This is a genomic window from Haloferax sp. KTX1 (genome assembly GCF_902410085.1).
GTDB lineage: Archaea > Halobacteriota > Halobacteria > Halobacteriales > Haloferacaceae > Haloferax > Haloferax massiliensis.
This window is the reverse complement of sequence record NZ_CABPRH010000001.1, coordinates 548826-603576: the sequence shown is the minus strand read 5'-3', so window position 1 is coordinate 603576 and position 54751 is coordinate 548826. Positions and strand designations below refer to the sequence as shown.

The 54751-nt window shown below is 66.8% G+C and carries 58 protein-coding genes and 1 pseudogene (2 of these 59 only partly in view); 25 read left to right on the top strand and 34 right to left on the bottom strand.

The genetic code is table 11. The features are described 5' to 3' along the window. Positions 1 to 1488: the 5' portion of a uracil-xanthine permease family protein gene (locus FY251_RS03120; RefSeq protein ID WP_148413398.1), read on the bottom strand. The gene continues 111 nt to the left of window position 1, outside the view; 1488 of the gene's 1599 nt are visible here — the first part of the coding sequence; the start codon lies at positions 1486 to 1488; the stop codon falls past the left edge of the window. 127 nt (positions 1489 to 1615) lie between these two features. Here FY251_RS03120 and FY251_RS03115 point away from each other — a divergent pair, with 127 nt between their 5' ends. Continuing rightward, the gene (locus FY251_RS03115) at positions 1616 to 2965 is read left to right on the top strand and encodes an MFS transporter (protein WP_148413397.1); all 1350 of its coding nucleotides are present in this window, start codon (positions 1616 to 1618) and stop codon (positions 2963 to 2965) included. Positions 2966 to 3006: 41 nt separating this feature from the next. Here FY251_RS03115 and FY251_RS03110 read toward each other — a convergent pair whose 3' ends face one another. Then, entirely contained in the window at positions 3007 to 3453 is a 447-nt protein-coding gene (locus FY251_RS03110) for a chemotaxis protein CheW (RefSeq protein ID WP_187367340.1), read from the bottom strand. 275 nt (positions 3454 to 3728) lie between these two features. Between FY251_RS03110 and FY251_RS03105 the strand changes: the two genes are divergently transcribed. The 4 genes from FY251_RS03105 to FY251_RS03090 are packed head-to-tail and all read left to right on the top strand — an operon-like array spanning position 3729 to position 8757. Beyond that, positions 3729 to 4829, top strand: coding sequence for a chemotaxis response regulator protein-glutamate methylesterase (locus FY251_RS03105; protein ID WP_148413395.1), 1101 nt, complete (start codon positions 3729 to 3731; stop codon positions 4827 to 4829). Positions 4830 to 4831: 2 nt separating this feature from the next. Further along, a complete protein-coding gene (locus tag FY251_RS03100) occupies positions 4832 to 7045 on the top strand; it encodes a chemotaxis protein CheA (protein WP_148413394.1) in 2214 nt (737 codons plus the stop codon). Then, the gene (locus FY251_RS03095) at positions 7045 to 7887 is read left to right on the top strand and encodes a protein-glutamate O-methyltransferase CheR (protein ID WP_148413393.1); all 843 of its coding nucleotides are present in this window, start codon (positions 7045 to 7047) and stop codon (positions 7885 to 7887) included. Before FY251_RS03100 ends, FY251_RS03095 begins: the two co-directional genes overlap by 1 nt. Before the next feature lie 3 nt (positions 7888 to 7890). Further along, a complete protein-coding gene (locus FY251_RS03090) occupies positions 7891 to 8757 on the top strand; it encodes a CheF family chemotaxis protein (RefSeq protein ID WP_148413392.1) in 867 nt (288 codons plus the stop codon). 57 nt (positions 8758 to 8814) lie between these two features. On the opposite strand, the gene FY251_RS03085 is transcribed toward FY251_RS03090, so the two are convergent. From FY251_RS03085 to FY251_RS03050, 8 genes are all read right to left on the bottom strand, one after another. Next, positions 8815 to 9177, bottom strand: a complete 363-nt coding sequence (locus tag FY251_RS03085; RefSeq protein ID WP_148413391.1) for a hypothetical protein — start codon at positions 9175 to 9177, stop codon at positions 8815 to 8817. A 73-nt stretch (positions 9178 to 9250) separates the two neighbouring features. Next, positions 9251 to 10264, bottom strand: coding sequence for a CheF family chemotaxis protein (locus FY251_RS03080; protein ID WP_187367339.1), 1014 nt, complete (start codon positions 10262 to 10264; stop codon positions 9251 to 9253). A gap of 95 nt (positions 10265 to 10359) precedes the next feature. Further along, positions 10360 to 12102 (bottom strand): archaellar assembly protein FlaJ, encoded by a 1743-nt coding sequence (flaJ, locus tag FY251_RS03075; RefSeq protein WP_148413389.1) that lies wholly within the window; start codon positions 12100 to 12102, stop codon positions 10360 to 10362. Positions 12103 to 12106: 4 nt separating this feature from the next. Continuing rightward, a complete protein-coding gene (locus FY251_RS03070) occupies positions 12107 to 13771 on the bottom strand; it encodes a type II/IV secretion system ATPase subunit (RefSeq protein ID WP_089778301.1) in 1665 nt (554 codons plus the stop codon). Next, the gene (locus FY251_RS03065; RefSeq protein ID WP_042662089.1) at positions 13772 to 14521 is read right to left on the bottom strand and encodes an ATPase domain-containing protein; all 750 of its coding nucleotides are present in this window, start codon (positions 14519 to 14521) and stop codon (positions 13772 to 13774) included. It lies immediately after the preceding gene. Continuing rightward, positions 14518 to 14967, bottom strand: a complete 450-nt coding sequence (locus tag FY251_RS03060) for a CARDB domain-containing protein (RefSeq protein ID WP_089778303.1) — start codon at positions 14965 to 14967, stop codon at positions 14518 to 14520. The genes FY251_RS03065 and FY251_RS03060 overlap by 4 nt, the downstream gene beginning before the upstream one ends. Continuing rightward, entirely contained in the window at positions 14968 to 15399 is a 432-nt protein-coding gene (locus tag FY251_RS03055) for a fla cluster protein FlaF (protein ID WP_148413388.1), read from the bottom strand. Next, entirely contained in the window at positions 15383 to 16792 is a 1410-nt protein-coding gene (locus FY251_RS03050; RefSeq protein ID WP_187367338.1) for a flagella accessory protein C, read from the bottom strand. Before FY251_RS03050 ends, FY251_RS03055 begins: the two co-directional genes overlap by 17 nt. Positions 16793 to 17087: 295 nt before the next feature. Here FY251_RS03050 and FY251_RS03045 point away from each other — a divergent pair, with 295 nt between their 5' ends. Continuing rightward, positions 17088 to 17828: an ATPase domain-containing protein gene (locus tag FY251_RS03045; RefSeq protein WP_148413387.1), complete on the top strand. Its 741-nt coding sequence runs from the start codon at positions 17088 to 17090 to the stop codon at positions 17826 to 17828. Positions 17829 to 18149: 321 nt separating this feature from the next. Here FY251_RS03045 and flgA2 read toward each other — a convergent pair whose 3' ends face one another. From flgA2 to FY251_RS03030, 3 genes are all read right to left on the bottom strand, one after another. Then, positions 18150 to 18812 (bottom strand): flagellin A2, encoded by a 663-nt coding sequence (gene flgA2 / locus FY251_RS03040; RefSeq protein ID WP_148413386.1) that lies wholly within the window; start codon positions 18810 to 18812, stop codon positions 18150 to 18152. A gap of 9 nt (positions 18813 to 18821) precedes the next feature. Next, entirely contained in the window at positions 18822 to 19463 is a 642-nt protein-coding gene (gene flgA1, locus FY251_RS03035; protein WP_148413385.1) for a flagellin A1, read from the bottom strand. Positions 19464 to 19677: 214 nt separating this feature from the next. Beyond that, a complete protein-coding gene (locus FY251_RS03030; RefSeq protein WP_004043733.1) occupies positions 19678 to 20016 on the bottom strand; it encodes a helix-turn-helix domain-containing protein in 339 nt (112 codons plus the stop codon). Positions 20017 to 20148: 132 nt separating this feature from the next. Here FY251_RS03030 and FY251_RS03025 point away from each other — a divergent pair, with 132 nt between their 5' ends. The 6 genes from FY251_RS03025 to FY251_RS03000 all read left to right on the top strand — a co-directional run bounded on the left by FY251_RS03025 (position 20149) and on the right by FY251_RS03000 (position 25091). Next, positions 20149 to 20817 (top strand): hypothetical protein, encoded by a 669-nt coding sequence (locus tag FY251_RS03025; protein ID WP_148413384.1) that lies wholly within the window; start codon positions 20149 to 20151, stop codon positions 20815 to 20817. 145 nt (positions 20818 to 20962) lie between these two features. Continuing rightward, on the top strand, positions 20963 to 21331 hold the full coding sequence (cheY, locus tag FY251_RS03020; protein ID WP_004043735.1) for a chemotaxis protein CheY: 369 nt from the start codon (positions 20963 to 20965) through the stop codon (positions 21329 to 21331). After that, complete coding sequence (locus FY251_RS03015) at positions 21328 to 22515, top strand: chemotaxis protein CheC (RefSeq protein ID WP_148413383.1); 1188 nt, start codon at positions 21328 to 21330, stop codon at positions 22513 to 22515. Before cheY ends, FY251_RS03015 begins: the two co-directional genes overlap by 4 nt. 21 nt (positions 22516 to 22536) lie before the next feature. After that, positions 22537 to 23046, top strand: a complete 510-nt coding sequence (locus FY251_RS03010; protein ID WP_148413382.1) for a chemotaxis protein CheD — start codon at positions 22537 to 22539, stop codon at positions 23044 to 23046. Between the two features lie 305 nt (positions 23047 to 23351). Further along, the gene (locus FY251_RS03005) at positions 23352 to 23897 is read left to right on the top strand and encodes a FlaD/FlaE family flagellar protein (protein WP_148413381.1); all 546 of its coding nucleotides are present in this window, start codon (positions 23352 to 23354) and stop codon (positions 23895 to 23897) included. 102 nt (positions 23898 to 23999) lie between these two features. Continuing rightward, entirely contained in the window at positions 24000 to 25091 is a 1092-nt protein-coding gene (locus FY251_RS03000; protein WP_148413380.1) for a hypothetical protein, read from the top strand. A gap of 86 nt (positions 25092 to 25177) precedes the next feature. On the opposite strand, the gene FY251_RS02995 is transcribed toward FY251_RS03000, so the two are convergent. Further along, on the bottom strand, positions 25178 to 27301 hold the full coding sequence (locus FY251_RS02995) for a histidine kinase N-terminal 7TM domain-containing protein (protein ID WP_148413379.1): 2124 nt from the start codon (positions 27299 to 27301) through the stop codon (positions 25178 to 25180). A gap of 322 nt (positions 27302 to 27623) precedes the next feature. Between FY251_RS02995 and FY251_RS02990 the strand changes: the two genes are divergently transcribed. After that, on the top strand, positions 27624 to 28079 hold the full coding sequence (locus tag FY251_RS02990; protein ID WP_148413378.1) for a FlaD/FlaE family flagellar protein: 456 nt from the start codon (positions 27624 to 27626) through the stop codon (positions 28077 to 28079). A 24-nt stretch (positions 28080 to 28103) separates the two neighbouring features. On the opposite strand, the gene FY251_RS02985 is transcribed toward FY251_RS02990, so the two are convergent. Beyond that, positions 28104 to 29246 (bottom strand): acyl-CoA dehydrogenase family protein, encoded by a 1143-nt coding sequence (locus FY251_RS02985; protein WP_148413377.1) that lies wholly within the window; start codon positions 29244 to 29246, stop codon positions 28104 to 28106. 157 nt (positions 29247 to 29403) lie between these two features. On the opposite strand from FY251_RS02985, the gene FY251_RS02980 reads away from it, so the two are divergent. Then, entirely contained in the window at positions 29404 to 29841 is a 438-nt protein-coding gene (locus FY251_RS02980; protein WP_148413376.1) for a universal stress protein, read from the top strand. Between the two features lie 39 nt (positions 29842 to 29880). Next, a complete protein-coding gene (locus FY251_RS02975) occupies positions 29881 to 30678 on the top strand; it encodes an RIO1 family regulatory kinase/ATPase (protein WP_148413375.1) in 798 nt (265 codons plus the stop codon). 57 nt (positions 30679 to 30735) lie between these two features. Here the strand turns inward: FY251_RS02975 and FY251_RS02970 are convergent, their stop codons facing one another. The 5 genes and pseudogenes from FY251_RS02970 to FY251_RS02950 all read right to left on the bottom strand — a co-directional run bounded on the left by FY251_RS02970 (position 30736) and on the right by FY251_RS02950 (position 35700). Continuing rightward, positions 30736 to 31473, bottom strand: coding sequence for an ABC transporter ATP-binding protein (locus tag FY251_RS02970; RefSeq protein ID WP_148413374.1), 738 nt, complete (start codon positions 31471 to 31473; stop codon positions 30736 to 30738). Continuing rightward, complete coding sequence (locus FY251_RS02965; protein ID WP_148413373.1) at positions 31470 to 32276, bottom strand: ABC transporter ATP-binding protein; 807 nt, start codon at positions 32274 to 32276, stop codon at positions 31470 to 31472. Before FY251_RS02965 ends, FY251_RS02970 begins: the two co-directional genes overlap by 4 nt. Next, a complete protein-coding gene (locus FY251_RS02960) occupies positions 32273 to 33397 on the bottom strand; it encodes a branched-chain amino acid ABC transporter permease (RefSeq protein WP_148413372.1) in 1125 nt (374 codons plus the stop codon). Before FY251_RS02960 ends, FY251_RS02965 begins: the two co-directional genes overlap by 4 nt. Then, positions 33394 to 34335, bottom strand: a complete 942-nt coding sequence (locus FY251_RS02955; RefSeq protein ID WP_148413371.1) for a branched-chain amino acid ABC transporter permease — start codon at positions 34333 to 34335, stop codon at positions 33394 to 33396. The genes FY251_RS02960 and FY251_RS02955 overlap by 4 nt, the downstream gene beginning before the upstream one ends. A gap of 52 nt (positions 34336 to 34387) precedes the next feature. After that, a pseudogene (locus tag FY251_RS02950) lies at positions 34388 to 35700 on the bottom strand (ABC transporter substrate-binding protein). Positions 35701 to 35880: 180 nt separating this feature from the next. Here FY251_RS02950 and FY251_RS02945 point away from each other — a divergent pair. Beyond that, positions 35881 to 36720: a proline dehydrogenase family protein gene (locus tag FY251_RS02945; RefSeq protein ID WP_148413370.1), complete on the top strand. Its 840-nt coding sequence runs from the start codon at positions 35881 to 35883 to the stop codon at positions 36718 to 36720. 30 nt (positions 36721 to 36750) lie between these two features. On the opposite strand, the gene FY251_RS02940 is transcribed toward FY251_RS02945, so the two are convergent. Then, a complete protein-coding gene (locus FY251_RS02940; RefSeq protein ID WP_042663488.1) occupies positions 36751 to 37470 on the bottom strand; it encodes a helix-turn-helix domain-containing protein in 720 nt (239 codons plus the stop codon). 132 nt (positions 37471 to 37602) lie between these two features. On the opposite strand from FY251_RS02940, the gene FY251_RS02935 reads away from it, so the two are divergent. Then, positions 37603 to 39129, top strand: coding sequence for an aldehyde dehydrogenase family protein (locus FY251_RS02935; RefSeq protein ID WP_148413369.1), 1527 nt, complete (start codon positions 37603 to 37605; stop codon positions 39127 to 39129). A 54-nt stretch (positions 39130 to 39183) separates the two neighbouring features. Here the strand turns inward: FY251_RS02935 and FY251_RS02930 are convergent, their stop codons facing one another. The 4 genes from FY251_RS02930 to FY251_RS02915 form a co-directional block, all read right to left on the bottom strand. Beyond that, the gene (locus FY251_RS02930; RefSeq protein ID WP_148413368.1) at positions 39184 to 39501 is read right to left on the bottom strand and encodes a hypothetical protein; all 318 of its coding nucleotides are present in this window, start codon (positions 39499 to 39501) and stop codon (positions 39184 to 39186) included. Positions 39502 to 39943: 442 nt separating this feature from the next. After that, positions 39944 to 40375, bottom strand: coding sequence for an SRPBCC family protein (locus FY251_RS02925; protein WP_089778346.1), 432 nt, complete (start codon positions 40373 to 40375; stop codon positions 39944 to 39946). A gap of 43 nt (positions 40376 to 40418) precedes the next feature. After that, a complete protein-coding gene (locus FY251_RS02920; RefSeq protein WP_089778348.1) occupies positions 40419 to 40643 on the bottom strand; it encodes a hypothetical protein in 225 nt (74 codons plus the stop codon). A 61-nt stretch (positions 40644 to 40704) separates the two neighbouring features. Continuing rightward, a complete protein-coding gene (locus FY251_RS02915) occupies positions 40705 to 40887 on the bottom strand; it encodes a hypothetical protein (RefSeq protein WP_089778351.1) in 183 nt (60 codons plus the stop codon). Positions 40888 to 41039: 152 nt separating this feature from the next. Here FY251_RS02915 and FY251_RS02910 point away from each other — a divergent pair, with 152 nt between their 5' ends. Further along, positions 41040 to 42188 (top strand): LEA type 2 family protein, encoded by a 1149-nt coding sequence (locus FY251_RS02910; RefSeq protein WP_148413367.1) that lies wholly within the window; start codon positions 41040 to 41042, stop codon positions 42186 to 42188. A 174-nt stretch (positions 42189 to 42362) separates the two neighbouring features. Continuing rightward, positions 42363 to 42806, top strand: a complete 444-nt coding sequence (locus FY251_RS02905; RefSeq protein WP_148413366.1) for a hypothetical protein — start codon at positions 42363 to 42365, stop codon at positions 42804 to 42806. A 30-nt stretch (positions 42807 to 42836) separates the two neighbouring features. Here FY251_RS02905 and FY251_RS02900 read toward each other — a convergent pair whose 3' ends face one another. Further along, entirely contained in the window at positions 42837 to 43868 is a 1032-nt protein-coding gene (locus FY251_RS02900) for a phosphate uptake regulator PhoU (RefSeq protein ID WP_004970831.1), read from the bottom strand. A gap of 318 nt (positions 43869 to 44186) precedes the next feature. Here FY251_RS02900 and FY251_RS02895 point away from each other — a divergent pair, with 318 nt between their 5' ends. After that, positions 44187 to 44561, top strand: coding sequence for a carboxymuconolactone decarboxylase family protein (locus tag FY251_RS02895; protein WP_187367337.1), 375 nt, complete (start codon positions 44187 to 44189; stop codon positions 44559 to 44561). 168 nt (positions 44562 to 44729) lie between these two features. On the opposite strand, the gene FY251_RS02890 is transcribed toward FY251_RS02895, so the two are convergent. The 6 genes from FY251_RS02890 to FY251_RS02865 form a co-directional block, all read right to left on the bottom strand. Further along, positions 44730 to 45794, bottom strand: a complete 1065-nt coding sequence (locus FY251_RS02890; protein WP_148413365.1) for an ATP-NAD kinase family protein — start codon at positions 45792 to 45794, stop codon at positions 44730 to 44732. Positions 45795 to 46067: 273 nt separating this feature from the next. Further along, the gene (locus FY251_RS02885) at positions 46068 to 46763 is read right to left on the bottom strand and encodes a molybdopterin-binding protein (RefSeq protein WP_148413364.1); all 696 of its coding nucleotides are present in this window, start codon (positions 46761 to 46763) and stop codon (positions 46068 to 46070) included. 87 nt (positions 46764 to 46850) lie between these two features. Beyond that, the gene (locus FY251_RS02880) at positions 46851 to 47606 is read right to left on the bottom strand and encodes a DUF5803 family protein (RefSeq protein WP_148413363.1); all 756 of its coding nucleotides are present in this window, start codon (positions 47604 to 47606) and stop codon (positions 46851 to 46853) included. Between the two features lie 4 nt (positions 47607 to 47610). Then, positions 47611 to 48288: a DUF2110 family protein gene (locus FY251_RS02875; protein WP_148413362.1), complete on the bottom strand. Its 678-nt coding sequence runs from the start codon at positions 48286 to 48288 to the stop codon at positions 47611 to 47613. Continuing rightward, a complete protein-coding gene (locus FY251_RS02870) occupies positions 48289 to 48819 on the bottom strand; it encodes a transcription factor (protein WP_058567252.1) in 531 nt (176 codons plus the stop codon). It abuts the gene before it with no gap. An 84-nt stretch (positions 48820 to 48903) separates the two neighbouring features. After that, positions 48904 to 49446: a tRNA (cytidine(56)-2'-O)-methyltransferase gene (locus FY251_RS02865; protein WP_148413361.1), complete on the bottom strand. Its 543-nt coding sequence runs from the start codon at positions 49444 to 49446 to the stop codon at positions 48904 to 48906. 97 nt (positions 49447 to 49543) lie between these two features. On the opposite strand from FY251_RS02865, the gene FY251_RS02860 reads away from it, so the two are divergent. The 3 genes from FY251_RS02860 to FY251_RS22405 all read left to right on the top strand — a co-directional run bounded on the left by FY251_RS02860 (position 49544) and on the right by FY251_RS22405 (position 51878). After that, on the top strand, positions 49544 to 50491 hold the full coding sequence (locus FY251_RS02860) for an NAD-dependent epimerase/dehydratase family protein (RefSeq protein WP_148413360.1): 948 nt from the start codon (positions 49544 to 49546) through the stop codon (positions 50489 to 50491). 124 nt (positions 50492 to 50615) lie between these two features. After that, positions 50616 to 51362 carry a DUF2797 domain-containing protein gene (locus tag FY251_RS02855; protein ID WP_148413359.1) on the top strand — a complete coding sequence of 249 codons (747 nt, stop codon included), beginning with the start codon at positions 50616 to 50618 and terminating at the stop codon, positions 51360 to 51362. A 57-nt stretch (positions 51363 to 51419) separates the two neighbouring features. Then, positions 51420 to 51878, top strand: a complete 459-nt coding sequence (locus FY251_RS22405) for a hypothetical protein (protein WP_187367322.1) — start codon at positions 51420 to 51422, stop codon at positions 51876 to 51878. Between the two features lie 27 nt (positions 51879 to 51905). Here FY251_RS22405 and FY251_RS02845 read toward each other — a convergent pair whose 3' ends face one another. Then, entirely contained in the window at positions 51906 to 53012 is a 1107-nt protein-coding gene (locus FY251_RS02845; protein WP_148413358.1) for a glycosyltransferase family 4 protein, read from the bottom strand. A gap of 101 nt (positions 53013 to 53113) precedes the next feature. After that, on the bottom strand, positions 53114 to 54175 hold the full coding sequence (locus FY251_RS02840; protein WP_148413357.1) for a glycosyltransferase family 4 protein: 1062 nt from the start codon (positions 54173 to 54175) through the stop codon (positions 53114 to 53116). Between the two features lie 109 nt (positions 54176 to 54284). Between FY251_RS02840 and FY251_RS02835 the strand changes: the two genes are divergently transcribed. Next, entirely contained in the window at positions 54285 to 54560 is a 276-nt protein-coding gene (locus FY251_RS02835; RefSeq protein ID WP_042666662.1) for a ribonuclease P protein component 4, read from the top strand. 111 nt (positions 54561 to 54671) lie between these two features. Then, on the top strand, positions 54672 to 54751 hold the 5' portion of the coding sequence (locus FY251_RS02830; RefSeq protein ID WP_042666663.1) for a YhbY family RNA-binding protein. 169 nt of this gene lie beyond the right edge of the window; the window shows 80 of its 249 coding nt (coding positions 1-80); its start codon is at positions 54672 to 54674; its stop codon lies off the right edge, out of view.

Genomic DNA, 54751 nt, shown 5'->3' with positions numbered 1-54751 from the left:
GCCCGCGATGGTGTTGTCGAAGAAGAAGGCGATGAGGCCGCCGACGGCCATGCCGGTCGAACCGATGACGAAGACGGTGTCGGCGACGAGTTGCGTCCCGAGGACGGGGCCGACGAGCGCGACCTGGCGCATCCCCTCGCGGAACGCCGCCGCGCTCCCGACGTTGCCCATGTAGGCGGGGACGGCGAGGCCGGCGAACATGGCGACGCCGACGATGAACACGTTCCGGGAGGAGTCGAGGTCGACGTACTTCAGGTTCGAGAGGCCGACGGCGACGATCTGGCCGAACATGGCGACGTAGAGGCCGCCGACGATGGGGTCGGGAATCGTCGCGATGAGTTGGCCGAAGTAGCCGACGAAGCCCATGACGAGCATCACGGCGGCACCGATTTGGACGACGTAGCGGGAGGCCACGCCCGTGAGGCCGATTGCGCCGATGTTCTCGGAGTAGGAGGTCGAGCCGCTACCGCCCATGACGGCCGAGAAGACGTTCATCACGCCCTCCATACCGATGCCGTGATTGATGCGGCGCTCGGAGGGCGCGCCGACGCCCGAGAGCCGGGCGACGGCGTGGTAGTCGCCGAACGATTCGACCATCGAGGCCGCGACGCCCGCGAGCATCCCGATGATGAAGGAGGTCGTGAACTGCGGGATGCCGAACGCGACCGACCCCACGACGGGGAGCGAAACGGTCGTCGTCCCCGCGCCGCCCGCGAAGCCCCACTGCAGGGGGTAGATGGGCATGAGCGCCGGGGCCTCGATGACCGTCTGGAGGTTCACGTAGCCCGCCGCGCCGGGGGCGATGACCCCCGCGACCGAGAGGCCGGCGGCGACGACGTACGAGACGATGACGCCGAGCAGCACCGGGAACAGCTTGAACGCCGGGTGCGCGGTGTCGAGGTACTGCGAGAACAGGACGATGAGCGCGAGCGTCAGGCCGAGGAGCCACCAGTTGTTCGTGGCGGACGCGACCTGCGGGGCGTTGAAAAGCGACAGCCCGATGAGCGCGATGGTCGGCGCGATGACGACCGGCGAGATGAACTTCCGGAGGCGTCCGAGCAGGCCGAAGTAGCCGACGAACACCTCGACGACGGCCGCGACGATAATCGCGCCCTGCAGTTGCAGGAGGGCGCTCTGCCAGGCGACCCCGGAGCCCGACTGGCCGGTCGCCGTCGCCACGCCGATGACGGCGAGCGCCGGCGCGAGCATCGAGAAGGGCGCGCCCTGCACGATTGGGTAGCGGTTCCCGAACGTCGTCTGCATCAGCGTCGCGATGCCGGAGACGACGAAGAACGTCCCGACGAACCGCGGCACCACTTCGGCGGGCATGCCGAGGGCTCCGGCGAGGATGAGGGGAACGGCGATGTTCGCGCCCACCATCGTGAGGTAGTGTTGGGCGCCGAGAAGGAGAGCGGTCGGAAGGGGTGGTTTGTCGTCGATACCGTACTGCACGAACGAGGAGGGAGAGGAGTCGTCCGTCACGACCATCCCCCCGTATGCGGTGGTGCGCTCCCGAGCATGGTTGTCCGAGGATTTTGTTCAGACTATATATGTCCTGCTTTTCGCGCGCGTTCGGGGAGCAACGACTTTGTTTCACCGGTTTCATTCGTGACACGTGACCGACCGACACGGGCGTTCGAACGCGGGGAATCGCGACCGGTGGCTGTTCGGCTGGGCGCTGGGCTACGCCGCGGTGGGCGCGTCGTCGCTCGTCGTCCCGCTGTACGCCATCGAACTGGGGGCGAACGCGCTGTTCGTCGGTCTCATCGCGGCAACCGCCGCCTTCGCCGGCGCGCCGGGGGCGGTGCTCTGGGGCCGGTTGGCCGCCCGCGCGAAGCGCAGGCGGCCGTTCATCCTCGTCGCGCTCGCGGCGACCGCGGGCGCGCTCTCTCTCACCGCGGCCGTGTCGTCGCCGGCCGCGGTCCTCGTCGCCAACGCTCTCCTGTGGTTCGTCGTCGCCGCGGCCGCGCCGGTGTTGAATCTCGTCGTCGTCGAGGGCGTCCCCTCGAAGGAGTGGGACCGCCGCTTCGGCGTCCTCAACCACTATCAGGGCTACGGCTGGCTCGGCGGCCTCGTCGTCGGCGCGGTCTGGTCGGCGCTGGCCCCGCGGCTGTTCGGCCTCGACGCGCTCGCCGTCCAGCGGCGGTTCCTCGTCGCCGCCGCGGTCGCCGCCGCCCTCGGGGCCGTCCTCGTCCGCGTCTGGTACCCCGAGCGCTCGACGCTGTCGGCGCGGCGGTTCGCCCGCGTCTCGGCCGGTATCCGCCGGCAGGGCGGCCTCGTCGGGCGCTCGGTCCGCGCGGTCCCGTACGGCCCCTCGCGGCTCTACTGGGCGCTCCAGAGCTTCGACCTCGACGACTTCCGGGCGCGAATGAGCCCCGAACTCCTCCGGTACCTCGCGGCCGCGACGCTGTTTTTCGTCGGCTTCTCGGTCTTCTTCGGGCCCCTGCCCGCGTACCTCGTCGGCTCCGGGCGGACCGCCGACGAGGTGTTCGCCCTGTTCGTGCTTTCGAGTCTCGGCTCGGCGGTGAGCTACGCGAAGGTCGGCGCGTTCGCGGCGCGACACGACCCCCGGCGGCTCCAAGCCGGCGCGCTGGCGACCCGCGGCCTCGCCTTCCCGGCGGTCGCCGTCGTCGGCACGCAGGTCGCCGCGCTCGCCGGTCTCGTGGCGCTCGGCGCGACGTTCCTCGTCATCGGCGTCACGTGGGCGGTCATCGCGGTGACGGCGACGGGGCTGGTGACGCGGCTCGCGCCCGACCGGATTCGCGGGGAGGCCCTCGGCGCGTACACGGCGCTTTCGAGCCTCGGCGGCGGGGTCGGCGCTGCGCTCGGCGGCCTCGTCGCCGACGCCGCCGGCTACGTCGCCGCGTTCGGTCTCGCGGGGGTCGTCGTGGGCTGCGCGCTCGTCGTCGTGTTGCTCAGCGGCGACCGGGGCGTCGCGGCGGGAGCGCAGACGCTCGCGGAGTAGGGTCTCGAAAACGAAAGCGGGGCCGGTCGCGGGAACCGGGCTTACTTGATGGCGTGTACCGGCGATATCCAGACGACGAGGTCGCCGTCGCGCTTGATGACGCCCTCGATGGAGTCGTCCTTTTCGAGCGGCGGGTCCTCCACATCGTCCATCGAGACGCGCACGACCTGATACACCTCGTCGACGAGCCAGCCGGTCGCCGCCTCGTCTTCGAACTTGTTCGGGTCGAAGATGACGATGCGCTTGGACTCGCCCTCGGCGTCGATGCTGAGGAGCGATTTCGGGTTGATGATGGACGTGGTCCGGCCGCGGAGGTCCATCACGCCCTCGACGTAGTCCGGCGCGTTCGGCACCGCCGTGAGCTGGCCCTTGTCGACGATTTCGCTCACGTACTCGATGTCGACGCAGTACGTCTCCGGGCCGAGTTGGAATTCCAGCACCTGTACTTCTTCGGCGGAGTCCTCCGCGTCGGCCTCGTCCGCGCTCATCTCGGTCGTGATTGCATCTTGTCGCATGGTCAACCCCGGCGGCGACGGACGCCGCCACCTGATTGCTTCAGAGTGGTCAGATTCAGCGTATAAAGGTACGTACCCGATTATCAGCCGTGATTATCCTCGCCGAGTGTTTATATACCCGATTTCCGAACCTCGGGGTAGATGAGCGGTCTACGAAACGGTACACGAAACAATCCACCGACCCCTCGACGGGGGGCCCGCTCGGCGACCCGTCGCGCCCGTCGTCCCCACACCGGGAGGCGGGGGCGATGAGTTCGGCCGCCGGCGCGGACTCGACGCGAGCGGTCGTCGTCGACGACTCGCGGTTCATGCGGACGCTGATTCGCACGCTCCTCGAAGACGCCGACGTCGAGGTCGTCGCCGAGGCGGCAGACGGTCGCGAGGCGGTATCGGTGGTCGAGGCGAACCGACCGGACGTGGTGACGATGGACATCGAGATGCCCGAGATGAACGGCCTCGACGCGGTCGAGGCCATCATGGAGGAGTGTCCGACGCCCGTCCTCATGCTCTCGGCGCACGCCGAGGAGGACGCCGACGTGACGTTCGAAGCGCTCGACCGAGGGGCGGTCGACTTCGTGACGAAGCCGGGCGGCGAAGTCACCTCCGAGATGCCCCGCGTCAAGCGGGAACTGGTCGAGAAGATTCAGTCCGCCGCGGCGGTCGACCTCTCGGCGACCCGTCGGGGTGCTCGCCCGCCGAAGACGGAGTCGAAGTCGGCGACGACCGCGGGGGCGACGCCGGCGGCGTCCGGGGCGACCGAATCGCTGCCGAGCGAGGGGTCGACCCTGATTATCGGCGCGTCCACGGGCGGGCCGAACGTCGTCGAACGGGTGCTCGCGGCGCTCCCCGCGGAGGCCGGTCTCCGCGTGCTGGTCGTCCAGCACATGCCGGCCGGCTTCACGAAGCGGTTCGCGGCCCGGCTCGACGGACGCTGTGACTACGAGGTCCGCGAGGCCGAAGACGGCGAGCGAATCGGCCCCGGACAGATTCGAATCGCTCCGGGCGGCTCGCACCTCCTCGTGACCGGCGACCGCGCCGGACGCCTCCGGCTCGAACTCTCCGACGACGAGCCGCTCCACGGCGTCAAGCCGGCCATCGACCTCACGATGGCGTCGGCCGCGGAGGCGGTCGACGCGCCGCTTTCCGGCGTGCTCCTCACGGGCATGGGCCGCGACGGCGTCGAGGGAATGTCCCGAATCAAGCGGGCGGGCGGCCACACGGTCGCACAGGACGAGGAGACCTCCGCCATCTTCGGAATGCCGAAGCGGGCTATCGAGGCCGGCTGTGTCGACACCGTCTCCGCCGACGGACGAATCGCAGACGAAGCACTCCGCGGGCTCACTACCTGACCATGGACGAAGAACTCTACCAAGCATTCATCACCGAGAGCGAAGAGAGCATCACGCAGTTGAACAACTCGCTGCTGTCGCTGGAGTCAAACCCGGACGACACCGAGGCCATCGACGACATCTTCCGGCAGGCCCACACGCTGAAGGGCAACTTCGGCGCGATGGGCTTCGACAACGCCGCGACGGTCGCCCACGCCGTCGAGGACCTCCTCGACGAGATTCGCCACGAGCGACTCGACGTGACGGCCGAGCGGATGGACCTCGTCTTCGACGGGATGGACCTCATCGTCGAGATCCTCCACGATATCGAGGAGAACGGCGAGTCGACCATCGACCCGACCGACACGGTCGAGGAGATTCGCGCGGCCGTCGAGGACGGCGGTGACGCGGGAAACTCGAACACGGCGGCGTCTGACGAGGCCGACCGCGAGTCGGTCGACCTCGACTCTCTCGCCGCCGACTGCGTCGACACCGATGCGCTCGACGCGACCACGCTCACCCACGCCCACGTCGAACTCGACGCGGGCCAGATGAAGGGCGTCGACGCCGGCATCTTCCTCAGTAGCATCCCCGAGGACCTCGACGTGGTCGGGGCGAACCCCAGCCGCGACGCCATCGAGGACGGCGAGTTCGGCGACGGCTTCGACCTGTTCGTCGCCGAGCGCGACGCCGCCGTCGTCGAAAGCGAACTCGACGGCCTCTGGAAGGTCTCGGCGGTCGAGACGACCGACGCGTCCGACGCGCTCGCCGCCGGCGACGCCTCGGCGGCTGCCGACGATGCGCCGGCCACCGAATCCGACGCCGAGGGAGACGCCCCGGCCTCGGACGGCTCCGGCCAGTCCGCTGACGGCGACGGCGCTGTCGACGGTGACAGCGACGCGGCGTCCGAGGACGCACCCGGCGTCAACGACGAGAGCGAAGGAGACGCCGACGAGGCCGAGTCGACCGAGAGCGACGAGGAACCGGAGTCCGGTAAAGAGAAGAAAAAGGAGGCCCGCTCCATCTCGGCGGTCAAGTCCGTCCGCGTGGACGTGGACCAACTCGACGAACTCCACGAGCTCGTCGAGCAGTTGGTGACGAGCCGAATCAAGCTCAGAAACGCCATCGACGTGGGGCAGACGACCGCGCTCGACACGCTCGACGAACTGGACAAGATATCGTCGAACCTCCAGAACACCGTGATGGACATGCGGCTCATCCCGCTGAAGAAGGTGTTCGACAAGTTCCCCCGACTCGTTCGCGACCTCGCCCGCGAGCAGGACAAGCGCGTCTCGTTCAAAGTCGAGGGCGCGGACATCGAACTCGACCGCACCATCCTCGACGAGATCTCCGACCCGCTGATGCACGTCCTCCGGAACGCCGTCGACCACGGCATCGAGGAACCCGACGTGCGCGAGGAAAACGGTAAATCCCGCACGGGGACCATCCGGCTCTCCGCGCGCCGCCAACACGACACCGTCATCGTGACCGTCGAGGACGACGGGAGCGGCATCGACGCCGACGCCGTCCGCGACAAGGCGGTCGACAAGGGCGTGGCGACCCGCGAGGAACTGGACCAGATGCCCGACAGCGAGGTGTACGACTACATCTTCCACCCCGGATTCTCGACCAACGACGAAATCACGGACGTCTCCGGCCGCGGCGTCGGCATGGACGTGGTGAAGACGACCGTCGAGTCGCTCGACGGCTCGGTGTCGGTCGACAGCGAACCCGGCGAGGGGAGCACGTTCAACATCCGCCTGCCGGTGTCGGTCGCCATCATCAAGGTGCTTTTCGTGCAGGTCGAAGACCGCGAGTTCGGCGTCCCCATCAAGTACATCGACGAGATAAGCCGCCGCGACCGCGTCCAGACGGTCAACGGCGCGGAAGTCATCGTCCACGAGGAGACCATCTTCCCCCTGATTCGGCTCCGCGAGGCGCTCGAAATCGACTCGCCCGAGCCCGACGACGGCATGGTGGTCCGCATCCGCCCCGACGACAGGCAGGTCGCGCTGCACTGCGACGGCGTGACGAAACAGGAGGAAGTCGTCGTGACGCCCCTGCAGGGGCCGCTGTCGGGCGTCGGCGGGCTGTCGGGGACGGCCGTCATCGGCGACGGGAACGTCATCCCGATTCTGGACGTCTCGACGCTCGCGCTCCCGGCCGACGGCGAGCAGGCGATGCGCGAGTTCGACCCGAGCCAGCTCCCGGACACCGCCGAGGAGGCGGCCGACTGATGCCCTCCTCGGCGACCGACGACCCGGCGTTCGGCCGGCTCCTGGACTACATCGAAGACTCGCTGCGGTTCCAGACGAGTTCGTACAACGACGCCTACCTCGACCGTCGAATCTCCGCGCGGATGCGGCGGCGACGCGTCGACGACTACGGGTCGTACCACGACCTCCTCACCGACGACGAGGACGAACAGCAGGCGCTTTTGGACGCGCTGTCGGTCAACGTGACGAGCTTCTTCCGGAACCCCGAGGTGTGGGAGGCGCTCCGCGAGGTGCTCCGCGACCTGAGCTCGCGGGGGAACCGCCACGACCCAATCAAGATATGGAGCGCGGCCTGCTCTGACGGCCGCGAGGCCTACTCGCTGGCGATGCTCGCCCACGACGACGACCGCGTCGACGAGCGCCGCATCGAAATCGTCGGCACGGACATCAAACGCGAGATTCTCCGCGCCGCCAGAGCCGGCGAGTACCGCGCCTCCGAGACGAACGACGTGGCCGAACAGCTCGACCCAATCGGGCGCTGGGAGCGCTTCGTCGACCGCGACGACGACAGCTTCCGGGTGAAAGACGCCGTCACCGACATGGTCAGCTTCGAGCGTCGAGACCTCATCCGCGAGGAGCCGCCGGGGACGTTCGACCTCGTCGTCTGCCGGAACCTGTTCATCTACATCAACGCCGAGTCCAAGCGGGCCGTCTTCGAGACGCTCGGCTCCGCGATGAAGCCGGACGGCTACCTCACCATCGGCATGACAGAGACCATCCCGCCGACGTGTCGACAGCAGTTCGACCCCGTCGAGAAACGACTCCGCATCTACCGCGCGAGCGACACCGCGGTCGGGAGGTGAGCGATGAAACCCGGTGAGCAAAAGCTCGGAGACACCCGCGGGCGGTTCCTCCAGGTCGTCAAGAACGGCCGGGAGATGCACGACGTGGACTGGACGAGCGGCCGCATCCTGCTTTCGAACAGGCGGCTCATCCTCGCCGGCACCGGCGGCAAGCGGACGATTCAGCTCTCGAAGATACAGGAGTTCGGCGGGCGGTACGACGTGAACCAGCGCATCGCGACCGTCTCCGACTACTTCAGCGTCCACATCCCGTCGGGCGTCGTCCTGCTCGCGCCCGTCGACTACGACGAGTTCGAGACGGACTTCTTCGGCGCGCTCCTCAACACCGAGCAGTTCCTCGCGCGACACCCCGCCGTCGCCGGCGGCGTCGTCCAGAACACCGAGTGGGAGAAATCCCGGCTCAAAGTCGAGACGGAGGCCGTGAGCATGGCGACCGTCGGCGGCAAGTTCGTCGAGATTCGCCTCGACGACATCGGCGACGTGAAGACGGGCGAGCGGACCATCGTCGACGAACACCGGAGCGTCATCGAGGTCGAACACTCCGACGACGAGGGGACGAGCCTCCAGACGTACATCTCCGGCTCCGACCGCGCCATCAGCTTCCTCTACACGCTCCTCCGCGAGGGCGAGGAGCTCTCCGAGACCTCTATCGACCTGAGCGAGACGGACAAGCAGGTCCTCACGGCGCTGTACTCCGGCGTCTCGCCGTTCGACATCCCGAGCTTCCTCGGCCTCGACGTGGACGAGGTCGAAGAGCTCTTTCAGCGACTCATCGACCACAACGTCGTCGAGGAGATTCGCGTGCGCCACGAGGTGCAACTCAACGCCCGCGGCCGCAGCATCGCCTCCGACGCCATCAACGAGCAGTAGTCAGCACTCGGTTTTTCGCGGCGCAGTCGCCGAACGCCGAGCGACGCGTCGCGCTCGTCAGTCGTCGCTCGCGCGCCGAGAGGCCCGGTCGAGCGCGACTCCGGCGTAGACGCCTCCCACCCAGACCCCGGCTAAGAGAACGATGCTCCGCACGCGCCCGCCGGGTTCGAGGGTTAGCCCGTACGCCGCGAAGATGGGTACGAGGGCGCTCAAGACGCCGACTACCGTGTACCAGAAATGGTCGTTCGGTCCGGACCACCGCCAGCGGTACGCGGGGAACGCGGCGACTCCGAAGCCCACGATTGCGTACGTGAGAAGGAGGGCGACGCCGACCAACGCGTCGCCGTGTCGGAAGCCGAAGAAGTAGCTGACTGCACTTCCAAGTCCCAGCCCGACGAGCGACGAAGTCCGCGTCCGCATAGATGCAGAACTAGTTGCGCAGTTGATATGGGTTCCGACCACCGGACGGCCCTTCTTTCGACAAAAAGCCGCGTCAGACGTTCACGTCTTCGATCTCCTCGTTGACGACGAACCGACCCTGCGGCGTCAGCGAGGTCGGGAGCTCGTCGTCGCCGATGAGTTCCTCATCGTGGAGCTTCTCCAGTTCCGCGTCGAGGACCGCCTCGTCGACGCCGAGCAGTTCGCTGAAGTCGACCTCGGCGGCCATCTCGCCTGCGGAGTACAGCCCGACGAGGACTTCGAGGCCCTGTTCGGTGACCTCGACGTCGCGGACGCCCGACTTTATCCAGTGGTAGACGAGTCGGAGGTAGCGCCCGAGGATGTTCATCTTCCGCCGGGAGTCGAGCGTTATCTCGGAGGTGACCGTCTGGCCCTGTTTGACGTGCTGGACCGAAAGCACCAGTCGCGTTTCGCCGTCGACGGTCCGTTCGAGCACCTCGAAGAAGATGACGCTCGCGAGGTCGATGTGGAACGGCTCGCCGTCCTCCGTGAGCGGGCCGTCGTCGTCGGGGAACGTGACGGCCTCGTAGTCGAGATGCAGGCCGGAGGGCTGTCGCTCCGTGTCGAGGACGCGCCCGCCGATGCGGGCCGGGTGGGTGACCTGCGCGCGCGAGCCGTTGAGCGCCGCGCGGAACAGCAGCAGCGAGAACTTCTCGATAGTCTCGCGGTCGCCGCCGATGACGGTCGTCCGGCGCTGGCGGCCGATGATGTAGCCCACCATCACCGTGTAGTCGAAGAACTCCTCGACCTCCGGTGGGACCTGCCCCACGGCGATGTCGAAGATGGAGGTGATTGGGATGACGGTCTTGGCCTTCGACGTGGCGAGGATGAGCCGTCGCTGGCTCATCAGGACGCGGCCCTTGACGGGTTCGAACGAGGCGTTGCCGCCGGCGACGAAGTTGGCGACGAAGTCGACGACGATGGACTCGCCGTCGCTGGTCCGCTTTTCGGTCCGCTCCTTCGAGCGCGCCCGCTCGCTTTCCTCCCGTTCGTCCGACGGCTCCGACTTCTGCCGGCGGTACGCCTGCAGGAGGTCGCTCTTCGCCACGTCGCCCCCCTCGGGCGCGCGGGAACGGGCCTCCTGTGCGGTCTGTTCGCCTGCGGCGTCTGGCATCGAATCTCGGGTCTGTGGTCCGTCGTCAGTCATATGCTGATCAGTGCTCCGGCGAGCGACGAGGTGGCGACCGCCATCAGCGAGCCGACCCAGACGAGCATCACGAAGTGGAGGTAGGCGTTCGCCTTGTGCCCGCCGTCGACCATGCGGATCATGAGCGACGACAGCAGGGCGTTAAACAGGATGATGAGCGTGAGCATGTACTCGATGAAGGGCACGTCGTAGACGCCGGCGTAGATGAGCGTCCCGAACTGGAGGCTGTCGAGGTTCATCTGCGTCGAGAACGACGCGAGAATCTCGACGACTTCCAGCCCGATGAAGAAGGCGAACGACGCAGAGGCCGTGATGCCGTAGAGGACGCCGATGAGGGTGACGGTCGACTGCTTTCGCTGCCGGCGGAGCTTGATTATCTCGTTCATGTTGCGGCTGATGAGTTCGCCGAGGAGCTTCGGCTTGCCGCCCATCGACCGGCCGACGTTGTACATCTCTGAGAACTTCTGGACGAGGTAGGAGTTCGTCTCCGCGGTGAAGAAGAACCACGAGCGGTCGGGATCGAGGCGCATCCGAAGCCGCGTGTACAATCGGGAAATCTCGCGCGAGAGGACGCCGAAGTCCTTGGTCTTGAGCGTCTTCAGGACGGCCGTCGTCGTGCTCTGTTTCGCCGTCTCCGAGGCCCCGAGCGCGCGGATGAAGCCGGGGTACTCCTCGTCGCGCTCGCCGATGCGCCGCTCGTGGCGGCGCGCGACGATTCCCGGGACCGCAAGCGGCGTCAGCGGCGTCGAGATGAGGAGCGGAATCGGGAGTTCGATCATGATGGGTCGGACCGTCGCGCCGACGGCGGTCAGGTTGAACGTCCCCAACGCGAGTACGAGGACCATCGTGATGGAGAGGCCGACCGCGCCGTACAGCGTGATGTCTATCTGCCGGTTCGCCTTCGTCCGGTACTCCGGCTGGTGGAACCAAAGCGGGTCGTACGGCGACATCGTCCGGATGACGAAGTAAAAGCCCAACTGCACGAAGACGAAAAGCACGATGACCGCGCCGATGGTCATCGTCGCGTCCGTCCCCGTCAGGATGGGGAGCACGATGGCGTTGATGATGGCGAACGTCATCGACAGAATCATCGAGAGGTAGAGGTCCTTCATGACCTCCAGGTTCCCCAGCGCGCTCTCGTAGACGGTGATGTACTTCTGAATCATCGCGTTCTGCTCGCCGAGGAGGAAGTCGTCGATGCTCTGACCGGCGTTGATGGAGTACGCGAGCCTGTCGAGGAAGTCGGCGAGCGGCTTCGACGGCACCTCCCGCGCCCGCCGCTGACAGGCGTCGTCGAGCGATTGGTTCCACGCGTCGACGAGCTGGACGATTCGGTTCATCTCGGTCGCCAGCTCGCCGTATTCCTCTTCGCGCGCGAGCGTTCGGAACACGGCGACGCGGTCGATGTTCGTCGTCGAGAGCACGGTCATGTGCGTGATGAGCAGGTGAAGTTGGTTCTCCAGGCTGCGGCGCGTCTGCTCGACGAGGAGCCGCGGGTAGAGGACGGCCCCGCCGAGGAGCAACACGCCGAGGAGGAACACGGGGATGCGGACGAGGAGGGGAAACGGAAGCGCGATAGCCCCGGCCAGAGAGAGGACGAAAAACACGATGGCGGGACCGAGCACCGCGAGCAGGTAGCGCGACAGCTCCATCGGCATCTGCTCGTACGACTCGATGATGTCGCTGACGAACTCCCGGACCTGCACCGCCTGCATCGACGCGCTCTGTTCCCCTGCCATCTCGCTACACCCTCGCCATGTCGAACGGCAGTCCCTCGACGCCGTCGCGCTGGAAGTCCTCGATGAGTTCGTTCACCTCGTGGTAGCCGAGGACGTTCTCCTGAATCGCCCGGCGGACGAGTTCGGCGCGGAACTGGATGTCGTCGTATATCTTCCGCGTGTCGTCGTAGCCGAGGAGCGTCGCGACCTTCTGTTCCATGATGAAGGAGTTGTTCATCCCCTGGAAGACGATCTCGTCTTGGACGGGGTCCCAGTAGAACGCCTCGCGGGTGACGACGCCGCCCATCTCCTTCGAGTAGCCCTCGATTTCCTGGACGCTCGTCACCCGACGGAGGATGTCGTTGCCCCGGCGGACGCGGTTCTGGAACAGCGCGATGTCGCAGTTGTCCATGAACGTCTCGGGGACGTTGATGGGGTCGCCGGTAAAGCGCTGAATCATCGAGACGATGTCGGAGGCGTGGAACGTCAGCATCACCGGGTGGCCGGTCTGAGCCGCCTGGAACGCCATGCGGCCCTCCTCGCCACGGACCTCCCCCACGATGATGTAGTCGGGGCGAGAGCGGAGCGCGGCCGCGACGAGGTCGAACATGTCGACTTCGGAGTCGGAGCCGCGGCCCTCACGGGTGAGGAGTTGCTGCCACGTGTCGTGCGGCGGAAGCACCTCGGCGGTGTCCTCCGCCGTGTAAATCTTCGAGTCCTGCGGGATGAACGAGAGGATGGCGTTGAGCGTCGTCGTCTTGCCCGACGCCGTCTCGCCGACCACGAAGATGGTTCGTTCGTTCTCCAGCGCGATCCAGAGGTACGCGGCCAACTCGGGCGACAGCGTCCCCCACTTGGCGATTTGGAACACCGAAAGCGGCACGTCGTCGCCCTGACGGATGGTGAGCGACGACCCCTTCAGCGACACGTCGTCGGAGTAGATGATGTTGATACGCGAGCCGTCGGGGAGCGTGGAGTCGACGATGGGGTGGGCGTCGGAGACGGGGTCGCCGATGCGCTCGCCCATGTTGCGGAGCCAGTTGTCGAACTGCTCGGTGTCGTCGAACTCGACGCTCGTCTCCAACAGCCCGAAGGTCCCGTGGTCGACGTCGACCTGACTGGGACCGATAACGTGAATGTCCTCGTTCTCCGGGTCGCGCATGATGGGTTCGAGCGGGCCGAGGCCGACGATGTCGCGGACGAGCCGGTACTGAATCTTGTCGTAGGTCGTCTGGGAGACCTCGATGCCGGCCACGTCGAGGCGTTTCGCCACCGAGCCGAGCGGCCCGCGGTCGTCGCCCTCGATGTGGACGATTTCGGACAGCAGTTCCTCGATGCGCTCTTCGTAGTCGGCGCTCTCCTCGGGTGCCGGCTTCGAGACGCTTCGTTCGAGCAGCTTGTCCTTGACCCGAGCGAACACGTCGAGTTCGTCGTCGTCCATCTCGGGTTCGATGGTGTAGTACTTCGTCGTCTCGCCGAAGTTGCCGTATATCTGGCAGAACACGGGGCCGCCCAGCGGGTAGATGATGTTCGGACGCCGGGACTCGTAGTCGCCCGGCTCGTCGACGAGCATCGGGAACTCGCCTGTGATCTGCCGGAACCGCTTGAGGTGGTCCCGGAGGTGCGGCCACTGCATCGCGAGGCGCTTGAGATCGTCCGACAGCCTGGCGGAGCCGTGTTCGGTCGCCATCTACGCCACGCTCCTCGACTCGATGACGAGCCCGATACCCGACCGGACCGAGAAGCCGACGCGGTCGCCGACCTGCTGGCCCATCCCCGCAAAGCGCTTCACGAAGATGTTCCGCCGAACGTCGTTTCCGACCTCCACCATCTCCAGTTCGAAGTAGACGTCGGCGATAGAGCGGAACGGGCCGATAGAGCCCTCGTCGACCGACGACGGGTCGACGGTGATGATGATGGTCTTGCCCTTCGTCGTCAGCTCGCGGAAAAACGAGATGATTTCGAGGGCGGCCTGCCGCTCGTCGTTCTGCCGGACCAGCGCCTCGAACTGCGGGTCGTTGCGCAGGATGGCGTCGAACGTGTCGATGATGATGACGTCGGCGTCCCAGAGCGTCTCGGCGTCCATCAGCCGCCGGAGGAGCTGTTTGCGCTCCTCCTGGCTGCTCCCGCCGGAGAGCGCGCCGCTGCTGTCGATTTCGGCCTGGAGAAACAGGATCTGCTCGTCGAGCAGATGCTTGACGATGTCGTACGAAAGCGAGTGCATCTGGTCGAGGAAGCCGCGGACGCCCAGCTCGGTCGAGACGAGCGTCACCACCGTTTCCTCGTCGCAGAAGCCGTAGCTGAACCGCTGCGACAACACGCTTTTACCGGCGCCGTAGTCCCCTTCGATGAGGACGATGGCACCCTTTGGGATGCCGCCGCCGAGTTCCTTTTCGAGACGGTCGTGCCCGGATAGCCCGAGAGAGAATTGACTGCTCATGGTACGCGGAATTCGAACACCTCTTCGTCACCGTGGACGACGACGGTCATCCGGTAGTCGCCCGAGGTCAACGCGATGTCCGTCACCGTGAGTTCGACGACGTTGCTCGGCCGCCACTCGGTGCCGTCGACGACGCTCACCGTGACGTTGGTCTGATACTGTCCACCGACGATGATGTCGAAGCCGCCGCTGGTCGCCGGCAGCGTCCGGAGCCCGGTGTTTTTGACGTACACCGAGAGAGTGTCGCTCGCGCCGTCGTAGACGCCCGCCTCCGGGTCGCTTATGACTTCGATGTCGGTTCTGATCTCCGTGCTCACGTCGCCGCCGCGCTCGTCGACCGAACTGCTGATACCGGTCACGGTGTCGATGAGGACGCCCGAGACGCCGGCGGCGACGACGATGCTGGCGATAAACAGGATGAGGCTCGGAACGGAGATATCGGCCATCTAGCTCACCACCTCCGTCGCGGCGACGCCGCTTCCGGTGACGACCTTCACCCGTGCGGGCGTGGGGTCGGCGTCGACCACGAGGCTGAGGTTCTCGCCGGCGTACCAGAGGTCGGTCGCGGCGTCGCCGTCGACGGTCGCGTTGGCCGACGGCACGTCGACGTAGGCGTTGTCGACGAGCAGGGTGGTCTCGCTCACCGACAGCGTCTCCGAGCCGACGTTCGTGAGGTTCACGGTGAGGTTGCCCGCGTCGTAGGTCGCGTTCGTGACTTCGATGTCCGTGTTCGTCCGTTCGAGCGCCCGCTCCGCGTCGGCGTCCTGCGCTTCGAGCACGTTCTCCGACGCGTTGGATGCCGCTGTGTACAGCGTCCCCGTGGCGATGAGGACGCCGAGGAAGATGATGGCGGTCGAGCCGCTAACACCGAATCCCATCGAATCTCCCCCCGTAGGCGACCAGCTCCTCGTACAGCTGTCCCCGCGGAACGTCCTCCGCGAGTCGACAGACGTACGCGAGGCTCGTCTGGTGGTCGTCGATGCGGAGTTCGTGGTCGTCGGCGTCCTCGACCGACGGCGCTATCTGCCCGACGTGGGCGTTCAGCTCGCTCTCGACGGCGCGCGATATCCAGTCCTGCTCCCGATACTGGCGGAGCGCGCGCGACGCGCCGAGCGCGCCGCCGACGGAGACGAGGTGTTCGGCCCATTCGAGCACGAGCACCTCGGAGACGTAGTTCGACGGGAGCCCCGTCAGGTAGGCGTCCGACGCTTCGACCGACGCGGCCGGCTCGGGTTCGGCGGCCGCCTCGTCCTCGTCGTCGTCCGACGGCTCGTCTTTGGCCACCGCCGCGGTGGCGTACTCGGCCTCCAGTTCGTCGAGCGTCTTGCGGACGTCGCCGTCGGCGTCTTCGACTTCGGAACCGACGTCGAGCGGTTCGTCGGCCGGTTCGTCGGCCTCTTCCTCGCCGTCGTCTACCTCGGAATCGAGCGGGTCGAGGTCCTCGACTGCCCCGTCTTCGCTCTCGTCTTCGAGTTCGTCGAGGTCGTCGTCGTCGAGGTCGTCGTCGAGGTCCGCCTCCGCCTCGTCCTCGTCTTCCCAGCCGCCGCCGTCCTCGTACTGTTCTTTGAGGTCGTCGAAGCTCGCGCCGCCCGCGCCGCCCGAGTCGTCGGCCTCGTCGTCCTCGTCGTCGCCCTCGTCGAGGGCGTCAGCGGGGCTCTCGCGCTCCGCCTCCGCGAGTTCGTCTTCGGCGGCGAGTTCCGCTTCCTTCGCGCCCTCCTCGGCGTCGAGTTCGCCGAAGTCGTCGTCGAAGAACGACTCGGCGTCGGCGTTCGCCACCTCGGGGTCGAGATGCTCTTCGTCCTCGGCTTCCGCCTCGAAGAGCCCGAACGAACCGCCGCCGTCGAGGCCGCCCATCTCGCGGGCGTCGTCGACGAACGGGTTGATGCCGCGGGTGACCATCTCGTAGATGTCGAGTAGTTTGCGAATCGTGTCGTCGAGCTCTTCGACGGTCTCACCGATCTGTTTGTTCTCTTCGCGGACGGTGTTCATCCCCGACGAGATGGCGCTTACTTCGTTCTCGAGTTCGCCGATGCGATCTTCGAGCTCTGCGAGTTCCTCGCTGTTGTCGTCGCCGAATCCGCCGAATTCGTCGTCGTCGAATCCGTCGTCGAGGTCGTCGCCGAAGTCACCAAACTCGTCGGAGAGGTCGTCGATCCCCTCCTCGAATCCAAGTCCATCGTCTGATGACATGTGTTGTCCTTCCGTCGTGTCGTCCCCGGCGTCGGCCGTGTCTTCGTCGTTCTGCCACTCCATCATGCTCGCAGCGAGCACCTCCACACCGTCTGCGGGGTTGCTCGTTGGAGCGACGGCCTGTCACCCGGCCGAGCGGCGGACCGGCCGGGGCGGTCCGACGGACTCGGGGGAGCAGGTAACATTGGTGCAAAGGTACGTAAGTCGGTACAAGAAAGTTCCCGTCCCGTTATCAGACCCGATATTTGAACGGTTCCGGGTTTCTCGCCGGAAAACGTGTAATAAAAGTCAGACGACGCCGTAGCGACGGTAAGAAGAATTATCCGGCGTCGGCACGGAGGTTCCTCCGACAGCCAACACACGGTTTAACACAATCATGACAGAACTAGTCAAGACCGGTGTCGAAGGGCTCGATTCCATCCTGAACGGCGGTATCGTCAAGAACGCCGCGGTGCTCATAAGCGGCAATCCCGGGACGGGCAAGAGTATCCTCGGACTCCAGTATCTCTACAACGGCGTCGATCAGTTCGACGAGGGCGGTCTGTATCTCACCTTCGAAGAGACGGAAGACGACATCCGCGAGGCGGCCGAGTCAATCGGTTTCGACCGCTGGCACGAGTACGTCGAGTCCGGCGAGATCCAGGTCTACGACAAGCGGACGCTCCTCCGCGACGGCGACTTCTCGACGACGCTCGACCGCATCCTCGGCGACCTCCAGGACACCAACTACGACCGGCTCGTCCTCGACTCGCTGACGATGTTCCAGCTGTTTTTCGACGACGAGAAGGAACAGCGCCAGTACCTCCTGAAGTTCATCGACATCCTGAAGGACAGCGGTCTCACCTCGCTTCTGACCACCGAGCAGTCAGCCATCTTCCCCGAGACCGACATCGGCCTCGAAAACTTCCTGACCGACGGGAACATCTACCTCATCCAGAGTCCCGCGGGCGCGACGAGCAACCGCTACGTCTGGGTGGCGAAGATGCGCAAGCAGAGCATCAAGAACTCGATGTTCCCGCTGGAAATCGCACAGGGCGGTATCAAGATATACGAGCAGGCGGCCGGATTCTCGATGGTCGGCGAATCGCCGCCGTGGTTCGGCGAAGAGACCGAGTAACGGGTCGGACTCGACGGCTGGCGACCCCAGTCTCGGCGACGCTGTTCCTGTTTTGACCTCTGGCCGTTCAAACTCTCTCGCACACGAGAACGCGCCGCACTCGTCGACGTCGTTCGTGCCCGTCTCATCGACTACCGCCACCTTCCAGTTCGTCTCTTCTCACCGCCGCGACCCGGCCGCGGCGGTTACCCGTCGAATGGACGCGGCGTCCGCCGGCGTCACCCCGACCGAGTTGTGCCGTGGACCGTGTACTTCGGACAAACGACAGCGCCGCCGCTCGGGAGTCGGCGTCGCTAAAATAGAAGGAAAGCTAGGGCCGGATTACAGTTCGACGGGTTCGCTCTGCGTCTTGCCGGCGAGTTGCTGGGGCATCGTCAGGATGACCTGCGTCGTCCCGCCCGTGCGGGAGGTGATTTCGAGGCTGACCTGCTCGCCCGTCGAGAGGCCGCCGACGAGGTCGTCGTCGTTATTGTTACTGTCTTCGATTGCGGCCGTGTCGATGGTGACCTCGTAGCGGTCGTTCATGCTGTTGAGGACGCCGAACGAACCGTCGTCGTCGGTGACTTTGTTCAGACCGAATTCGTCGCTGTCTGCGACGCCGGCCGCGGAGTCGTTCGTCGCGGAGTTGTCCCCGGTCGTCACCGTCTGGTTGCTCAGGGTGACGACGCTGTCGCCGCTGAGGTACTTGATGGAGGTCTCGTTCATGTCCACCGCGTCGGAACCGGCGGCGAGGCGAACGGTGAGCGTGATGTTGTCGATGTCCTCTTCGCCGCCGACCGTGCCGTGCGTGTTGAGGACTTCGACGCGGTTGGTGACCTTGTTCACGGACTGCTGTCCGGCGTCCTCGGCGGTGGCTTGCAGGAAGCCAGCCGTGTTCACGAGGACGCCCGCCGCGATTGCGGCGACCAGAACCATCGCGATGAAGACGATGAGCGTGCCGATACCGACCTGACCGCGGTCGTCGTCAGTAATGTTATCGAACATGTGAATCTCCTATAGTGCGATGGGGTCGTTGTTGTCCTTGCCGGCGAGCTGCTGGGGCATCGTCAGGATGACCTGCGTCGTGCCACCGTTGCGGCTGGTGATGTCGAGCTTGACGGTCTGACCCGTGGCCGTTCCGGTCGCAGTGGACCCTTCGACCGTGGAGGTGTTGATGATGATCTCCGCGCGGTCGGACTGCTCGTTGAGAACTTCGAAGGAGCCGTCGGCGTCTTCGAGAACGCCCGCGGTGAAGTTCTCCCCGGTCGTCAGATTGGTGGCGTCCCCTTGGTCGTTGGCGTCGTTGGTGTCGTTGTAGGTGAGGGTCCGCGCGGTCGTCTCACTCAGGTACTTCACCGTCGTGTCTTCGAGAGAGACACTCCCAGAGCCGGCCGCGAGCCGGACCGTCAGGAAGATCTGGTCGACGGTTCGTTCCTCGCCGGTCTTGTTGACCAGCCCGTGGGCGTTGACGACGTCGACGCGGTTGGTGACCTTGTTCACAGATTGCTGTCCGGCGTCCTCGGCGGTGGCTTGCAGGAAGCCAGCCGTGTTCACGAGGACGCCCGCCGCGATTGCGGCGACCAGAACCATCGCGATGAAGACGATGAGGGTCCCGATACCGACCTGACCCCGGTCTTCGTTGATATTTTCGAACATGAATTTCGTGGGTTTGGTCCCACACTCGGTGGGGAGCGGGGAACCGTCACTCGTCAACTTGGAGAGGGCCTACATAACGCTACGGCCTTCAATATCAAGACTGATATCTGATGGCCGGTACGTCGATACGCAATATTCTTCGCACGCTCACGCGAGTCGCTAGTCGGTACTCGTCTCAGAAAACGTAAGCAAAGAGTCCGGAGCCGGAGCAGGTTCAGTCCTGCGTAATCTTCCGCCACACGTCGTCGAGTTTGTTCTTCACCTCCGGGCGTTCGGTCACGCTGACGGTGTAGTCGTCGCCCTCGAATCGAACGACGATCTCGTCGACTTCGCGGCGGTAGACGTTCGTCCGTCGGTGCTCGTCGGAGAGAACCCGGTCATGCAGTTCGAGGAGGCCCGCCGCCGTCAGTTCCTCGATCCGGCGATAACAGGTCGCGATGGGGATGTCCAACATCTCGCTGAACTCCTGTGCCGAGTGGGGTTCGTCCGCGGCACGGAGGATATCCGGGTTGTATTCGTTTCCCAGTGCGGAGAGGGTCCTGTCAGACTCCATAGATGGAAATTTATCAGGACGCGCTGCTTGTCAATGTGTTGGTTGTCTATCTGCCACGTTCTCAGTCGTAGTAGTGAGTCCGTCGCGCGCGCCGACGATGGGATTATATGCAACGGCACCGAGCATCCGCCGATGGACGACGAGGACGAACGTCCTCCCACTCACCCAGAGGAACAGGGGGTCGTCGGGACGGACGAACTCGATATCAGTCGCGACGAGCACGTCGCGGCGCTCGACACGGGTCGGTACGTCATCTCGACGGGGGAAAACAGGCCGCCAGCGCCGGTCGACGACGCGACCGGTAACGAGAGTGACCCCTCCGAATCGGACGGGACCGCAGACCCCGATTCGGAGACGACTGGCGAGGGCGACGGGGGCGACGAGGGAGACGGGAACACCGGCGCACCCGAACTCGTCCTCCCGAAAGACCCGAAAAAGCGGGCCGTGCTCGCCCGCCGCCTGCTCGCAGAGCGGGTCGGGGCGGTCCGCGCGGACCACGCGCTCGTCACTACCGCGCTCGTCGACGGCGAGGTCGCCCGACACGAGACCGTCTCCGACGACGTGACCGAAGTCGTCAACTCGTTTCTCACGTGGTACGCCGAGGCCGTCGGGAGCGCCGACACGCCGCCCGACGAGGTGCTCGGCATCCTGCTTTTAGCCTCGGAGGTGCGGGTCACCTACCCCGGCCGGGCCGTCGAGGCGCTCGCGGCCGCGAACGGACTCGACCGCGACGACAGTATCGGCGACCTCCTCGACGCCGTCGAAGAAACCGGCGCTTCGTTCCCGCCACGTCGGCGCTGACGGTAACACGTTCCAGTTCTGGCAACGACGTCCGAGAATCTGCGGTCGACACGGCGTGAGGCGGGCGACTGGCGCGTTAGATTCCGTATCAGCCTTGATAATGGGGAGGAAGGGTTTATGGTGTGATTTTCGGAAATCTGGAGGTATGGCAAGCAAGGTACTGGTCGTGGACGACTCCGCGTTCATGCGGAATCTCCTCAAACAGCTCCTAGAGGGTGAACACGAAGTCGTCGGCGAGGCCGAAAACGGGGTCGAAGCGGTGGAACTCTACCGTGAACTCGAACCCGATGTCGTCACGATGGACGTCGTGATGCCGATTCGAAACGGCATCGAAGCGACGTCCGAAATCAAGTCGCTCGACGCCGGCGCATCGGTCATCATGTGCACGTCGGTCGGACAGGAAGAAAAGATGCGCGAAGCGGTCGAGGCGGGGGCCGACGGCTACATCACGAAACCGTTCCAGAAGCCGAACGTGCTCCAAGCCATCGCCGACGTGATTCAGGCAGAGGCATGAATCTCGACGTCCGGTCGCTTCGCACGTTCAGTCGGCTCGCCCACTCGGGCGCGGAGAAAGCCGCGGGCTCTCTGACCACGCTCGCGGGCATCGACACGTACGTCAACGTCACCAAGGTCGAACTCGGGACGAAGTCGGACGTCGAAAGCGAGTTCGCCGAACGCGACCTCGTGAGCGTCCACATCGGCTTTTCGGGGGGCTTGGACGGCCACACCGTGTTGGCGTTCTCGCCCGAGTCCGCAGAGCGGTTGGTCGACGCGTTGATGCCGGGCATCGACGCCACCGACGCCGACGGCGAACTCGCCGAGAGCAGCCTCAAGGAAGTCGCGAACATCATGCTCGGCGGCTTCATCGACGGCTGGGCCGATTACCTCGACACCACCGTCGACATCACGACGCCGACCTACGTCGACGACGAGAACGACGGTCCGCTCGACCACGTCGACGCCGAGGGGTTCGAAAACGGCGGCGACGACGAGCACGTCCTCGTCTTCCGCAACCAGTTGGAGGCCGCGGACAACGCCATCGAGTTCGACCTGTACATGGTGCCGACCGCGGCGTCCATCGGGACCATCGTCGAGGCGAGCGGCGACGACGGCGCGCTCCCGGTCGAGTCGTTCGCCGCCTTCTCCGAGATGATAAACGACGGCGCGAATCAGGCCTCGGAGGACATCACGGCGATGACGGGTATCGACACGACCGTCGAGGTGAGCCGGCTGAGCTTCGTCCCCATCGAGGGGGTGCCGATGTCGTTGACCGACGCGGTCCGACGCGGCGTCGTCTTGGAGTTCAGCGGAACGCCGAGCGGCTACATCGCCATCCTGTTCGACGAGCCGTCGGCCGAGAACATCGCCAGCAGCCTCCTGCCGGGCATGGAGGGAGACGAGGCGATGCGTCAGAGCGCGATTCAGGAGATCGGGAACATCACCACCTCCGGCTTCCTCGACGGCTGGGCCAACGCGCTCGAAACGACAATCGACATCTCGCCGCCGAAGCACGTCCACGACATCGGGTCGGCCATCATCGACCCGCTCGCGACAGACCTCGCGCAGTCCCAAGAGTACGCGTTCCTCATCGACTCGACCATCCGAACGGACGACGACGAGTTCACCTGCGACATCTACGCGCTCCCCGACGAGACGGAGCTGCGAAAGGCGCTCAGGAAGCTCTCACCCGCCGCGTGAACCCTCCGTAGAGGTATCCCAATGCAAGTATACACCACGGACACACCCGCGGCTCGCTCCGGTCGAATCAAGGTCGGAATCGCCGACTTTGCCGTCTCCAGCGACGAGAGCACGCTGACGACGAGCGGCCTCGGCTCCTGTATCGGTGTCGCGCTGTACGACCCCGAGACGGGTATCTCCGGTCTCGCACACGCCATGCTCCCGGAAGCGGACGACGGCAGCGAGCCGGCGAAGTTCGTCGACACCGGCGTCGAACTCCTGCTCGCCGAGATGCAGGCAGTCGGCGCGGACACCGGCCGAATCGTCGCCAAAATCGCCGGGGGAAGCACCATGTTCGACTTCACTTCGGCCGACGGCGACGGCAGTATCGGCGACCGAAACGTCGCCGCGACGCGGACGACGCTCGACGGGTTCGGCATCGACGTCGTCGCCGAGGACGTCGGCGGCTCCCACGGCCGCTCGTTGGAGCTCGACAGCGAGACCGGCGATCTCCGCGTGCGGAGCGCGAAAAGCGGCACCCACGTCCTCTGAGTGGGTCTCTCTCCTCTCGACGCGGTTGTGTCGAAACCGTATCCCGCAGGTCGCGTCAAAACCGTGCCCCGAATCCACGTGGGCGACCGGTGACACCGAGGTCGGGCGAGGACGACGGATTTCGAACTCCGAGACAGTTTGGTATCACCGTTGATAATGGCTCGAATAGATTTATGTCGCCTCCTTCGAATGCTTTCACCGAAACGGTACGACAACGCGTGTGACACACCGGACAGCGCCCCGCGCTCTCCGCCGCCCTGAGTCGGGGGACTCGGGGGTCGTGCCGTCTTGAACGAGGTGACCCTATGTACTTGGACCCGGACGAATACGACCCAGACGAACTCCGACGTATCGCGCGCGACGCTCCACGGCCCAGACGGAACGGCGACGGCCGATTCGACGACGGCAGATTCGACGATAGCCGGTACGACGACGGCCGGTTCGACGACCGGGGACCGTTCCGGTTCGACAACCCGCTTTTCGACCGGAGCCGACAGGAAGCGTCCGAGGCGCTTCGGTCGAGCCAGCTCGAACACCTGCTCGTCCACCAGTCCCGCGGCGAGGAAGACGGCGTCGAAAAGCCGTATCTCCGCTCGCTGCCTGACAAGTACGGCGCGGAGCGCGTCGTCTTCGACTGGCTGGAGTTCCTCGTCCTCAAAGGCGGGTTCAAGCGGGCGATGGACGCCCTCCGGTACTACCAGACGGTCGACTGGCTCACGCCGGGCGTCGAGGAGACGCTCCGCGACTACCTCCTCGGCTTCTCCGCCGACGTCGACGAACCGGCCGACCTCGACGTCGACGACCACCTGTTGAGCCTGGTCTACGTCGCCCGTCTCTCCTCGATGGTGTGACGCCGACCGCCGGGTCTCGAAAACGGTCTCTCCTTGCGACAACCGAGTGTATCCCATGACTGCGCGAATCACCCCGCCGAGTCCGAATCGAGTTGATACCGTATGACGAACGACGCGGCCGCGGCCAACGGCGCTGACGCGGCGCGCGAGTCCGGCGAGGGCGGCGTGCCGACGGCCATCGGCGTCAAGTTCGGGAGCGCCCGGACGGCGCTCGTCTTCGACGACGGCGACGCGGAGTCGGCGGTTTGCCTCCCTTCGTGTCTGGCCGACGACGACGAAAGCGACGGCGCGCTCACCGACGACGAGCGCGTCCGCTGCGACGAGGCGGTCCGACGGGCTCCCGAACGAGGCGAGTTCATGCTCCGCTCGGGCGTGCCCGCGACCGCCCGCGACGCCGAGTTGTTCGAGCGGTTCGTCCGCGAACTCTGCGAGCGACACGACCTCCCCGCGGAGAGCGCCGTCGTGTACGCGATGCCGACCGTCGACGACAGGGTCGGCCTCGCGAACTTCGGGACCGCGGTCGGCGAATGCGGTCTCGGTGAGGCGCTCGCTCGCGGGGTCCCCGAATCGCTGTGCGCGTCGATTCCGCCGCTCGGCGACGGCATCGAGGCGGTCGACGAGGTCTTCGTCGCCGTCGACCTCGGTGCGACGAGCCTCGAAGCGTGCGCCTACCGACACGGAACGCGATTGCTCCCGTTCGTCTCCGCGGACGCGTCCGGCGACCGCGTGGACCAACGCATCGCGGAGGCTATCGAAGCCGAGACCGATGGCCGGGTGACCGTCGACCCCGCGACCGCCCGCGAGTACAAGGAGACCCACGCCGACTTCGGCGGGTTCGAACCCTTCACCGACGCGGTCGAACACGGGAGCGAGGGCGCACACGAGTTCACCGTCGAACGCGGTGTGATGGAACCGCTCGACGACTACCTCGACGACGCGGTCGCCGAGCTCGGCGACTTCTTCTCGCGGTTGGCGAACGCGCACATGAAGACCTATCAGCTCGCTCGCGCCCGCCCGCTCGTCGTCTCCGGCGGGATGGCGTGCATCCCCGGACTGGTCGAGGAACTCGAATCGCGTCTCGCCGCGGAACTCGACCGCCCCGTCGACGTGGTCGCTCCCGACGACCCGGCGACCGCCGCGGCCGAGGGCGCACACAGGCTCGCGGTTCGGCTCCGGGACCGGGACGCGGCCTGAACGCCCGGTGCTCTGGTCGGCTCGTTTTCTCGTTTGCCCGCGTTCGCACGCCGGCTCCGTCGTCACTGAGTGACTGCGCTCGCCGCTCAGTCCGTCTCTGACTCGCTCGTCACCGTGCCACCGTCACTGACGGAGACCGCTCGGTCGGCGCTCCGGAGGCCGACGATTGCGACGGCCCCTCGCGGCTCGTTTTCGGCGAACCGGAGCCGACCGTTCGAGCGGTCGATTATCCACTGGACCAACCAGAGGCCGAGCCCGCTTATGTGCTGGAGCGGCGTCTCGGTTCCCGATTCGAGGACGGACAGTTCGGCGTCGGGGACGCCCGGTCCGTTGTCGGCGATTCGAATCTCGACGTAGTCGGTCGAGGGCTGACTCCGCTCGACGGTGACCGAGACCTCCGGGACGACGCGGTCGTTGTGTTCGAGCGCGTTGTCGATGAGGTGCTTGAGCGCCGACTCGATGAGGTCGTCCGCGGAGACCCACATCTCCTCGGGCAGGTTCCGATGGACGATGGCCTCGGGGTAGTCGGACTCGACGTCGTCCAACTGCGTCTCGATGCGCTCGACCACCTCGACGGGTTCGAGGCCGGACGACTCGCGGGTGAGCGTCGTGTCGATGTGCCGGGTCTGCTCGCCGAGTTCGACCAGCGACGACGCCTTCCGCTTTATCGTCCGGGCGTGGTCTTTCGACTCGGCGGGGATGCGTTCGTCGAGGAGGAGGTCGGCGTGGCCGAGGATGACGTTCATGTCGTTTCTGAGGTCGTGTCGGAGGACCCGGTTCAACACCCGGAGGCGCTGTTCGTAGCGGTGCCGACTCGTCACGTCCCGCGAGTTCAACACGACGCCGCCGACGGCGGGGTCGTCGAGGAGGTCCACGCCCACCGTCTCGAACCGCCGCCACGAGCCGTTCTTGTGGCGGACTCTGAACTCCGCGCGCACGGGCGAATCGCCGGTGACGACCGCGTCGAGGGTGTCGGCGACCCGGTCTCTGTCTTTGGGGTGGACGAGGTCGAGCACCGACTCGCCGACGAGCGCCTCGGTCCGATAGCCGAGCACCTCCGTCACCGAAGGGCTCGTGTAGGTCCGTTCGCCGGCCTCGTCGAGGACGGTGATGACGTCCCGCGAGTTCTCGATGAGCGCGCGGAACTCCTCTTCGGTGCGGCGGCGCTCCGTCACGTCGTAGAAGAGGAGCAAGCGGGCCCGGTCGTTCGTCTGGCCGCCGAGGGACTCGGCGCGGACCTCGAAATACCGACAGGCGTCGCCGTCTTCGACGACCGCCTCGGCTCTGTCGCCGCCCTCCAACACCGCCCGAACCTCGGTCGGGACGCGGACGCTTTCGAGGACGGACTCGCCGATGCAGTCGGCGACCGGCCGCGCAAGCAGTTCCGAGGCGGCACCGTTCGATTCGACGATTCGGTCCTGTTCGTCGAGGACGACGACGGCGTCGCGCATCTCCGAGAGAATCGCGTCGCGGGCGATGGGCGTGATGTCGAACAGCTGGTGTCTGAAGAGCGCCCAGAGCACGACGACCGAGCTGACACCGATAGAGACGGGGACCGGATTGATGCGGAACGGGAAGAAGAACTCGCCGCCGAGCGCGGCGATCGGGACCACCCCGGCGACGAAGAGAAACCCGGCCTGTCGACGGTGGATGTTCGTGCTCTTGAGGTACGTCCGTGCGATGACGCTCACCCCGGTGACGGCGACGCCGAATCCGTACACGGCGTGTGCGGCGAGAACGAGGTCCGGACCGAACGGAACGAGGAAGTCCGCGCCGGAGACGGTGAATCGGTCCGGTCGCGCGGCCCGCCAGAGGACGAGCGGCGACCCGAGCAGTCCGTGCGAGGCGTTCGTCAACTTGAGGGAGATAGCGACGGCGGGTTCGACGGCCAGAAAGCCGAGCATCCGCGAGGAGAGCAGTTGGTCCTCGCCGGCATAGACGAGCGTGAAGACGAGCCATATCGTGGGGAGGACGGCCGCGCCGGCCCACGCCAACTGCGCGTAGAACAGTTCGCTGGCCGGCGTCTTCGCGAGGAAGACGAAGCCGTACGCGGTCGCCCAGATGCTCCCGGAGAGCGTCAAGAGCGCAAAGGGGAGACGGACGCGTCGCGAGTAGAGTCGGAACCGACCGAGAACGACGAGCGTCACGGCCCCTGCGAGGATGCCCGCGGCGAACAGCGCGTACGCGTGTGGGTACTCGACGCTGGTCATGAGTAGGTCGTGGCTCGCATCTGTGACTCTCTTGGAACTGTTCTTTCCGATGAGTGTCACATCGGATCGATATCAAACGTGTAGCCGGTTCGGAACTTAAGCGGTTCGCCCTGTCTATCAACGCTGATACCGGACTGATTCCAGTCGGAGCGGCCGTATACGGCCCGGCAGCGTACTGGCGATCCACCTCCCGCTCGCCCCCATCATCCGGTTATCAGTCATCCAGTTCGGACGACTCGGTCGGCCCGCCGACCCACGGAACTGTCACGCGTCGGACGTTCGCCCGAACGCTTAATTCGGATGGACGCACACGCAGGGATAGATGCCGCGCGAGTCACGTCACCCCGCCGACGCCGACGACCCGACCGGGTCGAGGCCCCGTCGCGGGGCCGGCGACCGAACGTTCGACTGGGCGGACCCGCCGACGAACCGGACGTGGCGCGACGTGGCCCACGAACGCCTCCTCGCAACGACCGCGGCGGTCACCTCGGACGGCGAGCCGTTTCTCGACGACGTTCCGCGGACCCCGCGGGCCGAGCGCGCGCTCCTCGACTGGTGTGTCCACCTGGTCGAGCGACTCGGCGGACGCGGCGCGCTGGAGATGGCGTCGTACTACCGCGACATCGGCTGGATCGGCGACGGGGCCCACGACGCGATTCGGGAGCGCGTCGTCTCGTTTACCGTTCCCGCGGACTTCGAAGACGCGCCGACCGAAGAAGACCACGTCCGCAGTTTCTCGTACGTCGCCCGGCTGTCGGCGATGGCCGAGTCGGAGTGAGCCACCGCCGGATTCGTCGGCTCCTCAGAGGCCGAGTTCGCGGCCGATGATGAGGTGTTGAATCTCGCTCGTCCCCTCGCCGATCTCCATGAGTTTCGCGTCGCGGTAGAACCGCTGGGGCGCGAAGTCGGTCGTGTAACCGTAACCGCCGAGCACCTGCACCGCGTCTTCCGCGACCTCGCGGGCGGCCTCGGAGGCGTCGAGTTTCGCCAGCGCAGACTCCCGGCTCACCCGCTCGCCGGCGTCGTACCGCGTCGCGGCCTTGTGCGTGAGCAGTCGCGCCCGCTCGGTCTTGCGGTGCATCGAGACGAGCTTGTCGCGGATGGCGTCGAACTTCGCAATCGGCCGGTCGAACTGTTCGCGCTCTTGAGCGTACGATTTGGCGTGGCCGTACGCGCCCTCGGCGAGCCCGACCGAGAGCGCCGCGATGGAGATGCGGCCGCCGTCGAGGGTCTTCATCGTCTGCGTCCATCCCTCGCCTTCCTCGCCGAGCAGACGGTCTTCCGGCACCCAACAGTCGTCGAAGGAGAGCTCGCAGGTCGGCGAGGAGTTGAGTCCCATCTTGTCCCACTCGGTCGTCACCTCGAAGCCGTCGTCGTTCTCGGGGTCGACGATGAACGTCGAGATGCCGTCGTAGCCCGCGCCGGGGTCCGTCACGGCCTTCACGAGAATCGACCCGGCGACGCTCGCGTTCGTGATGAACTGCTTCGTGCCGTCGATGACGTAGCCGTCGCCGTCCCGCTCTGCGACGGTGTCCATGTCGCTGGCGTCGCTCCCGGACCCGGGTTCGGTGAGCGCCCAGCCGCCGAGGTGCTCGCCGGTCGAAAGCGGCGTGAGCCAGCGTTCCTTCTGCTCGTCGGTGCCGAACAGCTCGATGGGCTTCGACCCGAGGCTGACGTGGGCGGCGTACGACAGGCCGATGCCGCCCGAGACGCGGCCGAGTTCCTCGACGACGAGGGCGTACATCAACTGGTCGCCGCCGAGGCCGCCGTACGCCTCGTCGATGGGGACGCCCATCACGTCCAACTCGGCCAACTGGTCGAATATCTCCGCGGGAAACCGGTGTTCGTCCTCGATGTCCTGCGCGATGGGGGCGATTTCTTCCTCGCAGAACTCGCGGACGGTGTCCCGAATCATCCGGTGTTCGGCCGGGATGTCGAAGTCCATGCGGCAAACTATCGCCGTGCCGGACATAAACTAATCGAACGACCATGAAGGATAGCGGTCGGACCGGACGACTCCGGCGAGGTCGGTCCCGTCCGCCGCTCCCACCGCGTGGGAATGGGCGTCCGGGTCTTTCTGCCCCACGGTCCGAGGTTTTCGTATGTACTCGCACGTCCTCTTTCCGACCGACGGAAGCGACTGCGCGGACGCCGCCTTGGACCACGCGCTCGAACACGCCCGAACCTACGACGCGACGCTCGTCGCGCTCTACGTCGCGGACGTGCGCGAGGTCGGCTACGCCGCGCCCGCGCTCTCGGTCGAACGGGTCCGCGAGGCGCTCCTCGAAAGCGGCGAACAGGTGTTGGACCGCGTCGCCGAGCGGGCCCGCGAGGCCGGCGTCGAGGTCGAAACCGTCGTCACCGAGGGGACGCCCGCGAGCGAGATTATCCGCCACGCCGACGAGCGGGACGCCGACCTCGTCGTGATGGGCACCCACGGCCGGAGCGGTATCGACCGCTACCTCATCGGGAGCGTCGCCGAGCGCGTCGTCCGCGGCTCCGACGCGCCCGTGTTGACCGTCCGACAGGAGTCGGCGTAGGCCCACGAGGTTAAGCCGCCCCTCGTCTTACGGGGGTGCATGGACCTCCGTCGGCTCGTCCGCGGCCGCCTCGGGTGGCCGCGTCTGGAGACGGTCGCCCGCGAACTCGCCCGGCGATACGACCGCGACAGCCTCCACATCCGATTTCTTGAGGCGGACAACTGGCTTTCGACCCCGATGGTCGTCGACGACGAGTGGTTCGTGAAAGTCATCTCCAAACAGAACTCGCTCGTCCACGCCGTCTTCACCACCGGGCGGAACCTCGGCGCGTTCTCCAGCGGGACCGAGGGATTCTTCGGCCACTTCGGGACGCCGCTGGAGATGGCCGAACACGAACTCGAAGCCACGAAGCGACTCCGCGACATCGGCCTGCAGGCGCCCGCGCCGGTCGAGGCGTTCGAGGTGGACGGCCTCGGCGTGCTCGTCCTCGAATACCTGCCGAACTTCCACACCCTCGACACCGCCCCGCGGGAGGAGGTCGAACGGCTCGCGCCAGAGCTGTTCGCGGCGCTCGCGGAGATGCACGACAACCACCTCGCCCACGGCGACCTCAGAGCCGAGAACGTCCTCGTCCGCGAGGACGGTATCTACTTCATCGACGCGACGAACGTCAACGACGAGGGGATGCGCGACGCCCGCGCGTACGACCTCGCGTGCGGGCTGGCCGCGCTCGAACCGCTCGTCGGCCCCAAGCGGGCCGTCGCCGCGGCGCTCGACTCCTACGAGGTCGACGCGCTGTTGGACGCCGTCGACTTCCTCGACTTCGTCAACATCCGACCCGACCACGACTTCGACGCCGCGGCGCTCAAGGGCGAAATCGAGAAACACGCGGCGTAGTCGTCGGGCCCCGCGAAAACAGAACGAAAAACGCCGGGACGCGGGGCGCGAACCGCGCTACTCGCCCTCGACGCCCTCGTAGTCCGCGCCGCCCATGTAGAGCCGCGAGACTTCGGGGTCGTCGAGGAGGCCGTCGGCGTCGCCCTCGTAGGCGACGGTCCCCTGGTCGAGGACGTAGCCGCGGTCGGAGATACCGAGCCCCTCGCGGGCGTTCTGCTCGACCATCAGGACCGCCGTCCCGAGTTCGTTCACCTTCTTCACGTCCTCGAACACCGACTGGACGATGTTGGGCGCGAGGCCCGCCGACGGTTCGTCGATGAGAAGCACTTCGGGCTCCATCACGAGCGCGCGGGCGAACGCGAGCACCTGCCGCTGGCCGCCCGAGAGCGTCCGCGCCTTCGCCGAGCGCTTCTCGTCGAGAATCGTGAACTGGTCGTACAGCTCGTCGATGCGGGCCTGCAGGCCCTCCGAGCGGGCGACGCCGCCCATCCTGAGGTTCTCGTCGATGGTGAGAGAGGAAAAGACGTTGTCCACCTGCGGGACGTAGCCCATCCCGACGCGGACGAGGTCCTCCGGCTCCTCGCCGGTGATGTCCCGTCCGCCGAGTTCGACCGTGCCGGTCCACGGCTTGAGGAGGCCGAACACCGTCTTGAGGACGGTCGACTTCCCCGCGCCGTTCGGCCCGATGATGCAGACGATTTCGTCCGATTCGAGGTGGAGCGTCAGGTCGCGGAGCACCTGCACCTCGCCGTAGCCGCTGTCGACGTCGGCGACGTCGAGTGCGCGGTCGGTCACGGCCCCGCCCCCCCGAGGTACGCCTCGATGACGCGGTCGTCGGAGCGGACTTCGTCCGGCGGGCCCTCCATGAGCACCTTCCCTTGGTCGAGAACGATGATGGGGTCTGCGAGGTCCATGATAAAGGGCATGTCGTGTTCGATGATGAGGAAGGTCTGTCCCTCCTCGTTGAGTTCGCGGATGAACCGCTTGATGTCGTTCGCGAGCGTCGGGTTGACGCCGGCGACCGGCTCGTCCAAAAGCAGGATGTCGGGGTCCGTCGTGAACGCCCGCGCGAGCTCGACGAGCTTCATCTGCCCGCCGGAGAGGTCGGTCGACGGCTGGTCGATGAGATGCCCGATTTCGAACCGTTCGAGCAGCTCTCGCGTCTGTTCGATGTTCGCCCGCTCCTCTTCGGTCACGTCGGAGCCGGAGAGGAAAAGCGAGAAGACGGACTCGCCTTTCTGCGGGCCGGGGCCGACGAGCATCGCCTCGCGGACGGACATCCCCTCCAGCCGCCGGGGCGTCTGGAAGGTCCGAACGAGCCCCTTTCGGGCGCGCTCGTGCGGTTCGAGGCTGGTCACGTCCTCGCCGTTGACGGTGACGTGACCGGCGTCGTTGTCGTAGAAGCCGGAGATGAGGTTGAACAGCGTGGACTTGCCCGCGCCGTTCGGTCCGATCATCCCGGTGATGGTCCCGCGTTCGACCTCGATGGAGACGCCGTCGGTGGCGACGAGGCCGCCGAACGCCTTCTCCAGGTCGGTCGTCTGCAGGACCACGTCGTCTTTCCCGAGGTGCGCGCCCTCGTACGCGTCGTCGTTCATCGGTCGTCACCCCCGTTCGAGGCGGTCCCGCCGTCGGAGGCGGCACCCGACGGTGACGCGCCGCCGGCACCGCTTCCGTCACGCGCCGCCGGCCAGATGAGTTCGTCCTTCGGGGGAAGGAGTCCGTCCTGTCGGAAGCGCATGATGAGGATGATGAGCCCGCCGACGAACAGCAGTCGAAGCGGGGCCAAATCGACGCCGAGCGTCTGGATGAAGCCGATGTCGTTGAGGAAGCGGGTCCCCTCGCGGATGGCGATGACGACGGCCGCGCCGACGACAGCCCCGCGGTTCGACCCGGTCCCGCCGAGGATGACGGCGATCCAGATGTAGAACGTCGTCAGGGGGACGAGGTCGGAGGGGTCGATGTAGAGGTTCAGGTGCGCGTAGAACGCCCCGGCGACGGCCATGATGACCGAGCCGATGACGAACGCCTGCATCTTGAACCGGTAGGTGTCCTTGCCGAGCGCCTTCGCGAGGTCCTCGTCGGACCGGATGGTCCGGAGGACGCGCCCCCACGGCGACCGGTGGACGCGCCGGAGGAACAGGTAGACGACCGCGATGAGGAAGACCACGATTGCGGCCGTCGTCGCGGCGTCGGTCAGCGGCAGCCACGACATGAGGTTCGGGATGCCGCTGATACCGCTCGACCCGGCGGTCCACCGGCGCTCGTTGAGGATGATGGCGCGGATGACCTCGGCCAGCCCGAGACTGGCGATGGCGAGGTAGTCCTCGCGCAGGCGGAGCGTCGGGATGCCGATGAGCACCGCGATGAACGCGCTCACGACGATTGCCGCGAGGAACCCGAACACCGGGTGGAGCCCGAGTCCGAGCGGGGAGTTCGGCGCGGTCAACAGCGCGGCGCAGTAGGCTCCGATTCCCCAGAACGCCGCGACGGAGAAGTTGATGAGCCCGGCGTAGCCCCACTGGACGTTGAGTCCGAGCGACAGCAGGGCGTACATCCCGACGAGCGCGATTTGGAACAGGAGGAACCGCGGGCCGATGACGCCGACGAAGACGCCGACGACGAGCAACACGGTGACGAGTCCGAGCGTGGCGAAGATGCGCCGCTCGGTCGCGTCGCGGACGAGCGTCTCGCTCACCCACGAGGAGACGGCGCTCATCCGCTATCACCCGCGATTCCGCTCGGGCGAACGAGCAGGATGGCGACCATGATGACGAACGCGACGGCCGCGGCGTACTGCGAGCCGACCGGGCTGATCCCCCACTGGTAGAACAGCGGAACGAGCTCGTGGACCATCCCGATGACGAGGCCGCCGAGCATCGCGCCGTAGACGGAGCCGATGCCGCCGAGGATGACCGCGGCGAAGACGATGAGCAGGATGTCGAAGCCCATGCGCGGGCGGACGAGTTCCTCCAGTCCGAGGAAGACGCCGCCGGCCGCGGCGAGCGCGCCGCCGATGAGCCACATTGCGAAGATTACCTCGGTGGTTCGAATCCCGCTGACCCGCGCGAGGTCCGCGTTGTCCGCGGTCGCGCGCATCTTCCGGCCGAGGGTCGTCCGCGTCAGCGTCAGGTGCAGCGCCGTCACGAGGACGACGGTGAGCGCCACGACGACGAGATTGCGCGGCGTGACCGCGATGCCGAGCGACTCGCGGACCCACGGAATCGGCCCCTGTCTCGGGACGCCGTAGCGCTCGGGCTCGGTTCCGAACGACAGGAAGACGAGCGCCCGATAGACGAGCGCGACGCCGATACTGGAGATGAGAAGCCCGATAGAGCCGCTTCCCTTCACCGGGCGATAGACGACGCGGTCGGTGACGACGGAGATGACCGCTGCCGCCCCCATGCCGAACGCGAGGGCGAGGAAGAACCAAAGCGGCAGGCCGAACACGCCCGCGTCGCCCAGCATCGGTCGGAGGAAGCCGACCGAGAACAGCGCAGAGAACGCCCCGACGGTCATGAGGTCGCCGTGGGCGAAGTTGGCGAAGTCCGCGATGCTGTAGACGAGCGACAGCCCGATGGCCGCGAGGACGATAATGCTCGAAAACACCACGCCGTTGGCGACGTACTGGAAGGGGCTGACTTGGAGCGGTATCACGGCTCCGGAACCCTCCCGTTGGTCGTTCGCCGTCCGTTCCGTGCGTGCATAGTTAGCTCGTGATGTAGTCGCCGAAGACGTACTCGTGGTCCTCGACGCTGTAAATCTGGTAGTAGCCCGGCGGGTCGCCGTTCTCGTCGAGGTCGACCGGGCCGCTGACGCCCTGATAGTTGATGTCGCTCGGCGAGCCGCCGTCGCGCAGGACGGCCGCGGCCTCCTCGAAGTTGAAGACCTCCTCGCCCTCGGGGCGGGTCACGTCGCGGACGACGGCCGACAGCGCCTCGCCGGAGAACTCGTCGGCCGCCTCGATGGCGAGCGCCGCCACCGTGACGGCGTCGTAGGCGTACGCCGACCAGACCGTCGGCGTCGCGTCGTAGTTCTCCTCGAACGCGGCGACGAAGTTCTGGTAGTTCTCTTGGTCCTGCGGGGCGCTCTCGGTGATGCCCTTCATGCCGTCCATGCTGCCCGCGGGCGTGTTCTCGATGATGGAGTCGGCGACGGTGGACTCCGCGCCGTAGTAGTCCACCGCGGTGTTGTAGCCCTGGTCGAACCCCTCGTTGACCATGACGGTGTACTCGTTCGCATAGGTGAGGAAAATCCACGCCGAGGCGTCCGTCGACGCCATCTCGGTGAGGATGCCGCTGTACGACGACTGGCCCTGGTCGTGGGGTTCGTTGTAGGCGACCGTGCCGCCGAGTTCGGACTCGAACGTCTCGGCGAACACGTCTGACAGTCCCGTCCCGTAGTCGTTGTTGATCCACGTGACGGCGACGGTGTCGTGACCGTCGTCGCTGACGAGGCCGGCGAGCGCCTGCCCCTTCGCCGCCCCCGAGGGGCTCATGCGGAGCAGTTCCGGGCGCGTCGTGAGTTCGGGGCTCGTGCTGTTCTGGCTGATTTGAACGACGCCCGCCTCCTGCGTGACGCTGTCGTGGATGGCGATGGAGACGCCGGAGCCGACGGAGCCGATGAGGAGCGGCACGCCGTCTTGGTTGACGAGTTTCTGTGCGCCGTTGACGCCACCCTGGTTCGTACTCTCGTCGTCCTCGACGGAGATGTTCAGCGACGCCCCCTCGGAGCCGATCCCGACCTCGTTGACGGCGGCCAGCGCGAGTTCGCGGCGCGGGTGTTGCGCTCGCCGTACGGCGCGAGCGACCCGGTGAGCGAGTCGACCATCCCGATGGTGTACGACTCGCCGCCACCGCCGCTTTCCTCGGTAGTCGTGGTCGTCTCCTCGCCACCGCCGCCGCCACCGCCGCTTTCCTCGGTAGTCGTGGTCGTCGTGCCGTCTTCTTCGCTTTCGAGACAGCCGGCGGTCGCTCCGACGAGCGCGAGTCCCGATAGTTTCAGTAGCGTTCTGCGGCCCATGTCGTGGGATGACATAACATGCAAACCACTCCAATTATCGTAAATATACCTGTAACCGCCCATGGTCGGGGGTCGGAAATTCGTCGGACGAAACGAGGCTCCCCGGATTATTTCACAGACATCTTCACGAATGATTTGGTAGGGTCGCTCTTTAGGGTACGTGTCTCACAATAGCCGGGCGTGATACCCCCCATCGCGAACAACTTCGTGGCGGGTGAGACGGCCGACGGGGCGGTCTCGCACGTCGAGTCGCTGAACCGAGACGGCATCGCGGGGATACTGAACCTGCTCGGCGAGCACTACTCCGACCGGGCGAACGCCGACGCCGACGCCGACGCGTACGTCGACCTCGTCCGCCAACTCGGCGCGACGGACCTCGACGGCTGCGTCTCGGTGAAGCCCTCGCAGATCGGCCTCGACGTCGGCGACCGCGCGTTCCGGGAGAACCTCGACCGCATCGTCGACGCCGCGGACGCCGAGGGCGTGTTCGTCTGGGTCGACATGGAGGACCACGAGACGACCGACGTGACCCTCGACGCCGTCGACGACCTCGGCCATCGGACGGGCGGGAACGTCGGCGTCTGCGTGCAGGCGAACCTCAAACGGACGCCCGACGACCTCGAACGCCTCGCCGACGTGCCGGGGAAAGTCCGCCTCGTCAAGGGCGCGTACAACGAGCCCGCGTCCATCGCGTACAAGGAGAAGTCGAAGGTCGACGAGGTGTACAGGGACCTCCTCGAACAGATGTTCACCGAGTTCGACGACGGCGTCGCGGTCGGCAGTCACGACCCGCACATGATCGCGCACGCCCGCCACCTCCACGAGCGGTACGGGACGCCCTACGAGGTGCAGATGCTCATGGGCGTGCGCGAGGACGGCCAGCGCGACCTCGCGGCCGCCGGCATCGAGACGTGGCAGTACGTCCCCTACGGGGACAAGTGGTTCTCCTACTTCTACCGGCGGGTCCGCGAGCGGAAGTCGAACGCGCTGTTCGCGCTCCGCGCCGTCGCCGGCGTCTGAGCCGGGACCGGTCCCTCGATTCGGCCCGCGCTACTGCGGGTCGAGCAGTTTCGATTCCGCCTTGCGCAGGTGTTCGAGGAGCGTCGTCTTCGAGATGTCCATCTCGGCGGCGAGTTCGCGGGTCGACACCTCGCGGGGCCAGCGGTAGTACCCTTCTTCGCGCGCGAGCTCGAACGCCTGCCGCTGGCTCCGGGTGAGCGTGTCGAGTCGCCGACTGCGCTCCGGTTCCGCCCCCTCGGACGTGGAGATGGAGGCGACGCGAATCTCCGCGCCGGTCTCGTCCATGACGGTCTGGATGCGCGGCTGTATCTCCTCGCGCGCGCCGGCGAACCAGACCTCCCACCGCTCGCGGCCGTTTTCTATCTGCGTGGGTGCGCTGTGGACGAACCCGTGTTTGAGCAGTTCCGGGCACATCATGTCGCTCGGGTCGTACTCAAGGAAGAATTCGCGGGCGACCGGGCCGGGGGCGACGTGCTTCCCGCGGGAGTCGAACCGCTCCTGGAGTTCCAACACCTCGCCCGTGAGGTCCGAGTCGGCGATGACGTCGAGGAGCGTCTCGACCTCGTCGAGCGACTCGCCGTAGGCGGTGAAAAGCCCGTTCGACCGCTCGACGCCCGCGGTGGGGGCGTCGTAGATGGCGTGCGCGAGGATGCCGCCGTCGTACTCGCTCGTCGATTCGATCGCCCAACAGTTCGGATGCCACAGGTCGAGCGTGAGGCGCGTGCCTTCACCTGCCGTGCGCTCGCTCATACAGCGGGTAGCACGGCGTTACGTAAGATGTTATCTGTGGTCGCGCGGGGCGACGCCACCGTCGACTCGCCGAGCGACCCCTTCCATGGGAGGGTCCGGGGTTATTAATCCTAGTTGTGACTCTAGAATCATATGGCGCAGGACGAATATCGGCACTATATCGACGGCGAGTGGACGGACGGAACCGGCGACGAGACGTTCGAGAGCACGAACCCCGCGACGGGCGAGTCGCTGGGGACGTTCCGACGCGGCACGCCCGAGGACATCGACGCGGCGGCCGCCGCGGCCGACGCGGCCTACGAGGAGTGGCGCGAACTCTCGCACATCGACCGCGCGGAGTACCTCTGGGACATCTACCACGAACTGCGCGACCGCACGGAGGAACTCGCGGAGGTCGTGACCAAGGAGTGCGGCAAGGAGATCTCCGAGGGGCGCGCCGACGTCATCGAGGCGTACCACATGGTCGAGTGGGCCGCGGGCGACGCCCGCCACCCCAAAGGCGACGTGATTCCCTCCGAGATTCCCGCGAAAGACGCCTACATGCGCCGTAAACCCCGCGGCGTCGTCGGCTGTATCACTCCGTGGAACTTCCCGGTCGCCATCCCCTTCTGGCACATGGCCGTCGCGCTCGTCGAGGGCAACACCGTCGTCTGGAAGCCCGCCGAACAGACGCCGTGGTGCGGCCAGATCATCGCCGAGATGTTCGAGGACGCCGGCATCCCCGACGGCGTGTTCAACATGGTCCAGGGCTTCGGCGACGCCGGCGCGAGCATCGTCGACGACGAGCGCGTCGACTCCGTGCTGTTCACCGGCTCCGCCGAGGTCGGCCACGAGGTCGCGAGCAAGGTGGCCCAACAGCCCGGCAAGCTCGCCGCGTGCGAGATGGGCGGCAAGAACAACGTCGTCATCACCGAGAAGGCGGACCTCGACATCGCGGTCCACTCCGCGACGATGTCGTCGTTCAAGACCACCGGCCAGCGCTGTGTCTCCTCCGAGCGCATCGTCGTCCACGAGGACGTCTACGACGAGTTCAAGGAGCGCTTCGTCGAGAACGCGAAAAACGTCTCCGTCGGCGACCCGCTCCGCGAGGACACCTTCATGGGGCCGCTCATCGAGGCGGGCCACACGGAGAAGGTCACGAAGTACAACGAACTCGCGAAAAAGGAGGGCGTGAACGTCCTCGTCGACCGCACGGAACTCGACGCCGACGAGATTCCCGAGGGCCACGAGGACGGCCACTGGGTCGGGCCGTTCGTCTACGAGGCCGACCCCCACGACGACCTCCGATGCACCCACGAGGAGGTCTTCGGCCCCCACGTCGCCCTGCTGAAGTACTCCGGCGACATCGAGGACGCCGTCGAGATTCAGAACGACACCGACTACGGGCTGGCCGGCGCGGTCATCTCCGAGGACTACCGCCAGATCAACTACTTCCGCGACCACGCCGAGGTCGGCCTCGCCTACGGCAACCTCCCGTGTATCGGCGCGGAGGTCCACCTCCCGTTCGGCGGCGTGAAGAAGTCCGGCAACGGCTACCCCTCGGCCCGCGAAATCATCGAGGCCGTCACCGAGCGCACCGCGTGGACGCTCAACAACTCCAAGGAGATTCGGATGGCACAGGGACTCTCCGCGGACATCAAGACCAAACGAGACGAGTAAGGTCCGACACCGCGCCGCGGCCCCGCACTCGTCCCGCTTTCTTCTGTCGCTCTTTCAGTGCCCGACGACCGACTCCGCCTCGCCGTGAGCGCCGGCCGCGACGTAGACGCCGGGCATGTCCGTCTCCTCGACGGTCAGCGTCACCGTTTCGTCCTCCTCGGCCGGGCGGTCGGTCACGACGGTCACCGCCTCGATTGGGTCGCGGCGGACGAACGCCCAGACGAGGTCGAGCATCGAGGGGTGGCCGCCCTTCCGGACGACGAGGACGTGCCGCGACTCCGCCAGCGCCCGGAGTTCGGGCGACAGCTCCTCGTCGTCGAGTTCGTCCGGCGGGATGGCGTGCAGCACGTCACCTCGAATCGTCTCGGTCATGGTGGCTCCACGGGCCCCGGGGGAAAGAAGCGTGCGCTCTGAGACGAGTGTGCGTCGCGGCTCGATAGCGGCGCGGCTCGGAGCGAAGCGGTCGTCAAAAGGCGGAGGCGAATTCGCCTCCCGCCGAATCTCGTGTCACCAGTTGGCGAAGTGAGACGAGGGGAGTGCGCTCCCACCGGGCTTGGGAGCGCGAAACGACGTGGCCACGTCGTTTCGGATGCCGCAACGGACCCCGAAACGTTGCGGCGGGTGCGGCGGATGTGGAGTCGCCGACGACTGGCGAGAAAAGCGCCTATTGCGTCGGCGACTTTCGCTTAGGAGCCACGATGTATAAACCCACCGCAACACCCGTTCGCATACCCCGTGAACCCACGGTTCTCGCCCGTCTCGAACTCCGGGCCGCGGGGGCGACGAGCGCGGACCAACGAAACCGTCGCCGGCCTCAGGCGGTCGCTTCGAACTCGCGCCGGAGCGCCGATTCGAGGTTGTCGAGTTCGCGGTCGAGGTTGCGCTCGAAGAACGCCTCGACGCCCGGCAGGCGGCCGTCGACGGTGAACTCGTTGACGAGTCGACTCCCGCCGTCGCGTTCCTCGATGGTGTGTTCGCCCGTCACCCGCATCACCCGCGACTTGCCGACGAACTTCACGTGCGTCGGCTCGTCGACCTCGATGTCCTCGGTCTCGACGGTCACCGTCGAGCGGACGAGCGGAATCGGGAGTTCGAGATACCACGTCGCGTGGCGGCCGTCGTCGGCCACGTCGAAGCGGTCGACGACGCTGATAGCCCCCGCTCGCTTGGCCGGGTCGGCGATGAACTCCCAGACGCGCTCGCCGGGAGCGTCGAACACGAACGTTCGTTTCACGCGGACGGTCATGGGATACCATCACACCTCCACAGTAAAAAGCCGTGGAATCGCCTCAGCTTCGGGTGACGCGCCACGTCGTCGAGCGGGCGCGTCCCCACTTCTCGATTTCGACGTCCTCGGACTTCTCGGCCAGCCGCGGCAGGCGGGACCCGACCTGCTTCGCGGTGAGACCGATGGCTTCCGCGATGTTCTTCGCCCGGAAATAGCTCTCTCCGCGGCTGACGCTGTCGCGGAGATAGGCGAGAATGCGTTGTTCCTCGTCGGTGTACTCAGTCATCCTCGGACCGTCTAGGGAATGGGCGTTATTAACGGTTACCCGTGTTCCTCAACGTTGATAGCTACTGGAACAGATGCGCGCCGGAGACGGCGAGCGAGGCCGCGATAATCGCCAGCATAAATCCGAGCGCCTTCGTCAACTGGTCCGGTCCGGCGACCATCAGCCCTGCGCCGACGAGCGTGAGCACGCCGAACAACGCCGCAAAGCCGATGGACTTGTCGGATTGCACCGTCTTGGTTTCCATGTTTCCGACCTTCGCGGGTGCGCACTTAGTTCATTCGACACCGCCTGTCGTGGGGCGACGTGACGAGGGCCGAGACGTGTGGGAGCGCCCTCAGGGCCGCGTCGCGCTCAGTCGTTCGACATATGTACCACCAGTCTCGTGTGTCAACAACGATGGGACTGAGATCCGCGCTGCTCGGCGGCAGACTCCGTATCGCACTCGTCGCGCTGGTGGTCGTCGCGGCCGGCGTCGGCGGGGCGTTCGCGGCCGGCGTCATCGGCGCGCCGAGCGTCGACCGAGTCGACAATCGGTTCGCCGGCGTCAACGAGACGGCGACCGTCATCGACACCGACCTGTACGTCTCGAACCCCAACCCGCTGTCGGCGAACCTCTCGGGGCTCGAAGTCGACTACGGCGTCGAGATGAACGGCATTCAGATGGCGACGGGGGAGAAAGGCGGCGTCGCTATCGGACGGGGGACCACGGCGGTCCCGCTCCGGACGACGCTCGAAAACGAGCGCATCCCCGAGTGGTGGGTCTCGCACATCCGGAACGGCGAACACACCGACCTCGCCGTGGACGCCACCGTCACATCTGAGACGCTCGGCCGGACGTTCGAAGCGCCCGAGATATCCCGGAGCATCGACACCGACCTGCTGTCGGCGTTCAACTCCACCGAAACCCGCGAGATAAACGCGGAGTCGCCGGTCGTCTCCGACCCCGTCTTGTACGTCAACGAGACGAGCGCCGAGTGGGGCGAGTCCACGGGCGAGCGCACGGCGCTCGAACTCACGTTCGTCGTCCACAACCCCAAGCCGTACCCGATTGCGGTCTCCGAACTCGGCTACGACATCTCCATGAACGACGTGGACGTCGGCGAGGGGACGACGAACTCCGAGTACGTCATCTCCCCGCGGTCGACGGAGACCATCGAGGCGACGACCCACATCGAAAACGACAGGCTCGACGAGTGGTGGGTCTCGCACCTCGAACGCGACCAGACGACCGACCTGCGCATCGACTTCTACGCGAACCTCGACGCCGGCGGCACGACCCTCCGCGTCCCCCTCGACCCGCTGACCTACGAGAAGACGTTCGAGACGGACATCTTCGGGAACAAGGCGGCGTCCGGCGGAGGAGAGACGACGGACGAAACGACGGCGACCGAGACGACCGCGGAACCGGCGACCGCGACCGAGACTGCGACAGAGACTGCGACGACCGCGGCGACGGGGGAGACGATGACCGCGACTGCGACCGACACCGCGACGACGACCGCGACGGACGGCGAGACCACGACCACCGACGACGGCCTCCTGTAGCGGTCCCGCCCCGCGGGCCGGAGTCGGTTCGCCGTTCGACCGCCGGGACTACCGAAGAATCGTCGGTGAATCCTGACTGAGCCGACAACTCTTTACCGTCGGCTGCGATAGTCGAGGATATGACACGGAGTACCCACGCTCCTGATCGAGTTCTTCTCCCGTAATGAGAACCCTGTGTCCGTCGAGAGCGACGACGAAACCATCGTCGTCTCCTTTGGCGACCAGTCCTGTGAACTGTCCCGAGACGCCGCCGCCGACCTGCAGGAGGCCATCGGTTCGGCGCTGACCGAGAAACGGGAGTTCTTCCGCACGGCCGGCGAGTACCGCCGGGACGGCAGTTACGTCGTCTCCCGCCGCGGCGCGGACTCCACCGGCAACGCGAAGGTGTTCGCCAGTTTCGACGAACTGCGCCGCCTGTACGACCGCCTGCCCGAGCGCTTTACCGCCGAGGACATCGGCCGCACCGGCATCACCGGGTCGCGCCGCCACATGATACTCCGGCACTTCGGCGAGCATCCCGGATTCGACTGCCGCATCGCCAGTCGGAACCCGCTGACGGGCGAAAAAGAGTCGTCCGAGACCGAAAACGGCGAGGCGATGGAAGTCATCGCCGACTGAGCGCGACGGCCGCGGCCGCTTTTCGGTTTCTCAGTCTATCGTGACGTGGTCCGACTCCTCGTTGAGCGCGAGGTTCGACGCGATTTCGGCGTTCCGCATCGCGTACTGCGCGGTCTGCTGGAGGCTCACCAGCACCTCGCGAATCTGGAGGAGCTTCTGGTTTTCCATCTCCGGGAGGTCGTTGAGGATGTCGCGCTCGCGGTCGCTAATCTCGCGGAACAGCTCTCGGCACTCGATTGTGAGGTCGTAGTCGCGCTCGACGACGGCCCGCACCGCGGTCGTCGTAATCTCGTCGACGTGGTCCGTGAACTCGCGGATGCGCCGCATCGTCGACTGGTCGACGTCGATGGTGTGGCCCTCGGCGTCCATGACGATGTTGGCGATGTCCTCGGCGTTGTCGGCGGTCAGTTCGAGGTTCTTCGCCACCGAGCGGTAGCCGATGAGCGGGAAGCCGGAGTCGAGACCGACCGCCCGCGCGAGGTTGGGGTTCTGGTAGGACGTGAAGATGAGTCGAAGCAGGAGGACGAAAATCTTGTTCGCCTGCCGCTCGCGGTTGAGCGCCCGCTGGGCGAGGTCGGGGTTGCCGTGGGCGAGCGCCTTGACGGCCTCGCCGCGCATCGTGCTGCCCGTGTTTTCGAGTCGTTCGAGCAGGTTGTCGAGGGTGAAGTCCTCCGCGTCGACCGAACAGCGAATCGCGATTCGCTCGGGCGTCTCCTCGATGACGCCGAGGCCCATGAGCTGGGTCTCGGCCTTGTAGACGGCGTTGATGTGGTCCGAATCGAGCGCGCCCTCGCTTTTCTCGATGTGGATGACGCGCCGCCCGAGGACGTACTGCGCCACGATGGCGCGTTCGAGCGCCTCCGCGTTCAGACTGTCGGCGCGAATCGTCGCCTTCGAATCCTCGGTGTTGACCGACTCGGGGAGAACGGTCAGCGTTCCCTTACCGCTCGTCCGAATGGTCACCTCGTCGCCCTTCTCGACGTTGTGTTCCTTGGCCCACTCCGCTGGAAGCGTCATCGCCAGCGTGGAGGGACCGAGACGCTGGACTTTCCGGGTTTCCATGGCAGTCAGAACCCATCCAATGACCTTAAATCTCACTATATTACACCCTCTGTGAATAATGGATAGTGGGTTCCATTGCACACGATTCAAAATATTAAATCATCCACGTCCTCCGGCTTCGAGTGGGGGGACAGAACCGTCCCGTAGACCGGCGTATTAACCGCGAATTTCTGCAGAACGTCGTCGATACGAGCAGATTACACATATCCAATCGGTTCATAACTTTACGACGTCGAATCCATACAATAATCGCCTCCTAACGCAGAGAATCCCGGAGGTGAAGGGGCAACTATGGTATCGACAGCCACACGACAAGAGATGGAGGGAATGCTCGGCCAGGTCCCGAGTTGGATGGAGAACTTGGCGGAACCGGCGAGCGAACACAGTTGGGGACTCTTCCGCGACCTCAATTTGGGGACCGACACCGAGTTGGCCGCGCGAGAGAAGGCGCTCATCGGGGTCGCCGTCGCGGCCGCGATTAACTGTCCGTACTGCACCTACTTCCACACGGAGGAGGCGCGGTTGAGCGGCGTCGCGGACGCGGAACTCAAAGAGACCGTCAACCTCGCCGCCGACACGAAGTACTTCTCGACGATTCTCCACGGGAACGAGACCGACCTCGACGAGTTCAGAACCGAAACGGACGAAATCGTCGAGCACATCATGGAGCAGCAGGCGGCCGCGGACGACTGACGAGACAGCCGAGGGGGCGTCCTCCCGCTCGCGTCCTCCCGCTCGATTATTTTCCGCTGGCGCTCCGGTTCGAGCCGGTCACCGAATCGGACGCGACCGATTCCCGCCCGCTCTCCGCGCGATCCAGCGACCGACTTCGACCCCCGGCAGCGGCTTCGCCAGCGCCGCTCACTCGATTTTCATCATCCGGCGTTCGACGCGGCCCACCCGGACTTTCGTCCACCCGCGGAGGTCGGCGTCGAGGTCGGGGTCGTCGGTGTCGACCCGGAGGACCGGAATCGCGTCGAGCTTCGACCGCGAGGCGACGACCGACACGTCACAGCGGCGAATCACCGCCGGGGAGAGTTGCGGGTTGCCGCGGCCGAAGACGAAGCCCTGTCCGCCGATGGGCGTGACGACGATGACGTTCTCCTCGCCGAGGGTATCGAGGATGTCGGCCTCCGTCGCGTCGCGGGCGAGCACCTCGCCGTCGCGGTAGACGTCGACGCCGAGCGGCGACCCGTCGATACCTAACTCGGCTTTCACCGCGCCGACGGTGCTGCCGGGGCCGAGGACGTACGTGACGCCCGTCGTCGCCCGGATGTCGTCTGCGACCCCCGCGGCGAGCGCCTCGACCGTGCCGCCGCCGGTCTGTTTCGACGACTGGAGGTCCTCGGCGACGGGGACGCGCGCGACCGCACGAAGCTCCGGCCTGACCTCGCCGGCGCGGTAGTCGTCCTCGTCGATGTCCATGACCTCGCGGGCCTCGGTCCGCTCGAACGACGTGACGACGTGGGCCGCGTCCTCGGGCGAGACGGCGAAAACGGAGGAGTAGACCTTCACGCCCGCGGGGACGCCGAGCATCGGCACGTCGGTCCCGTCGAGCGCCTCGGCCACGTCCGCCGCGGTGCCGTCGCCGCCGACGAACAACACGAGGTCCGCGTCGGCGGCGACGAACGCCTCGACGGCGGCGATAGTGTCGGCGGCGCTCGTCTCGTCGCCGGACGGCTCGCCGAGCACCTCGGGGTCGAAGCCGGCGTCTCGGGCGGCCGCCGCACCCATCTCGCCGCCCCACGCGAGCAGTTCCGCCTCGGGGGCGGCCTCGAAGAGCCGGGCGAGCGCCCGTCGCGCCCGCCCTGGCGACCGCGGCTCCGCGCCGCGCGCTCTGGCCTCCGCGACTTTCCCGTCGGTTCCCTTCAGGCCGACCCGGCCGCCCATCCCCGCGACGGGGTTGACGACGACACCGATTCGCATGACTGAACGAACCCGCGCCCGGGGGAAAAACGACGCGGTAGTCGGCGGGGGACGACTGGGCCGCGCCCCCGCAGATTCTCGGACGGACACGCCGCGACAACTGTCGCCAGAACCTCACCGTTTAAGAACCGGACGCCGGAACTGTCACCTATGATTCCGCTATCAGCCAGCGAGCAGGTGTTGCCGACCTCGGAGACGGCCGCGACCGTGCTTCTCGTGGGGATTCTCATGACCGCCGGGTGGCTCTGGTACCTCCAGCGCTGACCGTCGGTCCTACGCTTCTTCGTACGGCTCCACGCGCGCTTCGAGCCACGCGGCCGCCGATTCGACCGCCTCCTCGTCGGCCCCGGCGAGTTTGATTCTGACGTGGTCGCCGGGGTAGCTCCCGACGGTCACGTCGAACGCCGATTGGACGGCCTCGAACCGCTCGATGAGCGAACTCTCCGGCTCCGACGTGTGGACGAACCGGACGTGAGTCCGCTCGCCGGCGAACTCGTCGGCGACCCGGGCGAACATGGCTTTCATCTCGCCGGGGACGCCGGGGAGCACGTACACCGAGCCGACGACCGCGCCGGGCGCGACGCCCTCGTCGTTCGGGAGCATCCGTGACCTCGCGGGGAGGTCGGTCGTCCCCTCCACGAGGTCGGCCGCGGAGTAGCCGCCGTTGGCCTCCAGCCACTCCTCGGCGTCGGCGTTGCGCTCCAGCGCGCGCCCGAACGCGGCCGCGACGCCCTCCATCGTCACGTCGTCGTGGGTCGGACCCAGCCCGCCGGTGACGACGACGGCGTCGTACTCGGCGTGGTACTCGTTGACCACGCGGGCGATGTCGGCGACGCGGTCGGGGACCGTCGTCACGCGCTCGACGGAGACGCCCCGCGCTGTCAGTTCCTCGCAGAGCCACGCGGCGTTCGTGTTGACGGTGTCGCCGGCGAGGAGTTCGTCCCCGACGGTGACCACGGCGACTTGCATACTCCGAGGTAGCGGGCTGTAAGGCAAAAAAGCGTTCACACCGGCGAACCGAGTCGGCCGACCGACGCCGCGTCCGTCGGGCGTCCCTCAGCGGTCGTCGTCTTCGACGTCCAAGCCGAGTTCCTGTCGGCGGTCGCGGAGCGCCTGAATCTGCCGGCGGTAGTAGAGTATCCCCGCGCCGCCGACGAGCACCGACACGGCCGCGACGGCCGCGAAGATGCCGAGGTCGCGCTGGAGATAGAACTGCACGACGACGTTCCCCTCCGTCACTTCCTCCCACCGGATGTGAAGCCGGTCGTCGACGACCTCGGTGTCGTAGCCCGACGGCTGGACCGAGCCGAATATCGGGAAGTCGACGCGGCGGTCCGCGGGGAGGACGACCTCGTAGCTCCCCTCGACGAAGACGGGAAGCGAGAACCGCTTCGGCGTCGAGGTCGAACTGAACGCGATTTTCCCCTCGGTCCCGGCGTCCGCGGGGAGGGTGACGTTCGTGATGCGGTCGTTCTGCGTCACGTCGCCGCCGCGGGCCTTCAGTTCGGTCCCGTTGACGACGGTCCCGTTTTCGTAGCGGTAGCGGACCGCCTCGACCGAAAGCGGCGTCCGACTGCCGAAGCCGTCGAACCGGTAGAGTTCGACCGAGGAGCTGTTCACGTCGTATACGGCGCGGAACCGGCCGTTGTCCTGAACGGTGATGTGCGCGTCGGCATCGGCGGTCCACGCGTAGTCGCCGTCGGGCGCGGCGTCGAGGCGGTCGTTCGAGACGCTGGAGGTGCCGCCGAGACACCCGGCGGTCACGAGGAGGAGGGCGAGCGCGGCGATACCGACGAGGAGTCGCCTGTTCATCGTCTTACTGGCCGATGACGCACTTCAGCTCCGACGGGAGGTACGAGCCGATGCTCGCGAGGAGGCCCGGCGGGTCGGTCTCGTCCCGGCAGACGATGCTCTGTTCGAGGAGGCCGAGGCGCTCGACGGTCACGATGTCCTTCGCGTGGCCGGCGCGGTTGACCGTCGCGCGGACCTCGCCGCGGGTCGCGCTGTTGACGTTGACGCGACCGCTCCCGCGGGTCCAGTCGTAGAGGCGGTCGACCTGCTCGTCGGCCAGCCGCGAGGGGCCCTCGTCGCCGCCGTAGACGAACGTCAGCGGCATGTGCTGGACGAGGCCGAAGCGGTCGCGAATCTGGGTCGCGGAGCCGCGGCCGAGGCCGAGTTCCTCGGTCGGGATGCGCACCTCGATGCCGGCGTCGAGGACGAAGCCGTCGTCGTCCCAGTGTTCGAGCGTGCCGACGTAGGTCTCGCCTGCCGAGAGGTGCGGCGTGACTTCGCCCCACTCCTCGCGGAGGACGTTGCGCGCGACCGTCTCGTCGTCGCCGGAGACCGTCACGGAGATGAAGCCGTCGTCGCGGACGCCGATGTCGTACTCCACGTCGAGGTCGCCGATGTCGTTGGCGACGAGCGAGGTGAGGCTGTCGAGCGCCCGCTCGCGGGCGTCGCCGTCGATGTAGCACTTCGTTGCGAGAACGACCATTCAGTTCGTCCCCGTCACTTCGACGTTGAGCTCGTCGCGGAGCTCCTCGATGCGTCGCTCCATCGCGTCGACGAGGTCGTCGTTGTCCATCGGTTCGAGCGGCGCGCCCGTCTCGGGGCACTGGAAGCCGTGCTCCATCGCCTCGGAGAACTCGAAGCGGATGCCGGCGGGTTCCGAGAGGTAGAACTCGTGGTCGCGCTCGTAGTCGAGGCGCTCTTCGAGCGCGTCGAGGAGGCGGTACATCTCCTCTTCGAGGTTCTCGGGGATGTTCTCGTAGTGGAAGGTCCAGAGGTAGGTGAGCCAGCCGGAGTCCTCGTCGCGGACGCGACGGTACGACGCGAGGTCGTTCTCGTAGAGGATAAACAGCGCGCGGCGCACGTCGTTGAGTTCCAGCCGCAGCTCCTCGGCGAGTTCCTCGTCGGTGACCTCGCCGTCCGGGGGTGCCGCCGCGACCGGCATCCCGGTTGGTCCGACCAACTCGTGGAGGTACTTCTGGATAACAGGGTCGTTCAGTAACTCCTCAAAAGCCATTGTGCGAAATGGCGTCAGGAACGCCATTAAGTCTTATTACTCCCGGGCAGCGGAGAACCGCCAGCGGGCGCGCCGACGCGCCGATTACTCCTCGTCGGCCGGGACGACTTTCTTGCCCGTCGCCATCGGAACCACCCGGTTTTCGGCGTCCTCCCACTCGCGGTCGAGTTCGCGCCCGTCGAACAGGCGGTCGAGGAACACCGCGAGCCCCGCCACCTCGGAGTGCGGCTGGTTCGTGACGCCGACGTTCCAGTCGGCTCCCTCGTACACCTCGAAGGGGACCTTCTCCCCGCCGACGACGACGAGAAGCGGGTCCTCGGCGTGCGCCTCGCGGATGTCTTCCTCCACGTCCTGAACGCGCTCACCGTACATCGTGAGGTGGACGACCGTGCCCTCCCAGTTGCGGATGACGCCGTTGAGCGCCTCGGTGAGTTCGACCTCGAAGGGGCCGCCGAACCGGCCCGTGATGTCCTCGACCGTCTCCATCGAGTGGCCGGCGTTGTCCGGGAGGATGACCCGGTCCGCGCCGAGCGCGCGGGCCGTCAGGCCGACGTGCGTCGTCATCCGGTCGTCGCGCCCCGGTCGGTGTCCGTACCGGAGGACGGCGACTTCGGGTTCGTTGTGCATGTCTCTCCGAAGACGGCGGGGGCAAGTGGCGCTTTCGGAACGCGGGCGGCGGGGCGGAGGGGAAACGGACTTATCACTCGGTCGAATCATCTGACACATGTCGCTGGAACTCTCCGACAAGCGCGTCCTCGTGACCGGGGGCGCAGGACTCGTCGGCTCTCACCTCGCCGCGCGCCTCTCAGAGGATAACCACGTCGTCGTCGCCGACGACCTCTCGAAGGGGAACCGCGAGCGGGTCCCCGAGGGCGTCGAGTTCGTACGGGCCGACATGACCGACGCCGACGACGTCGCCGAGGCCGTCACCGACGACCTCGACATCGTCTTCCACTTCGCGGCCTACACGGACACGAACTACGGCAACCCCCGACAGCTGTTCGAGGAGAACACCGAGATGACCTACAACGTCCTCGAACGGATGCAGGAGGTCGGCGTGTCGAACATCGCCTTCACCTCCTCGTCGACCATCTACGGCGAGGCCCCGCGGCCGACCCCCGAGGACTACGCCCCCCTCGAACCCATCAGCATCTACGGCTCCTCCAAACTCGCCGACGAGGGCCTGCTTTCGACGTTCGCCCACTCCTACGACTTCACGGTCTACATGTACCGCTTCGCCAACATCGTCGGCCCGAACCAGCGCGGCAACGTCATCCCGGACTTCATCGAGAAGCTCCTCGAAGACCCCGAGACGCTCGAAATCCTCGGCGACGGCCGCCAGGAGAAGTCCTACCTCCACGTCGAGGACTGCATCGACGCGATGTGCCACGTCGTCGAGCACGCCGACCGCGACTACAACGTCTACAACCTCGGCACGCGGACGACCACCTCCGTGACGACCATCGCGAACATCGTCGCCGACGTGCTGGACCTCGACCCCGAGTTCGAGTACACCGGCGGCGACCGCGGCTGGACCGGCGACGTGCCGAAGATGCGCCTCTCCATCGAGAAGCTCTCCGCGCTCGGCTGGGAGCCCGACGGGTCGAGCGACGAGGCCGTCCGCCGCGCCGCCGAGGAACTCGCCGAGGAGCTTCGCGCCGAGTACGAATAACGGCGCTCGGTAGCCGCGGCCGACAGCCGCGACCACGGCCGTGACCCGCGGCCGACGTCCGGGCGACTCCGACGGCCCGCCCCGGAGCGAGCCACCTTTCTACCGCGACTCCCTACCCCGAAGCGTGCAGGTCGTCGGCTACGATACCGGAACCCCCGCGCTGTTCGTGAGCGCGAGCGGCGGCGTCGACTCGGTCGCGCTCGACCCCGGCACCGAACTGGACTACCGCCTCGGCGAGCGCCACTGCGCGGGCACCGTCCACGACGACCGCCACGTCGCCTGCGACAACGACCGCGCGCCGTACTGTTCTGACCACCGCCACACGTGGGTCTGCGCGAAGTGCACGGGGACCTGCCTGAAAGACGAGATGGACTGCTACGAGGACCACGCGGTCTACCTCGCGGCGTTCGCCCCCGACACGTTCAAAGTCGGCGTCACCCGCGAGTGGCGGCTCGACACCCGCCTGCGCGAGCAGGGCGCGGACCGCGCGGCCCACGTCCGGACGTTCTCCGACGGTCGCGTCGCCCGCGAGTACGAGGCCGAACTGGCGACCGAGATTCCCGACCGCATCCGCGTCCCGACCAAAATCGAGGGGTTCGGCCGGTCGGTCGACGCCGCGGCGTGGGACGACCTCCTCGCTCAGTTCGCCCCAATCGAGACGTTCGCGTTCGACTACGGCCTCGGCCTCGACGGCTCGCCGGTCGCGGAAACCGTCGTCACGGGGACCGTCCGCGGCGTGAAGGGGCGCGTGCTCGTCCTCGACCACCGCGGGACGACCTACGCGGTCGATATGCGCGACCTCGTCGGCCACGAACTCGAAGACGGCGGGACCGACCGCGACCTCCAGTCGAGCCTCGGCGCGTTCGGGTAAGCGGCGCGCTTCTCAGAGACCGTCAGCACTTTCCGGGAGGACGGCCAATCCGCTCTCATGGCTGACGACGAACCCGCAGACGAGACGCAGACGCCCGACGAGGGCGACGACGGCGAAGAGGAGAAGTCGTTCCGCGAGCGGGTCGAAGAGATTCGACAGCGCCGCGAGGAAGAGCGCGAAGAGGGCGAGCGACCCGACCCCGAAGAGATGATGGGCGGCGGCCCCGGCGGCATGGGCGGCGGCGGCAACCCCTTCGCGCAGATGATGAGCGGCATGATGGGCGGCGGCGGCCCCGGCGGCATGGGCGGCGGCGGCCCCGGCGGCATGGGCGGCGGCGGCGGTCCCGGCGGCATGGGTGGCGGCCCCGGAAGTATGGGCGGCGGCCCGCGCGACCCCGAGCAGGGAAGCGGCAGCGACGAACAGCTCGTCCGCGAGGTCCGACAGCTCCGCGACGAGGTCCGCGACGTGAACCGCGAACTGCGCCGCATCGCCGACGCGCTCGAAGACCGCGACTGACGCGGTTTCGCAGTCGGTCTCGTTGTTTTATTCCGACGCCACTCGCTCGTAGAGCGCCGCGAGCCGGTCGACCGAGCGGTCGACGCTCACCTCGTCGCGGCGGTCGAGACACCGCGCGCTGAGTTCCTCGCGCTCCGCGAGCGCCCGCCGAATCCCGCGGCGGAAGCCGTCTAAATCCCCGGACTCGTAGTGGTAGCCGGTCACGCCGTCGAGGACGGTGTTCTCCAGCGCGCCCTCGTTGACGCCGACGACGGGCGTCCCGCAGGCGTTGGCCTCCAGCGCGACGAGCCCCTGCGTCTCGACGGGGCTCGGGAAACAGAACACGTCGAGCGCGGAGTAGAGCCCCGGCAGCTCCTCGCGTTCGAGGAACCCGAGAAAGCGGGCGTCGACGCCGAGGTCCTCCGCGAGCGCGGCGAGCTGGTCGCGGGCGGGGCCGTCGCCGCCGAAGACGAGCGTCGCGTCGAGGTCGGCCGCGGCGCGGACGAGTTCGTCGAGGCGCTTCTCGTAGCCGTGTCGCCCCGTGTAGCCGATGAGCGGCCCGTCGCCGAGTTCGTGGCGGCGGCGGAACGCGGCCCCGTCCGCGGGCTCGAACCGCTCGACGTCGATGCCGTTCGAGAGGACGACGATTTCGGACTCGACGCCGACCTCGTCGGCGAGGCGGCGCTCCGCGTCCTCGCTGGGGACGATGACCGCGTCGGCGCGGTCGAAGAACCACCGCTCGTAGCGCTCGGCGGTGCGTTCGACGCCGCGTTCGATAGCGCCGACGGAGCTGAGATACTCGGCGTACTCGCCGGTCGGCGTGTGGTAGCTCGCCACGAGCGGGAGGTCGCGCCGGCGGGCGAGCCGGAGCCCCGCCAGACCGAGGCCGAACGGGGTGTGAGCGTGGACGACGTCGACGTCGTCGACGGCCCTCGGAATCCGCGGCGCGCCGATGCGGACTCCCTCGTAGAAGGGGAAGGGGAGGCTTCGGACGCCGAACTCTCCCGGCTCGGGGTCGTAGTCGTCGTCCGCCGGGAACACCACGTCCATGCGGCCGCCGCGGCGGTCCCACCGCTCCCGCCACGTCTGAATCGTGTAAGAGACGCCGTTGACGGTCGGCAAGTACGTGTCAGTGAACGCGGCGACCGACTGCATGGCCGTTCGTGCGACCCCGACAGGATAAACCGTTGTGACTTCTCGCAGGAATGTTGTGTGTTACCGTGCCTGTTGCGTCCGGTGGCCGGTTATCTCGCCAGTCAGTCGGCGAGTCGTCCGGACAGCGCGTCCTCGTACGTCTCGACGAGCCTGTCGCCGACGCGGTCGAGGCTGTGTTCGGCGGCCGTCTCGCGGGCGTTCTCGCCGAGCCGCCGCCGGAGGTCGGGGTCGCGGGCGAGCAGGTCGAGCGCCCGGCGGAACTCCGCGTCGGTCGAACACTTCAGGCAGTCGTGGCCGTGGGTGTAGAACTCCTCGAACACCGGGATGTCGCGGAGGACGACCGCCTTCCCGCAGGCCATCGCTTCGAGGACCGCGATGCCCTGGTTCTCGTTTTTCGTCGCGAACAGGTAGACGTCGCCCGCGCCGAACGCGCCGCGGACGTCGTCTATCCAGCCGGTGAACGTGACGTTCTCCGGGGCGTGTTCGACCCAGTACCGCACCTTCTTCGAGGCGTGCGGGCCGGTGTCGTAGGGGCCGAACCACGCGAAGTCGTAGTCGGTCTCCTGCGCCAGCGTGCAGAACGTCGTCAGGCCCTTGCGCTCGAAGACGTTGCCGACGGTGAAGACGGTCATGCCGTCGAGGTCGTACTCCGCTCGGTACTCGTCGCGGAGGTCCTCGAACCCGTCGAGCGCGTCGGTGTCGACGCCGTTCGAAATCGCGCGAATCGGCGCGTCGACCGGGTAGGATTCGAGGGTTCGCTTCGTGTACTCGGAGGGACAGAGCACCACGTCGGCCTGCGAGTAGAACCACTTGAGGTACCTCCCGAGGGCGGGGGCGACCGCGGTCGACCCGCGGAAGCTCTCGGCGAAGTCCTCGCGGGTGACGTGCGAGTGGAGGACGAGCGGGATGTCGTTGCGGTTGGCGTGTCTGGCCACGGCGAGCGAGCCCGGGCCGATGAGGTTGCAGTGGGCCACGTCGTAGTCGCGGACGACCCCGTCGCCCCGCAGGAGGCTCGCGGCACCCGCGGCGACCGACTCGGGCCACGGGGAGGTGACGACCTCCACGTCGGTCGTGGCGAGGGCCGCCCGCTGCTGGTCGGTGGCGGTGCCGATGCCGCTACGGTCGAGCTGCGAGGCGAATTCGAGGTAGTTCAGGACGCGCACAGTCGCCGTTTTTCGGGGCGGGGTATCACAGTACCGGCTTCGGTCCCCCGTTGTCGGTCCCGCGTCGCGGTTCGGAACGTCTTTGTCCGGGCCGCTCGCCTGAACGTGTATGAACATCGCGGAGGAGCGCATCGACCGACTCCACGACCTCGCCCGCGAGGCGGCGAGCGACCGCGACCACGACCGCGCCCGCGAGTACGTCCGCCTCGCCCGGCGGGTCGCAGAGCGGAACCGCTGCGGCCTCCCGAAGGCGTTCCGTCGGTTCACCTGCGACGACTGCGACGCCTACCTTCTCCCGGGCGTCAACGCCCGCGTCCGGACCCGCGCCGGCGGTCACGTCGTCGTCAGATGCGACTGCGGGGCGACGAAACGCTATCCGTACTGACCGCCCGCCGGCGATTTCGGCAGAATCGGCTTGTTCCCGCGTGTGTACGACAACCAAACGGCCGTCAAAGCCTTACTATTGAAGCCCTCCGGCACATAGTGGAGGCCACGCATGAACACGCAGGAGCTGCGAAAGGAGGCCCACGACCTCGACGTGACCGTCTGGGTGGGTAAGAGCGGAATCGAAGCGGT

Bases quoted from the DNA above. Each gene is read 5' to 3' on its own strand.
- FY251_RS03110 (WP_187367340.1), bottom strand. From the start codon at position 3,453: ATGAGCGCGGACGAGGCCGACGCGGAGGACTCCGCCGAAGAAGTACAG.
- FY251_RS03105 (WP_148413395.1), top strand. From the start codon at position 3,729: ATGAGTTCGGCCGCCGGCGCGGACTCGACGCGAGCGGTCGTCGTCGAC.
- FY251_RS03100 (WP_148413394.1), top strand. From the start codon at position 4,832: ATGGACGAAGAACTCTACCAAGCATTCATCACCGAGAGCGAAGAGAGC.
- FY251_RS03095 (WP_148413393.1), top strand. From the start codon at position 7,045: ATGCCCTCCTCGGCGACCGACGACCCGGCGTTCGGCCGGCTCCTGGAC.
- FY251_RS03090 (WP_148413392.1), top strand. From the start codon at position 7,891: ATGAAACCCGGTGAGCAAAAGCTCGGAGACACCCGCGGGCGGTTCCTC.
- FY251_RS03085 (WP_148413391.1), bottom strand. From the start codon at position 9,177: ATGCGGACGCGGACTTCGTCGCTCGTCGGGCTGGGACTTGGAAGTGCA.
- flaJ (WP_148413389.1), bottom strand. From the start codon at position 12,102: ATGGCAGGGGAACAGAGCGCGTCGATGCAGGCGGTGCAGGTCCGGGAG.
- FY251_RS03070 (WP_089778301.1), bottom strand. From the start codon at position 13,771: ATGGCGACCGAACACGGCTCCGCCAGGCTGTCGGACGATCTCAAGCGC.
- FY251_RS03065 (WP_042662089.1), bottom strand. From the start codon at position 14,521: ATGAGCAGTCAATTCTCTCTCGGGCTATCCGGGCACGACCGTCTCGAA.
- FY251_RS03060 (WP_089778303.1), bottom strand. From the start codon at position 14,967: ATGGCCGATATCTCCGTTCCGAGCCTCATCCTGTTTATCGCCAGCATC.
- FY251_RS03055 (WP_148413388.1), bottom strand. From the start codon at position 15,399: ATGGGATTCGGTGTTAGCGGCTCGACCGCCATCATCTTCCTCGGCGTC.
- FY251_RS03045 (WP_148413387.1), top strand. From the start codon at position 17,088: ATGACAGAACTAGTCAAGACCGGTGTCGAAGGGCTCGATTCCATCCTG.
- flgA2 (WP_148413386.1), bottom strand. From the start codon at position 18,812: ATGTTCGATAACATTACTGACGACGACCGCGGTCAGGTCGGTATCGGC.
- flgA1 (WP_148413385.1), bottom strand. From the start codon at position 19,463: ATGTTCGAAAATATCAACGAAGACCGGGGTCAGGTCGGTATCGGGACC.
- FY251_RS03030 (WP_004043733.1), bottom strand. From the start codon at position 20,016: ATGGAGTCTGACAGGACCCTCTCCGCACTGGGAAACGAATACAACCCG.
- FY251_RS03025 (WP_148413384.1), top strand. From the start codon at position 20,149: ATGGACGACGAGGACGAACGTCCTCCCACTCACCCAGAGGAACAGGGG.
- cheY (WP_004043735.1), top strand. From the start codon at position 20,963: ATGGCAAGCAAGGTACTGGTCGTGGACGACTCCGCGTTCATGCGGAAT.
- FY251_RS03015 (WP_148413383.1), top strand. From the start codon at position 21,328: ATGAATCTCGACGTCCGGTCGCTTCGCACGTTCAGTCGGCTCGCCCAC.
- FY251_RS03010 (WP_148413382.1), top strand. From the start codon at position 22,537: ATGCAAGTATACACCACGGACACACCCGCGGCTCGCTCCGGTCGAATC.
- FY251_RS03005 (WP_148413381.1), top strand. From the start codon at position 23,352: ATGTACTTGGACCCGGACGAATACGACCCAGACGAACTCCGACGTATC.
- FY251_RS03000 (WP_148413380.1), top strand. From the start codon at position 24,000: ATGACGAACGACGCGGCCGCGGCCAACGGCGCTGACGCGGCGCGCGAG.
- FY251_RS02995 (WP_148413379.1), bottom strand. From the start codon at position 27,301: ATGACCAGCGTCGAGTACCCACACGCGTACGCGCTGTTCGCCGCGGGC.
- FY251_RS02990 (WP_148413378.1), top strand. From the start codon at position 27,624: ATGCCGCGCGAGTCACGTCACCCCGCCGACGCCGACGACCCGACCGGG.
- FY251_RS02985 (WP_148413377.1), bottom strand. From the start codon at position 29,246: ATGGACTTCGACATCCCGGCCGAACACCGGATGATTCGGGACACCGTC.
- FY251_RS02980 (WP_148413376.1), top strand. From the start codon at position 29,404: ATGTACTCGCACGTCCTCTTTCCGACCGACGGAAGCGACTGCGCGGAC.
- FY251_RS02975 (WP_148413375.1), top strand. From the start codon at position 29,881: ATGGACCTCCGTCGGCTCGTCCGCGGCCGCCTCGGGTGGCCGCGTCTG.
- FY251_RS02965 (WP_148413373.1), bottom strand. From the start codon at position 32,276: ATGAACGACGACGCGTACGAGGGCGCGCACCTCGGGAAAGACGACGTG.
- FY251_RS02960 (WP_148413372.1), bottom strand. From the start codon at position 33,397: ATGAGCGCCGTCTCCTCGTGGGTGAGCGAGACGCTCGTCCGCGACGCG.
- FY251_RS02940 (WP_042663488.1), bottom strand. From the start codon at position 37,470: ATGAGCGAGCGCACGGCAGGTGAAGGCACGCGCCTCACGCTCGACCTG.
- FY251_RS02935 (WP_148413369.1), top strand. From the start codon at position 37,603: ATGGCGCAGGACGAATATCGGCACTATATCGACGGCGAGTGGACGGAC.
- FY251_RS02930 (WP_148413368.1), bottom strand. From the start codon at position 39,501: ATGACCGAGACGATTCGAGGTGACGTGCTGCACGCCATCCCGCCGGAC.
- FY251_RS02925 (WP_089778346.1), bottom strand. From the start codon at position 40,375: ATGACCGTCCGCGTGAAACGAACGTTCGTGTTCGACGCTCCCGGCGAG.
- FY251_RS02920 (WP_089778348.1), bottom strand. From the start codon at position 40,643: ATGACTGAGTACACCGACGAGGAACAACGCATTCTCGCCTATCTCCGC.
- FY251_RS02915 (WP_089778351.1), bottom strand. From the start codon at position 40,887: ATGGAAACCAAGACGGTGCAATCCGACAAGTCCATCGGCTTTGCGGCG.
- FY251_RS02910 (WP_148413367.1), top strand. From the start codon at position 41,040: ATGGGACTGAGATCCGCGCTGCTCGGCGGCAGACTCCGTATCGCACTC.
- FY251_RS02900 (WP_004970831.1), bottom strand. From the start codon at position 43,868: ATGGAAACCCGGAAAGTCCAGCGTCTCGGTCCCTCCACGCTGGCGATG.
- FY251_RS02895 (WP_187367337.1), top strand. From the start codon at position 44,187: ATGGAGGGAATGCTCGGCCAGGTCCCGAGTTGGATGGAGAACTTGGCG.
- FY251_RS02890 (WP_148413365.1), bottom strand. From the start codon at position 45,794: ATGCGAATCGGTGTCGTCGTCAACCCCGTCGCGGGGATGGGCGGCCGG.
- FY251_RS02885 (WP_148413364.1), bottom strand. From the start codon at position 46,763: ATGCAAGTCGCCGTGGTCACCGTCGGGGACGAACTCCTCGCCGGCGAC.
- FY251_RS02880 (WP_148413363.1), bottom strand. From the start codon at position 47,606: ATGAACAGGCGACTCCTCGTCGGTATCGCCGCGCTCGCCCTCCTCCTC.
- FY251_RS02875 (WP_148413362.1), bottom strand. From the start codon at position 48,288: ATGGTCGTTCTCGCAACGAAGTGCTACATCGACGGCGACGCCCGCGAG.
- FY251_RS02870 (WP_058567252.1), bottom strand. From the start codon at position 48,819: ATGGCTTTTGAGGAGTTACTGAACGACCCTGTTATCCAGAAGTACCTC.
- FY251_RS02865 (WP_148413361.1), bottom strand. From the start codon at position 49,446: ATGCACAACGAACCCGAAGTCGCCGTCCTCCGGTACGGACACCGACCG.
- FY251_RS02860 (WP_148413360.1), top strand. From the start codon at position 49,544: ATGTCGCTGGAACTCTCCGACAAGCGCGTCCTCGTGACCGGGGGCGCA.
- FY251_RS22405 (WP_187367322.1), top strand. From the start codon at position 51,420: ATGGCTGACGACGAACCCGCAGACGAGACGCAGACGCCCGACGAGGGC.
- FY251_RS02845 (WP_148413358.1), bottom strand. From the start codon at position 53,012: ATGCAGTCGGTCGCCGCGTTCACTGACACGTACTTGCCGACCGTCAAC.
- FY251_RS02835 (WP_042666662.1), top strand. From the start codon at position 54,285: ATGAACATCGCGGAGGAGCGCATCGACCGACTCCACGACCTCGCCCGC.